We start from the raw sequence: 57,671 nt of genomic DNA, 5'->3' as shown, positions 1-57,671 counted from the left end.
CCTATTATATGCTAGAGGGACTGATCGTGAAGGCACTAAGCGGATATTATTATGTCAAACCAATGCAGGATGGCAACATTATATCCGGGGAGGACCCAGCGGTTCAATGCAGAGCCCGCGGCATTTTCAAAAAGAAAGGTATCTCTCCGCTCGTTGGAGATCACGTGATGTACTCATTGACTGAAAATGGGGAAGGGACCGTGGACGAAATTCTTCCACGGTCTTCCCAATTAATTCGCCCGCCTGTCGCGAACGTCGACCTGGCGGTGCTGTTGTTTTCGGTCAAAGAACCGAATCTGAGCCTGCATCTGCTGGACAAGTTTCTGGTACATATTGAGCATGAGAGCCTTGAGGCATTGATCTGTCTGACGAAGCAGGATCTTGTGGACGCCTCCGACGGTGTACTGGAGCAGGTGAAGCGCGAGTATGAAGAGATTGGTTATGAAGTGCTGATTACCAGCTCTCTGCAAGGGATCGGGACCGAAGAGGTGAAGAAACGCCTGGCCGGTCGAATCAGTGTCTTCTCCGGTCAATCCGGTGTCGGGAAATCGTCCCTGCTGAATGCGTTGATGCCAGGCCTCTCGCTGGAGACGAGTGAAATCAGCCTGCGTCTTGGCCGCGGTCGACATACGACACGGCATGTGGAGCTGATTGAGCTTGATAACGGAGGGTATGTAGCCGATACACCCGGCTTTAGCCAGCTGGATTTTCTGGAGCTGGGTGTCGAGGAGTTATCGACCTGTTTCAGAGAATTTGCTCCTTATGCCGCGGAATGTAAATTCAGAGGCTGCAGTCATCTGCAGGAGCCGGGCTGCCGGGTGATCCAAGCCAAAGAGGATGGAATCATCCTGGCTAGCCGATACGAGCATTATGTGGAGTTTTATACAGAGATGAAAGACAAGAAGCGGAGGTACTGAATGATGATTAAAATTGCGCCATCCATATTGTCAGCGGATTTTGCGAAGCTGGGACAAGAAATTAAGGAAGCCGAGGCTGGCGGAGCCGACTGGATTCATGTGGACGTCATGGACGGACACTTTGTACCTAATATTACGCTGGGACCGCCGATCGTCCAAGCCATCAGACCGCATACGACCCTGACGCTTGACGTGCATCTGATGATCGAGCAGCCGGAGCTTTATATAGCGGATTTCGTAAAGGCAGGAGCAGACCTGATTACGGTTCATGCCGAGACCTGCCCGCATCTTCATCGAGTCATCCATCTGATCAAAGAGTTTGGCGTGAAGGCAGGCGTCGCGATCAATCCGGCTACGCCAGCCCATGTCCTTCAGGAAGTGCTGCCTGACTTGGATTTGGTGCTGGTAATGACCGTGAACCCGGGGTTTGGCGGACAGGCATTTATCGAGCGGACTGTAAACAAGATCTCACAGCTGCGTGAATGGATTTCAAACTCCGACTACCCGAATATCCATATTGAAGTGGATGGCGGCATTACAGCGGAGACAGCGCCGCTTGTGGTGGAAGCGGGAGCGGATGTCCTGGTTGCGGGCAGCGCCGTATTCGGCAAGCCGGATCGTGCGGCAGCCATTGCAAAAATCCGTGACAGCGTAACATCTTGACTTGAACGTGAGCAACGGGATGCATAGGGTGCGGGGTTCCCGCATAAATATGGTTACATGAGCTGGGTTCTCATGTAGCCTTTTTTGTCTGTGTTCACATCTATGGGCTTGGTGCATAACATAATCTAGGAAGGCATGAGAATGATGGGGAGGGTGAGACATGAAATTCTATACGTTCAAGCTGCCGAAGTTTTTGGGAGGTTTTGTGAAGGCCATCTTAAATACGTTTCACAAGAGCTGACAGCTTGTCCCGGCGTAACAAAACCTCCGCCTGGGACTGACGCCGCCTAGCCGGTTCTGGGGAAAGAGGCAAGAACACTCCGATAGAGCGCGCGTGGAGGGCATACCGCATCTGTGTGCGGAGGTTTTTCTTGCGGTATAAGAAAGCCATAATGCGCGAGAGTTCTCCTTCGCTTTCTTATATCAAAAGAAGAGTGTCTAGCGACGTACTTATCGAGGACAGACTGCGTTCGACCGGAAGTTTTTCTTGCGATATAAGAAAGCGGAAGTTTTGCTCTTTCATTTTTCTTATATCTAAATAAAAAAAGCACCTGCTAACTGCTCAGGGTGCTTTTTGTTTAGAAGGAGAATATGTATCTAAACGCAAGAAAAACTTCCTTGTCCCGGATCGCCCACAAATGGTGCCTGGAGATTAAGAAGTTTTTCTTCATATAACACAAGATGATTATACGCGAGTCACTTTACCGGATTTCAAAGCGCGAGTGCTGACGTATACACGTTTTGGCTTGCCATCCACCAAAATGCGAACCTTTTGAACGTTGACACCCCAAGAACGCTTGTTGTGATTGTTAGCGTGAGAAACATGGTTACCACTGCTTGGTTTCTTGCCAGTTACATAACATTTGCGAGCCATTTATTACACCTCCTTGTTCCTAACCCTGCATGAAACAATACTTAAATATAATATCACAGTAAAAATTGCTCCGTCAACTGTCTTAAAAACATTTATTTCTCTTTGCCATTATAGTACAATGTTGATTAGTCCATAATATTTCCGAAGAAATAGTTCGTGGGCTTATCGGAATGGCTCTCAAAAGGCTTGGGAACCGCCGGAAAGTGTAGAGGACGAGAGGATAGCCCATCATAGATTTATGATCCATTAATCATGGTAAGTCTTTTTATTTACTGCTTGGGCATTTCGTCAGCTATAAGCTATGAAATAGATATGAAATTTACAACAAGAAGTGTTATGGGTATCAAGCCAGGAAGGGGAATTCTCATTGAGTAAGCGTTCTTTGAATGGAACAGAATTTACCGCGATGGTCCTAGCCGGAGCGGAGCAGCTGCAGCAGCATGCAGAACACGTCAATTCCCTGAATGTATTCCCGGTGCCGGACGGCGACACGGGGACCAACATGAATTTGACGATGACTGCAGGTGTGGCAGAACTGAAGAGTAAGTACTCGGAGTCCGTCGGGCATAGTGCCGGTGTGCTGTCCAAGGGGCTTCTGATGGGAGCCAGAGGGAACTCGGGGGTTATTCTGTCCCAGCTGTTCCGTGGTTTCAGCCGATATGCTGCACCTTTTACAGAACTAAATTCTCATCAATTCGCCGCAGCGCTGCAGACAGGCGTAGAAGCTGCGTATAAAGCTGTCGTAAAGCCTGTTGAAGGTACCATCCTTACCGTAGCTAAAGAAGCGGCCAAACATGCGGTCTATTTCTCCCGCCGCAACAACGATATCGTTGAATTGATGGAGCAGGTGTTGGCCAAAGCCAAAGAAACACTGTCCCAGACCCCGGATATGCTTCCTGTACTGAAGCAGGTTGGTGTCGTGGACTCGGGTGGCCAGGGCCTGGTTTACATTTATGAAGGTTTCTTGCAGGCGCTAAGAAAAGACTATCCGTCCGGATCGTTTGCTGTTGCCGAAGGACAAGCAGAACAGAGCAGCACGGCACCGGCCTTTCAAGCAGTCCCTGACTTCTCGGCGGTTCAAGCTCCGGCTTCTGCCCAGTCCAGACTGTCCACAGAGGATATTGAATTTTTATATGACATGGAATTCTTTATTAATCGGCAGCTCGGAGAAGGAACGAACGCAGACTTTGATGAAGATAAGTTCCGGAAAGCGCTTGCAGTGAATGGGGATTCCATCATTGTCATTGCCGATGACGAGACCATCAAAGTTCATGTGCATTCCAAGGCTCCGGGCGAAGTGTTGAATTTGGCGCTAATGTATGGAGAGATCACTCAGATTCATATTTTGAATATGCGTGAGCAGCACCGTGATTTGCTGACAACGGGAATGGATATCGCACCGATGCCTGAGTTATTTGCGGATATTCCGGCAGAGACCGTGACACCGGAAGCTCCTGCTGTTCCTCCAGCAGACGAGATCGCACCGTACGGTTTCATTGCGGTATCGTCAGGAGAAGGCATATCCGACATATTCAAAAGCCTGGGCGTTGACGTCGTTCTCTCCGGAGGACAGACAATGAACCCGAGCACAGAGGATTTTGTTAATGCGATTTCTTCGATTTCGGCGCAGCAGATTTACATCCTGCCGAATAACTCCAACATCGTGCTGGCTGCCCAACAGGCGAGAGAGCTTCTCGAAGGTGAGCGCAGCGTAACGGTTATTCCGAGCAAGACGATTCCACAGGGGATCGCGGCAGCATTTGCTTTCCAGGAAGACGAGAACGCGGATATGAACACCGACAATATGCTGGATGCGATCACTCGTGTGCAATCGGGGCAGGTAACCTATGCTGTTCGGGACACAACGATCGATGATCTCGAGATCAAGGCTGGCCAGTTCATCGGTATTCGCAATTCGAACATCGTTGCAGCAAACGCGGATCTGATTATGACCTCTCAGGATTTGCTGGGTAAAATGCTGGAGTCCGGCGATGAAATCGTGACTCTGCTTACCGGGGCGGACGCAACCGAGGAATCGACCAACGCACTCACGGAGTGGCTTGGTGAGCAGTACCCTAACGCAGAGGTTGAGGTACACTACGGCGGACAGCCGATCTATTCTTATCTGTTCTCCGTGGAGTCTTGATATACAACGCTTTGACATTATGCAAGGTACATTTATAGGAGGGGTTCCGGTGAATAAGACCGTTATTGTGACAGACAGCACAGCGGATATTCCGGCAGACCTGGCGAAGCAACACAACATTCATATTGTGCCGCTGAAACTCATGTTCGGGGAAGATTCGTATTTGGACGGAGTCGACATCACGCCGGGAGAGTTCTACAAAAAGCTGGTGGAGTCGCCACAGCTTCCGACGACCTCTCAGCCTTCACCCGCAGATTTTGCGGCTGCGTATGAGTCCATCTTGGAACAGCACCCAGGCTGCTCCATTGTGTCGATTCACATCTCATCCGGCATGAGCGGGACGTATCAGTCCGCGTTGCTTGCCACCTCTCTCATCGAAGGAGAAACGGATATCACCGTGTGGGATTCCAAATCGGCCTCTTACGGCTTCGGATTATTCGTGGTCCATGCAGCGAAGCTCGCACAAGAAGGAGCCTCTGTTTCTGATATTATTTCGTCACTCGAAGACCTTCGTTCCAAGCGCCGCCTCTACTTCTTGGTAGATACGCTGGAATATTTGCAGAAGGGCGGACGGATCGGTAAGGCTTCGGCTGTGCTGGGCACGCTGCTTAACATTAAGCCGATCTTGTCCATTGATGGCGAAGGAATCATTTTTCCGGTAGACAAGGTCCGCGGTCGCAAGAAAGCGACAGCGAAAATGATTGAACTGTTTCAACAGGATCTAACCGGTGTGAAAAATATTAAAGTGGCTGTGGGTCATACAGCTGACCCTGCTCAGGTTGAGGATTTTCTGCAGCAGCTGTCCGCTGTGTTTACGATTGAGGAAACCGTATTTTCCGAGATCGGTCCGGTTGTCGGTACGCACGTTGGGCCGGGAACCATTGCAGCATATATATGGCCTGCTTAAGTGAGGTAGATGATATGAGTCTCAAACTCGATCAAATATCCGTCAGACAGATCAACGGCGTGAGCGCCCTGAAAGAAGGGGAGCTTCACGCCTTTGGCGTCTCTACGGTCAAGGATCTTTTGGAGTATTACCCCTTCCGATATGAGGATTATCGGCTCCGTTCCCTAAGTGAAGTCAAGGACGGGGACAAAATCACCATTCAAGCCAAAATAGCCAGCGTACCGGTACTGCAGCGCTACGGGCGTAAATCCCGTCTCACCTGCAAAATGCTGGCCGAAAACTGGATGTTCACCGCGACCTGGTTTAACCGGCATTTTCTGAAGGACCAGCTTACGGCTGGTCGGGAGATTGTGCTGACAGGCAAGTGGGATCAGCGGAGAATGCAGCTTACGGTGTCCGAATCCGAATTCCCGGATAAGGGAGCCTTCCGCAGCGGGACGCTGCAGCCGGTGTATTCCATCGGCGGTAAGATCACGCAATCGTGGATCCGAAAAACGATGGGACAGGCATTGGAGCAATACGGGGAGATGATCCCCGAGATTTTGCCGCAATCCCTGCTTAGGAAATATGATCTGATGCCCCGTAAAGCGGCAATCATGACGATCCATCAGCCGGTCGACTCCCGGGAAGGTCAGGAAGGACGGCGCCGGATGGTGTATGAGGAGCTTTTCTTGTTCCAGTTGAAAATGCAGGCGTTCCGAGCGCTGAACCGGGGACGGATGGACGGTGTTGTACATACGGCTGACAATGCAACGATCCGGGAGTTCGTGCGCAGCTTCCCTTTTGAGCTCACGGATGCGCAGAAGAAGGTGGAGCTGGAGATTTTGCATGATATGCGCTCCCCTTACTGCATGAACCGTTTGCTTCAAGGGGATGTCGGCTCGGGAAAAACGATTGTTGCCGCCATCGCTCTGTTTACAACGGTGCGCTCAGGCTTTCAAGGGGCCTTGATGGTGCCGACAGAGATTCTCGCCGAACAGCATATGCGTTCGCTGCAGAAGCTGTTTGAGCCCTTCGGCATTACCGTTGGCCTGTTGACAGGCAGTGTCACGGGGAAGAAGCGCAAAGACCTGCTGGCTTCTTTACAGATGGGGTTGACGGACGTTGTCGTGGGCACCCATGCTCTCATTCAGGATGATGTATATTTCCGGGAGCTGGGACTCGTCGTGACGGACGAGCAGCACCGTTTTGGCGTGAATCAGCGAAGCGTACTCCGCCGTAAAGGCTATAACCCGGATGTGCTTACGATGACGGCGACGCCGATTCCACGGACATTGGCAATTACCGCCTTCGGGGATATGGATGTATCCACGCTGTCGGAGCGACCGAAAGGTCGTATTCCGATTACGACCTATTGGGTCAAACATGAACTTATGGACCGTGTGCTCGGATTTATTTCCCGGGAAGTAAATCAAGGCCGTCAGGCATATCTGATTGCTCCTTTGATTGAAGAATCGGACAAGCTGGACGTACAGAATGCGATTGATTTGCATGTCCAGATGCAGCAGGCTTTTCCCACGTATGCTGTGGGGCTGCTGCACGGCCGTATGACGCCTGCCGAGAAGGATGAGGTTATGCGCCAATTCTACAGCAATGAGGTCCAGCTGCTGATTTCTACGACGGTTGTTGAGGTTGGCGTTGATGTGCCGAATGCCACGTTGATGATCATTATGGACGCCGATCGCTTCGGTCTGTCCCAGCTGCACCAGCTTCGGGGCCGCGTAGGCCGTGGGCAGCATGCCTCCTACTGTGTTCTTGTGGCCGATCCGAAATCGGAAGTGGGCCAGGAACGGATGCAGGTGATGACCGAAACCGAGGACGGCTTCGAGGTATCCCGGAGGGATTTGGAGCTTCGGGGCCCTGGCGACTTTTTCGGTACGAAGCAGAGCGGACTGCCGGAGTTCAGGCTGGCCGACATGGTCGCCGACTTCAAAGTAGTGGAAGAGGCCAGGGGCGATGCAGCGGCCCTTGTCAGCGACAGTTCCTTCTGGACGTCTCCTGAATATGAGCCATTGCGAAACTTTCTGCAGCAGGAGAAGATCTTCCAGGGCGATATCATGGACTAATAACATGAATCTGTTAGCACAATGGACAGACCTTCGTCATATACTCAAAAAAGGTAGCAGCATTTATGACTGGAGGTGCTTCAACATTGAGTTATCAGCAGTACGGGATTAGTCCGCAGCTGGTAGAACGAATCAAGCTAAAAATGAAAAACCCAGCAGTTAAGGAAAGAATCAAAGGGCTGACTCAGGGTTTAACCAAGGCAGATCTTCAAAATAGCGCAAAAGTGCATCAGATGATCCGGACGGCCAGCGGCATCTTGAATGAAAAGCTGAGCTCCACGCAGGAGCAGCAAATGGTTCAGTTTGTGCTTGCACAGCGCATCGATCCGAACAACACCTTCCATTTGATTAAGCTGTGGGGGATGTTTCGATAACAATTGGATGACATCAAGAATTTACTTTGCATAGAAGAAGCCCCTCTCGGGAGTGTTTTCTCCTTATGAGCAGGGGCTTTTGATTTTGCGTATGCAGGGATGAAACGTTCCTGTCCGGGCTCCCGCAAAAGGAATCCCTTGCTTTGTTGTCAACGGAAAGCAGATAAACCGGGTGAGCCCCTAAAAAGCACGGAAGTTGAAGAAGCACTCCCAACCTTCCCGAAGTTTTTAGTTGCCTGTAATAGAACGGATGCAATCTTCCGTGTCATTTTTAACGGAATTTACGGTTGTGCTAACCGGAACGGCCTGCATGTCCTCCGCGGGGTAAGGCCTCAGAAGCTCTTTGAGGGATTGCAGGAGGGAGGGGCTACCTTCATGGGTATGGGAAGACGTCTGCCGTTCAAGCCATAACGCTTCGTCTGCCGGTCTCAGAATGACCGGCATCCGGTTATGGATCGGCGCCATGAGTTGATTGGGTTCGGTTGTAATGACGGTGCAGGTGCTAAGCTTGTCTCCGCTTGGGGTAATCCAGGTATCATACAGACCTGCCATGCTGAATATTTCGCCGTTCTTCAAGCTGATGCGAAAGGGCTGCTTGCCATTGCCGTTTTTTTGCCATTCGTAAAAACCGTCTGCAGGAATTAGGCATCTTTTCCGATAAAAGGGTATCCTATAGGCAGGTTTGTCTTCCAGCGTTTCACTACGCGCATTGATCATTTTGGCTCCGGCTGAGGAATCCTTGGCCCAGGATGGGACAAGCCCCCATTGCAGCTGACCGATCCGATTGGTGCTGCCGTCGTTGATAATAGCCGTGACCATCTGCGTAGGCGCGATGTTGTACCTAGGAATGTGAAAGGGAGAGACCGATTCGGGATCGATGAGATACCTGGTCATCAGTTCTTCCCAAGTGACCGTGAGTGTAAAGCGTCCGCACATCGTTTCAAGCCTCCTGTCATTTGCTGTCGCTTAAGATTTGAATATAGCGTCTAATGAAGACGTTTATCTTTTGTCGAGTTCTGAAAGAAATTGCTACGTAGAGATTTACAGTACATTTGTGTTTGAGTATATCAAATATTGCGTAACTAACCAAAAGGGCCTAGCGCTTAGCCAGGCCAAGCATCATGAATGGAGGATTTTTTGTGTTTGATTTAAAAGCTAACGGTACCTCGGTTAAGACAGAAGTTGTTGCCGGGGCCACGACGTTTTTCACGATGGCGTATGTGACTGTTGTGAATCCGCTGATTCTGTCGCAAGCGGGTGTGCCTTTTGAGCAGAGTTTTACGGCCACTATTATTGCCGCTGTGATTGGTACACTGCTGATGGGGCTCGTAGCCCGCTATCCGATCGCTGTAGCACCAGGGATGGGCTTGAATGCCTACTTCACCTATTCCGTCGTTCAAGGACATGCCGGACTTGGGTATATTGAAGCTTTCTCGGCCGTTTTTATAGCCGGTATTCTGTTTCTGGTATTATCGATGACTTCCCTGCGGCGCAGGCTGATTGAGATGATCCCGGCGAATTTGAAGCATGCGATTACGGTCGGAATCGGCTTGTTTATTGCTTTTATCGGTCTGCGGATGAGCGGCATCATTACAGCGCATCCGGACAATCTGGTAGCGCTCGGTGATCTGCACCAGCCATCGGTTGTACTCGCCTTGGTGGGACTTGCGGTTACGCTTGTGCTGCTGTCGCGCGATGTGAAGGGTGCCTTGTTTATCGGGATGATTATTACCGGGATTATCGCTTATTTTGCCGATATGCTGTCTTTTACGAACGGGATTATGTCGCTTCCCACGCTGCCGGAAGGCATTCTGGTATGGAACCCGATTACCGCTGCCTCGGATGTGATCCGTCATGGACTCTATGCCGTTGTATTCTCGTTCCTCCTGGTGACACTGTTTGATACCACAGGTACGGTAGTTGGTGTCGCAGAACAGGCGGGGCTAATGAAGGATAACAAGCTGCCTCGTGCGGATCGTGCCATGTTCTCCGATTCGGTGGCAACCGTGGCCGGATCCATGGTCGGTACAAGCCCGACCACCGCTTATGTTGAATCTGCAGCAGGCGTCGGCGCAGGCGGTCGGACAGGATTAACGGCAGTCGTCGTTGCTGCGTTGTTTGTGGTTGCCGCCTTCTTCAGCCCGCTGATCGGTGCGGTTTCCGGGTTATCCGCCATCACCGCACCTTCGCTCATCGTAGTGGGTTGCCTGATGCTAAGCAACGTTCAGCACATCCGTTGGAATGATTTTGATGAAGCGTTCCCCGCGTTTCTCGTGATCTTAACTATGCCGCTTACGTCCAGCATCGCGACCGGGATCGCGCTCGGTTTTATTTCATATCCGCTGATGAAAATCGTGAAGGGCAAGTGGAAGGCGGTTCACCCGCTGATGTATATTTTTGCCGTGTTGTTCGTACTGCAGCTTGTCTTTGTCCCGCATTGATTCAGGAGCATTAGAAGCATGACAAATCCCCTGCAAGGTCTAAGCAGACCCGGCAGGGGATTTTTGGCATGCCGATAAACCGCGTATAAGCTTGAGCATTGTTTGTGACGGGTCAAGAAAATGCTGCAACGGCTCCTGGTTGTTTCCGGTTAAAGGGACATGCCTTCTTATGGCACCGTGTAGATGCACCGAGCTTAGCGAGTTCGGCTCCATACGTCCGCGTACCTCGTGATGAGGCCATGCTCGTCAACCTCCAGATCCGCTCGATAAGCTCCATTGTTACTCTCATAAAGGTAAGCATACTCGCTCGTGCGCGTATATTGTTGGGCAAGAGGGGCGATGGTTAGACTCGGGAACTGAATCCAGACGGCCGTCATGGACGCGCTCTGACCAGGCTTTAACTTCAAGCGCCGGATCGGCAGCGTGTTGGTGGAAGGGGTGATCCCGAGATCAATGTCGGTCATGCCAGCAAATGCTGTGAGCTCGGTATCGCCGTTCCACCAGCGGCCATCATCATCCCGCTCCAGGTGAAGGGACCGTTCCTCCGTACCGCTTGTGAGCTTAATCTTTACCTTCCGGGTCTGCCAGCTGCTGGTGGTTTCGACCTCATAGGCGCAGTGGAGCTGCTGGCCTTTCAGGCTGGCTACGACCGTTCCAATGAGCGTGAATCCATCATGATGCCGATAGAGACGGCCATGCTCTAGGGAAGGAAGATCGTGCCTGTTCCATAGCAGCGATTGCAGAAGCTGACCAGGGCTTGTGTTTTTTTGTCCGATGGGCTGTATGTCTGCTTTAGCATGGATATGGTCGTTCAAAGTGAGATCACGTCCTTTATCAAAAAGAGTATGAATAGATGCTGCTCCTCCATATTATATAACGAACATATGTTTGTTATAAAGTGATAAATACAGTGTGTGATAACCGATGATAAATCGGGGACTTCTATACAAGTTTTAAAACTGGTAGCGGCGGTTATGAGCGATTAACAGCACTATTTTATAAAAGTTATTGTCCTTGGCAATCGTCTCAAAGCGTTGAAGCAGCATGCTTCCAATTCCTCTGCTTCGGAATACTCGATCGATGTATATAGATAGGTCGGCAACACCATCATAGGCGCAACGCTGTGAATAAGGGTTGAGCGAAGCCCCGCCGACCAATGGGCCGCAGCATTGATGCTTGACGTGTTAATGATGGATTGCTACAATCAACACATCAAAATAATTTGATGGAAAGTTGTGGTGACAACATGAAGGTATCTATTATACAAGATGACGTATTAAGCCTGTATGAACAAAAATTTAAAGCGTTATCCGATAAAAATCGCTTAAGAATCATCTATGAATTGAACCAGCGAGGGAAAGTGTGTGTATGTGACCTCACCGCCATGTTGGATCTGCCTCAATCGAAACTTTCTTACCATCTAAAAATGTTGTTGGATGCAAATATTATAATGATGGAACGCATCGGAAAATGGAACTATTATGAGCTTAACGATGAAGAGGTTAAAGGACTGTTATCCGAGAAGCTGTGCTGCGTTTTTTATCCGAATTCAAAAACATAATTTTTTAACTAATGCATCAAGAAAAATTGATGAATTATAAATAATTCTATTAGGAGGACTTATGTATGAAAAACATTGAATTTAAGGTGGCTTCAACTTCTTGTTGTACACCCCAAGCGCCGACAATTGCTGAGGATAAAGTGAAGGAAGAGTATGTTCGGTATAACGGTACCCTTCCAGTCGCGATTATCGGTGGCGGACCCATTGGCTTGGCTGCAGCAGCTCATTTGGCCGAAAGAGGACAACAATTCATTCTATTTGAAGCCGGACCTAGTATAGGTCAAAACATCCTGCAATGGGGACATGTACGACTTTTTTCACCATGGCAATATAATATTGACAAAGCAGCTGAGCGTCTTTTACTTAAGCATGGATGGCAGCTCCCCGTCCTAAAGGAATTACCTTTTGGTCAAGAGATTGTTCATCAATATTTAGAGCCTTTAGCGAAATTGCCTGAACTGAATCCCTATATTATGTTGAATGCTAGAGTGGTTTCCATATCGAGGAAGAACACAAATAAAATGAAATCCGCTAATCGTGCAGCTGCCCCGTTTGTACTTTATGTTGAAAGAAACGGCATTACCGAACGTCTTGAAGCCCGGGCAGTGATTGATGCCTCCGGAACTTGGGCACATTCGAATCCGCTGCATGCTGACGGGATATGGACTCGTGAAGAGCGTGATCTGAAAGATCGCATCTATTACGGGATTCCAGATTTATCTGCAGCAGAACAAAGGCAGAAGTACGCAGGGAAGCGTATTGCAGTAGTAGGAAGCGGTCACTCGGCAATAAATACATTACTGGATTTAGTGAACCTCAAAAAAAGCGATGCAAACACAGAGATTCTCTGGTTGATGAGAAAGCGAAACGTGGAGGAAGCGTACGGCGGGGAAGAGAATGATCAACTCGAGGCTCGTGGAGCCTTGGGAAGCCAGATTCATCAATGGATTGATGCTGGTCAGATCCAAGTGGTTACTCCATATATGATCGGGGGGCTCTCTCATAAAGATGGGAAAATAAACATCAAAGGGACAGTTCATGGTGAGGACAAGGAAATGCAAGGAATCGATGAAATTATCGTTAATACTGGAAGCCGGCCCGATTTTTCATTTCTAAGTGAGATCAGACTTAGCATTGATCCTGCAACCGAGAGTGTCGAGGCGCTAGCTCCACTAATTGATCCCAATGTACACAGCTGCGGTACAGTGAGACCTCATGGCGAGAAGGAACTTCGTCATGTCGAGAAGAACTTTTATCTTGTTGGGATGAAGAGTTATGGCCGGGCTCCTACCTTCCTCATGGCAACAGGGTATGAGCAGGTGAGATCCATTGCCGCATATTTGGATGGCGATATGGAAGCTGCTATAAAAGTTGAATTAGAGCTGCCGGAGACCGGTGTATGTGGTATTAGCAGTGCCCCGAATGCCAACGATTGCTGCATGCCCACTGACTCATCTACATCGAGATGCAATTAATATATGAAGGGGGAATTAAAAGCTGGTTCTCCCTGATATATTAATGAGTTGAGCTCAACCCCTTGTCATCAGGCCCACTTTCCATTAACATATAAGCATTAGATTATATGGGGATGATATCGCAAGATGTATTTTTTAGTAAAGGGATGAATCTGATTGGAGCATATGAACGAAATGGCCGAGAAACTCAAATTGCTTGGGGATAAAACAAGGCTTACCATGTTAACGCTCCTTAAGGAAAGAGAATGGTGCGTTTGCGAGTTCGTGGAAATTTTCGACATGTCACAGCCCGCAATCAGCCAGCACTTAAGAAAGCTTAAGTCTCAAGGCATCGTAAATGAGGCCAGGCGAGGGCAATGGGTTTATTACTCCTTGCATGTTGAGGATAAGCCGTATCTTCAAGCGGTGTTGAATGAGATGCCAAGCTCTCAAGAAGTACTGTCATCGTTAAATAAGAAAATAAACTGTTCCTGCGATTAACCGGTAACCTGGCAGAAATATGCATAAGGTTCAAGGCCATAGGTAATCGCTGTTCATCATATAAGGATATAGTTATATATTGATTGAAAGAAAGCAACCATGACTGTATTCAAGTTCAACACGCAATTGGAGGGGTTTATATATTGGTTTCTGTTGTTTTGGCTAGCATCATTTTTTTAATTACATTGGTCTTTGTCATTTGGCAGCCTAAAAATCTGTCCATTGGATGGTCCGCTTGCGGCGGTGCCGTGCTGGCACTGCTCGTTGGCGTCGTCGACTTCCAGGATGTATGGGATGTCACCCAAATCGTATGGAATGCTACGCTTGCCTTTGTCGCAATTATTATTATTTCGTTGATTCTGGATAAAATCGGTTTATTTGAATGGGCTGCATTGCATATGGCGAATGCCGCTCGAGGAAACGGTATCCGGATGTTTGTGTATGTATCGGTTCTTGGAGCTGTTGTCTCCGCATTTTTTGCAAATGACGGTGCGGCTCTGATCTTAACACCGATTGTGCTTGCCATGGTGCGGGCGCTCCATTTCGATGAGAAGAAGGTATTCCCGTTTATCATTGCAAGCGGCTTTATTGCGGACACGACTTCACTCCCGCTTGTGGTCAGCAATTTGGTGAATATCGTCTCGGCCGATTTTTTTGGCATTACTTTTACCGAATACGCGAGCCGAATGCTGGTTCCCAATCTATTCTCGTTAGTGGCGAGTGTCCTTGTGCTTTACTTGTTTTTTCGCAAAAGCATTCCGCAGAAGTTTGACGGGACCGAGCTTAAGCAGCCGTCAACGGCAATACAAGACCCTGCCATGTTCCGTTTATCCTGGATCGTCTTGAGTATGCTTCTGATCGGTTACTTTGTGTGTGAATTTGTGGGGATTCCGGTATCGATCGTGGCGGGAGTTATCGCGATTCTCTTTCTGCTGATGGCGAGAAAAAGTCCGGCAGTGCAAACCAAAGAAGTGCTCAAGGGTGCACCATGGGCGATCGTATTTTTCTCGATTGGCATGTATGTCGTGGTCTATGGCTTGCGTAATGCAGGTCTTACTGATCTTCTGGCTAGCGTCATACAGAGCATAGCGGATCAAGGTCTGTTTGCCGCAACCATGGGGATGGGATTTATTGCTGCGATGATTTCTTCCATCATGAACAATATGCCGACGGTGATGATTGATGCGTTAGCGATCGATGCGACAAACACGACAGCTGCCATTAGAGAGGGATTAATCTATGCGAATGTCATAGGTTCAGACTTAGGTCCCAAAATCACGCCGATCGGTTCGCTGGCAACCCTGCTATGGCTGCATGTCCTTTCGACCAAAGGCGTGAAGATCAGCTGGGGGACTTACTTTAAGACAGGGATTATATTGACCATCCCGACATTGTTTATAACCCTCTTAGGTTTATATATTTGGTTAACTGTACTGTAATTCAAGCGATAAGGGAGAAAGGGAGAGGACCAATATGACGAAAAAAACGATGTACTTCTTGTGCACAGGCAACTCCTGCCGCAGCCAAATGGCCGAGGGATGGGCCAAAAAACATTTAGGTGATGATTGGAACGTATACAGTGCCGGCATTGAAGCACATGGCCTAAACCCGAATGCCGTCAAAGCGATGAATGAGGTTGGTATTGATATATCGAAACAAACTTCCGATATCATGGATCCGGAGTTGTTAAATCAATCCGATCTGGTGGTCACCTTATGCGGCGATGCAGCCGATCGTTGCCCGATGACGCCTCCGCATGTTCGCCGAGAGCATTGGGGCTTTGACGATCCAGCCAAGGCCCAGGGGACCGACGAAGAAAAATGGGCTATTTTCCAGCGCGTTCGTGATCAAATCGGCGAGCGCATTCAACAATTCGCTGAAACCGGCGAATAATACGATAACATGATGCCGGGGTCCTAACCATAAGAGAATACTTCAGAAAATATTGAAAACCTGCAGTCTATATATACCAAGAACGCCCTTACCCGAGGGCGTTCTTTTTTTTGTCAACAACGTGAAGCGGATGGTCGGAAACTGAGCCCTAATGGAGGGTCACGGATCATGTGTAATTCTTTATCCTGTGCAATGGGATAGGTCTTGAACCTTGATCCTGTTCCAACATTAAATTCAGACACAAGAGGTGGATGATATTGTTCGTAGTAACCTTAAAGCACCGTTTGCTGGTATGGTCCTCATTTATCGGTATGTTCTTTGTATTGTTGGCTGGGGCGCTTGTAACCAAGACCGGTTCCGGCCTTGGTTGTGGCGATGATTGGCCGCTTTGCAACGGGAAATTCATCCCGGCTTATACACTGGAATCCATGATTGAATATTCGCACCGGATGATAACCGGCGTGGTCGGAATTCTGGTTCTTGCCACTTATATCGTGATCCGGAGACATTACCGGGGCCATAGGGAGGCGAGTTATTATGCTGGCGGTACCTTATTGTTCACCGTGATTCAAGCTCTAATGGGGGCCGCGGCGGTCATGTGGCCGCAGCAGCCGGCGGTCATGGCACTTCATTTTGGAATCTCCTTGTTTGCGGTGGCCAGCAGTATGCTGCTCGTGGTATGGATGCGCGGACTCCATAGAGCGCAGGATTATGGTACTAACGTTACGGTTCCGCGATCTATCCGCTTCTTGGGCTGGGGGATCTGGCTGTATAGCTGCGGCGTGGTATACCTTGGTGCCTACATCCGGCATACCGAGTCGGAGGCGGGCTGTATGGGCTGGCCGCTATGCAATGGCCAGGTCATACCGTATCTGGGTGGAAGCTTCCGGCATTGTCTTTCTTCATCGGGTCGCCGCTGCGATTTTACTCATATTGTTGATTCTTCTGTTCATGGCTGTAAGAAGTTATGAGACGAGAGTGCGTTCAACAGGCCTGACAACGCTGGCAGTCGGTCTCAATCTTGTGGTGCTGGCGCAGATTTTAAGCGGGGCGTGGTTAACACTCGCCATAAACAACAACGATGTCTTTATTTTTGCAAGCCTTATTCATAATGTGTTAGCGACATTGCTCTTCAGCATGCTCGCGGTTTTTGGGATTCGTACATGGAAGAGAAGATAAGACGCAAAGACGCAAAGACGAAAAACCTGAATTTGTATGTGAAATTTGTTACAGATTCTTGAACTTGGCCTGTATATTTAGTGAACGAACGGCTGGTGACACCGACTGCCTTGTCAACTAAAGTAAGTCAGGACAAGTGAGCAGATTGGAGCTGAATGTAATGAAACGACCCAAAACACTTCGAATCATGGGGTTAGCGGTTCTGCTGACCATCATGCTGCTGGCGATGACCGGATGCAGCGAGAACATCATTATTTTGAATCCGAAAGGACCGATTGCCGAGCAGCAGCGCGATTTGATGATCATCTCGACCTTGCTGTGCAGCATTGTTATCGTTCCGGTGTTGATACTGACAGCCGTCATCATCTGGCGGTATCGGGACAAAAAAGGAAGAAAAGCAGCGTATACCCCGGAGTGGGAGCATAGCACAAAGCTGGAACTGATTTGGTGGGGAATTCCCATCTTGATCATATTGACGCTGGCGATTATCACGGTCAAAGCAACGTATGCACTGGAACCGTCGAAGCCCATTGCTTCCAGTGAGAAACCGCTGACCGTACAGGTAACCTCCTTGAACTGGAAATGGCTGTTTCAATATCCCGAACAGGGCATAGCGTCGGTCAATGAATTGAAGATTCCGGAGGATGTGCCTGTCCGCTTCGAGATTACGGCCGATTCGCCAATGAACTCATTCTGGATTCCGCAGCTTGGCGGCCAGATGTACGCTATGTCGGGGATGGCGATGACGCTGTATTTGCAAGCCGATGAGGCCGGGGATTATTGGGGCTCCGGCGCGAACTTTACGGGAACGGATTTTGCCAAGATGTATTTTGATGTGGAGGCGACGTCCAAGGAGGAGTTTGACGCATGGGTGGAGGAGGTCAAGGCAGAGTCGCCCCAGCTGACATTGGAGGGCTACAAACAGCTGAGGGAGCCGTCCGCATCCGAGGTTCATACGTATTCCGCTTTTCCGGAAGGGTTGTTCGAGATGACGGTGACAAAATATGCCGCTTCCCACAACCATGGTTTGTCATGGAAAAACACGCAAAACTTCGATTTCGAGGATCAGGTGACTAGGTAAGGAGAGAGAGCTTCTAATGTGGGAAAAAATAAAAGAGTTTGCTTCCGAGTTTTTTGTAACGGGCGATCCGTTAATCTATGGCGCGGATGTCACCATCGTTCTAACGTTGATTGCCATTGTATGCGGCTTGACGTACTTCAAGAAGTGGAAGTGGTTATGGCGGGAATGGCTGACCACCGTCGACCACAAAAAAATCGGCATTATGTACATTTTGTCCGCGTTCCTGATGCTGTTTCGGGGCGGAGTGGATGCGCTTCTCATGAGGGCGCAGTTGGCTATGCCGGAGCTTGATTTTTTGCCGCCGGATCATTATAACCAGATTTTCACCACGCATGGGGTCATCATGATTTTGTTCATGGCCATGCCGTTCATGTTCGGTTTGTTTAATATCATGGTGCCGCTGCAGCTCGGAGCTAGAGATGTAGCCTATCCGTTTCTGAATTCGCTCAGCTTCTGGCTGTTCTTCTCGGGGGCGATGCTGTTTAACCTGTCGTTTGTCATTGGTGGCTCGCCCGATGCCGGGTGGCTGGCGTATCCGCCTTATTCGGGTTCCATGTACAACCCGGGCGTAGGACAGGACTTTTATATATGGGGGATCCAAATCTCGGGGATCGGCAGCTTGATGACCGGGGTTAACTTCCTGGTGACGATTCTGAAAATGCGGGCGCCGGGCATGAAACTTATGAAAATGCCGATGTTCTCCTGGTCGGTTCTATCCAGCTGCATCGCCATTATATTCTCATTTCCGATATTGACGGCAACGCTGGCGCTGCTATTCCTGGATCGTTATGCCGGGGCGCATTTCTTCACGCTTGACGGCGGGGGGAACCCGATGATGTATATCAACCTGATCTGGATGTGGGGACATCCTGAGGTGTATATCATTGTCCTGCCGGCCTTCGGCATATTTTCAGAGATCGTCTCCACGTTCTCGAAGAAAAAGCTGTTCGGCTACAAGTCCATGGTGTGGGCGATGATGATCATCAGCGTCCTGTCTTTTCTGGTATGGGCCCACCATTTCTTTACGATGGGGTCAGGCGCGGACGTCAATGCTTTCTTTGCTTTAACAACCATGCTGATCGCAATCCCAACTGGCGTGAAAGTGTTCAACTGGCTGTTCACCATGTTCCGTGGAAAAATCACATTCGAAACGCCGATGTTATGGACGATTGGATTCATTCCATGTTTTATCGTAGGGGGGTTGACCGGGGTTCTGTTATCCGTAGCTCCCGCGGATTTTCAGTTCCATAACAGTTACTTCCTGGTCGCGCATTTCCATCAGGTGATCATAGGGGGCGTCGTATTCGGTTACTTTGCCGGGCTGTACTATTGGTGGCCGAAAATGTTCGGCTTCAAGTTGAACGAACGCATCGGGAAGTGGGCATTCTGGTTCTGGAATATCGGTTTCTATTGCTGCTTCATGCCGCAATATGTGCTCGGTCTGATGGGAATGACCCGCCGGGTCGTTTCGTATAGCTGGGACAAAGGCTGGTGGGAGCTGAACCTGGTGTCCACGATCGGTGCCGTGCTCATGGCGATTGCTTTTCTATTTCAGGTTTGGCAGATCGTGGATGGGTTTAAGCACCAGGCAAAGAATCGAGATACCACGGGGGATCCTTGGAATGGACGTACGCTCGAGTGGTCCATTCCTTCGCCGGCACCGGTCTACAACTTTGCCGTATTGCCGAACGTCTCCCGTCAAGACGAATGGTGGGAGCAGAAACAAGCGTCAGGAGCACATCGGACCAAGAAGCAGCGCCTGGAACCGATTCATATGCCTAGAAATTCCGGTGTTCCGATTGTCATGTCGGCTTTCTGGTTTATAGCAGGGTTTGGCTTCATATTCGATTGGACCGGATTTATCTATACCGGATTGGCAGGCGTTGTAGGCTGTTTATTATATCATTCCTTTAATTACGACACGGATTATTATATTTCGGTTGACGAAATCGAGCGAACTGAAGCTGCCATAAGGAAGGTGAATATCTAATGGCTGAGTCCCAAATATCAGAACAAATAATACAAGCTCACGCGCATGATGAACATCATGGTCATCCGGATATGGAGGAAGTGCGAACGTTCGGTTTCTGGATATACCTGATGACCGACGTCATTATATTCGGAACGCTTTTTGCCACCTATATTGTTCTGCAACGCAACACGGACGGAGGTCCGGGACCCGCAGACCTGTTTCAGATGGGCGGAATTATAGCCAGTACGTTCATATTGCTTGCGAGCAGTTATACTTGCGGTCTTGCGCTGCTGTCGATGCACAAGCATAACGTTAAAGGCCTCATATCCTGGCTGGCGGTTACAGCCGGGCTAGGTGCCATATTTATCGGGATGGAGATTGCTGAATTCAATCATCTGGTACACGAAGGCGCGACGATAGGAACCAGTGCATTTTTATCCGCCTTCTTCACGTTGGTGGGCACGCATGGACTGCACGTTTTGTTCGGACTGGTCTGGATGGTCGCCCTGATTCTTCAGATCGCCAAACGGGGAATTACCCCCGTGACCAAGCGGAAGGTCAATGTGATCAGCTTGTTCTGGCATTTTCTCGATGTGGTATGGATCTTTGTATTTACAGTCGTGTACTTAATGGGGGTGAGTTAATATGGTGCCGTCCAATACGCATCAAGCCCCGGAAGGGCACGGTTCTTTCAAATCGTATACCATCGGATTCATCTGCTCGATTGTTCTGACGCTTATTCCCATTATCGTGGTCATGAACGACTGGCTGGAAGGAACCTGGAATTCGGTTGTGTTGATGATTGCGGCCGTGCTGCAGCTCATGGTTCAGCTCTTATTCTTCATGCACTTACGTGAAGAGAATAAGCCGAGGTACAACCTGATCTCGCTGGTTCTGGGCCTGGTCATTTTGCTGGTCATCGTAGCAGGGTCCATGTGGATCATGCTGTACAACATGGTGGCTGTATGAGGAAACGCACCGTACTGGGAGATTGGATACAGCTCGTCAAACCGCGCATTATCCAGCTTAATCTAGTTGCAGCATTCGGAGGCTACTGGCTGGCTTCTAAATGGGTCATAGACTGGGGCTTGTTATGCTGGATGCTGCTTGGCACAACGCTAACGATGGCATCTTCCTGTATCTTCAATAACGTCTGGGATCATAAATTGGACCGCAAAATGGTCCGAACCCACAATAGGCCGCTGGCGACGGGACGGATTAAATTAACCCATGCCTTTTGGTGCGCTGTGGTCCTTGGTATCTTAGGAGAATGGATCCTGTTCTTAAACGTGAACCGGATTGCAGGTTGGCTCGGGTTGCTGGGGATGTTCTTTTATATTGTCATATACACGCTGTGGCTTAAACGGAAGTCAACCTGGAGTACCGCTGTCGGTGGCGTGTCGGGAGCGGTTCCGCCGGTTATCGGATACTGTGCCAGTACGGGAACGATAGATATCGGAGCTGTTTTGTTGTTCTGCTTGCTGTTTTTGTGGCAGCCCGCGCATTTTTGGTCGCTGGCCATCCGGCGGGTGGAGGAGTACAGAGCGGCTGGTTTTCCCTTACTTCCTGTACGAAAAGGGGTCAGGCGTACCAAGCTGCAGATGATTCCTTATGTAACGCTGCTGCTCCCAACTGTCATTTTGCTGTACGTTACCGGTTTTTCCGGTCCCGTATTCCTGACAGTGTCTGTGATCGGTGGCGTTATATGGCTATGGCATACGCTGCGCGGAATGATCGTTTCACTGGATGAACGTTGGGCCAGGACCAATTTTCTGATTTCCGTGAATTATTTGATGATTGTGTTCATTGTTATGATTCTGGACACGCCTGCGATTTAATGAAAAGCATGGTATAACGAGGTGAGGCTTATGAGGAGATTAGGGTTATTTGTCCTTTTGAGGCGGGATCGATAAGACATTTGAAGCGGAAGGGGCCTATGAAGTGACTGCGCATGTTACGGCAAGAGGCATGCATGTGATGCCGAAGAAAGAGATCGTTGTAGGAAATCCGGGGAAAAAGTGAACTTAAGGTTGCCATGGTCCGGTAAGAAGGGTGGCGGATGATTTGATCCGAAAATATATATGGATGGTTGTCATGCTGGTTATGCTGACGTTGTCTGCATGCAGTGAACGGACCGAGGATGATTCGGTGCTTCGTGCCAGTATCACCACAACGGAGGATGAAGAGGCGGTTGCGCTGTACAAGAGCCAGTGTCTATCATGCCATGCCGCCGACTTAAGCGGGAGGGTTGGCCCAAGTCTGAAGGATGTCGGGACAAGGCTATCAGAGGATCAAATCGTGGATATCGTAATGGAGGGCTATCAAGGCATGCCATCATATAAAAAGATTTTGGAGGAGAGCGAGATCAGGTCCATTGCGATGTGGCTTTCGAACATGAAGGAGGAACAGGAGGGGGATACATGAAAAAGATTGTGTTTATAGGCGTGATGATGGTGTTCACGTTGGTGGCAGCCGCATGCGGCAATTCCAAGCCAAGTCAGCTGAGCATTCCGATCCAGCCTTTTGAATATATCAATCAAGATGAAGAGCCGATTTCTTTAGCCGATCTGGAAGGCAAGGTATGGATCGCGGATTTTGTATTCACACGCTGCATTACGGTTTGTCCGACCATGACCGCCAATATGGCCGAGCTGCAGCAGCGGCTGGATGACGCGGGGCTTGAAGCGACGCTGGTATCTTTTTCGGTGGATCCCGAGCGGGATGACCCTGCAGCACTGAAGAGTTACCTGAGTAAATTCGATGCGAATTTCACGAACTGGCATGCGTTAACAGGCTATACGTTTGAAGAAATTAAAACGTTTGTGCTGCAATCCTTCAAAGCGCCTATCGCCATGGATACTGCAGCGGATCAGGTCATCCATGGGACGTCCTTCTACTTGGTCGATCCATCGGGTACGGTCGTGGCGAAATATGATGGTAACACGGATCCTCCATATGACAAGATCCTGAAGGACGTCAAATCGCTGCTGAAGTAGCGGTGAATATCGTGAGGTGGAGTGAAATGAACCTTATCGCTCGTTCATCATGGATCCGAGGGCTGATTCTGGCAATTCTTCTGGCCGCCGCCGCATATGCACTCTTTCAATCCATGATGAAGGATGGTCAGCGTGCAGAGATAGGTCATGCCGCGCCTGGCTTTGAAGCGGTGAATCTTCAGGGTGAGCCGGTCCGGCTCTCCGATTATAAAGGGCAGGCCGTGCTGCTGAACTTCTGGGCGTCCTGGTGCGGTCCCTGCGTGAACGAAATGCCGATTCTGAACGAAGTGTATGCACAGGAGCCAGGTGTTGAGATCATTGCCGTTAATATAGGTGAAAGCTGCGAGAAAGCAGAGGCATTCGTTCGGAAGCATCGACTGGATATACCGATCGTGTTGGACCAACAGAATAAAATCAAAGAGAAATACGGCATAAGCGGCTTGCCGGTAACTGTGCTGGTCGATGACCAAGGCCACATCGTTGATCGCGTAACTGGTGAACTGCCGAGCCTTGAATTTATCAGAGAAATGATGGACAGGATTCGATAGGATGGAGCCTGTCGGGATACGAAAAAAGGTTAGCTTCAGGTGAGCTAACCTTTTTCTTGATTCCAGGGAAGGGGGCTGTTCCTGTTCCAACTGGATTGCCTTATTGGATCGTGGTGTGCAGAGCTTCAGCGAACCTGGAAATTCCGGATGGGATATCCTCAGCCCTGGCACGAGCATAAGTGAATCTCACATAACCGGAAGCTGAACCGTATACGCTGCCCGGTGCAAAAATCACGCCTCTTTGAATGGAGCTTTCCAGCAGCTTGCTGTCATTCACGTCCGGAACGATTTTGCACCAGAGATGCAGGCCGCCCTCGGGCACATGGAAGTGGACCAGGCCTTGCAGTTCCTTCTGAAGGGCCTCGATCAGTAAATCCCGCTTGTATAGCAGGCTCGCTCTCAGCCTGTCCAGGTGCGGAGCAAAATGGGAAGAATTGAGAAACTGCCCGGCCAAGCTTTGGGGCACCACGCTCAATCCGAAATCCATCTGCTGCCTGGCGTCCGCAAGCCGCTCCACCACCGAATTCGGGGCGACCATCCAGCCTACGCGGAGGCCGGATGCGGCTATTTTCGAGAAAGACCCGATGTACACCACCGACCCAACGGAATCCACGGATTTCAAAGGGGCAGGCGGAGAACACTGATAGGCCGTTAAACTGAAGGGATCATCCTCCACGATCGGAAGCCCGAGCTCACTTGCCGTATCCAGCAGCTGGGACCTTCTCTCATGATCCATAACGGTGCCTGTCGGGTTCTGAAAATTCGGATTAATGAAAATCATCTTGATCCGGTGTTTCTTGTACAGGGAGCGGATGTCTTCCGGTTGTACACCACGTTCATCGACCGGGAGCCTGAACAATCGCAGACCTGCGGATTGAAACATCGGCAGAGAATAACAATAGGATGGATCTTCGATGGCAACCGCGTCACCAGGTGATAGCAAGCACTGCGTAATGAGATACAGCGATTGCTGGGATCCCGACGTGATCAGGATGGACGATTCGGAGGTATGAATCCCGCGATATTTTTTGAGATACGCAACCAATGCCTGTCTAAGCGGACCATATCCTTGCGGATTGTCATAACCGAAATAGGACATATTCGGTTTCTGACTCATCAATGAATTCATCTCTTGGATCGGCGCCAAATCCCCGGCGAGCTCTCCGCTGGCAAAATCAATCAAAGAAGGATCATGCGTCAACGCTTCCCGAATCCGGCGGAGAAAAGGGGGGTTAGGCAGGAAATTTCCTCCCTCAGCGTAACGGCGCCAGTTCGGCGTATGTTTTGGCGTGGCTCCCCACTTGGAACTGCTGACCCGCGTACCGCTCCCGGAACGGCTCTCGATGATTCCAAGCGCCCGAAGCTCCGAGTAAGCCAGAACCACGGTGCTTCGATTAACTCCGATTTGCTCCGCCAGTTTTCGTTCGGAGGGGAGTAAGCTTCCTGGTGGAAATTCTCCATACGATATTCTTTGCTCCAGATCATCAGCAATTTGCTGATATAGAGGTTGTGTGCTGTTGCGATCCGGCTTCCACACCTTCCTCATCCTTTCATGAACATATTCAGGCTGTTTCTGTCTGTAATGTTAATCATATCATTATGCATAAATGAAGGTTTTTCATAATTTCATCATTACGATGACAAATATCCTGCAATCCGTTGAACATGGATGGTGTACCTGACTGTAAATTGGATGGGTCAACGTAATCACCTACTGGGATGTGGCTGTAATTCGTTTTCGCTTTCGGTTTCTTGACAAAACTTAAAAAGAGGAATAAAGTATGGTTTAACTATTCGTAATTATTACGATTAAAACGTAAGAACAGGAGGTGCTGACTATGCGAGTGACGGTAACATTGGCATGCACGGAAACCGGCGACCGTAACTATACAACGACCAAAAATAAAAGGAATCACCCGGAGCGAATGGAATTGCGCAAATATTGTCCACGGTTGAAGCGGGTAACGCTTCATCGAGAAACCCGATAGTGAATACGGACCGTAAGCCGGACCTATCATCCGGCTTATTTGACTTGAAGCGAAATGGGATTACACTAAGAGTAGCAGAAGTGCAGCCATGCGAATGAGGGGGATGGATGGGATGAACCAGGAACGACATGATTCCAGCGGTGAGCTGCTCCTGAGCACACATACCCCGGAACAGTGGAGACGGAGAAGGCAGGAGCTAAATGAGTGGATCAACAGGCCTAAGGTGCGCAAACAGCCCAAACGGACGCGGGTATTCGGCGATACCCCTGTCGATGAGCAGTTATATCCAATATTGATTCGGCTGCAGCAAGCGGGATTGGAGACCGAGTTTTCCTGCGCTGGTGTAAGCCCGCTTGATGAACCCGTTGATCATTCTCTGTACGCTTACCTAACTTTTTTCTCGAGCGGTCCTGCGGAGCAGTTCACTAACATTTTGAAGGGAAACATGAGGCATCGAGCGCTGATTACCTATGAGCCTGCCCGTCACCGCTATGACGTGTCATCGTTTTTTATCGGACATAACCGTTCCTTCTGTCTGCTTCTCCAACACAGTTCGGCACAGTTACTAAGAGATTTAGTCCAGTAAAATATGGGGCTTTTACATAAAATAATATTGTTTTGCCGGCTAAGTGTCCCTTGAGCAGCTTAGCTTCGAACAACCCTATTAGGGGAAATAAGGAGTTGTGATCGAATGACGAAACGGAGAATTGCTTGGAATTCAGGTCAATGGACAACCGAACCGGTATCGGAAGCAGAGGAAGGGTTGCATCTGAAGGTTGAGTCCAGAGAAGGCAGTGATTATTGGGAGAAAACCCTGTATGGGTTTCAACGTGACAGCGGTCATTCACTGCTTGAGGCATGGGATAAGGATGCGGCCATAGAGGTTACCTTTGAATTGGATGCCTTTACAGAGCTATATGATCAGGCCGGGCTTATGCTAATGAACGCTCCGGGACAGTGGATCAAAGCTGGGATTGAAATCAATGACGGAATCCCCCAGCTGGCCACGGTTGTCACCCATGAATATTCGGACTGGTCACTCGCACCCGTGCCGGAGTGGGTTGGCGAGCGTGTCACGATCCGGGCCTCCAGGCTGAATGATGCGGTCATCATTAGGGCGAGAACCGGGAAGCATCCTTGGCGCACCGTTCGCGTGGCACCTTTTCCCGCCCGAACAACAAGTCAGGCAGGGCCTTTTGTCTGTTCACCTACCCGCTCCGGTCTCATCGTGACCTTCACGCGTTGGGTGAGCACGCTGCCGGACAGCGACATTCATGTTGACCCGCCGGTGGAAGAGTAGAGGTAGGGCCTAGACTCCTGAGATTAACCAACCGTCATAGAGGTAAAGAGACTTCACCCATCATTTCGTGATCGGTGAGGTCTCTTTTATATGCAGACCGCCTGTATCAATTGCCACAGCGGCCATGCGGCGTGTGGTGGTATATTGGGGCTGGATACACACGAATCTGCCATATATTGATCACGCCAGCAAAGGGGATAAAACCACATGCCGAGCAAAGAAAGTATTGCTATAAAGGAACTGCTGACCGCAGAGGGATTCAATCATAAATGGGAAAATGCCGGAACGATTCGGCAATATATCGAAACGCTGCCTCCATATCCTGCACTTCCAGAGGAACAGGAGGGATTTGAAACCCGCTGTTTTGAAAGTGGATCCGGCTTGAGTATGAATTATTATATATCGCATGGTGCAATGGAACAGGGGACTGTCGTTTATTTACACGGTGGAGCTTATATCGAAGAGATTCTACCGCCCCATTTCGCTTTTGCGAAACAGTGGACGAAGCAAACCGGATTCACCGTAATTATACCTAATTATCCTATCGTCCCGGCTATTGATGCGAAGAAGCTGACAGGGCTGATGCGCGAATTTTACAAGTACATCTGCGCCGAGGCGGGGAGTTCGGTATTTCTAATGGGCGATTCGGCCGGTAGTGCGCTGGCTCTCGATATGGCCCAATCAGTAAAAGAAACGCCGCTTGCACCAAAAGGGTTAATCCTGCTCTCGCCATGGGTGGATGCAGCTACGGACAATCCCCAGATTGCTGCGCTCGGTATACCGGAGCGTGACGTCTTTCTGCAGCCGGCCGGGCTCGGTGAGGTTGGAAGGATGTATGCAGGAAGTCTTCCTATGGACGACCCGGCGGTCAGTCCGTTGTTTGGCGAGATGGGAAGCCTTTCCCGCACGGTCATTCTCGTCGGAACCGATGATTCTCTGCTGCCGGACGCTTGTCTGCTGCGCGATAAACTGGTCCGAGAAGGCGTTGATTCCGAGTACTGGGAATACGAGAACATGATGCATGTGTGGCCTCTGTTTCCGATGCCTGAAGCTGTAGAGGCACTGGAGCGGCTGCATCAATGGGTGGCGTGCGGTGGTGGAAAGCCATAATGGAGGGTGACAGACCAGCCAATTGGATGGTTACAACTGTCGCGCAATTGGATGGTGTGCATTAGCCGATTGTTCATTATAATGAGGCAGAAATGACAAATGAATGATGATTACTGTTGATCCTGATGCCTCAGGTTCTATAATAGAGTGTATATAATGAATAATCGAATGGGGTTGTTTGTGGTTGGTTATGTATATTATCGTTATCGCGCTGGCATTAATTGGAGGAGTTTCTACGCTTCTTGTCGGATTATCTCAGGAGAATAAGAAGGCAAACCCGAACTATGAGCGGAAAACAAAAACCAATCTCACGAAGCTGCTCATCATTTATTTTGTTTCGTTAATTGCGTTTATTGTGATATGGATGATTTTGAGATAACTATAAAGGCCGTTTCCTGGGACGATGACCGGGGGAGCGGCCTTTTGTTATTCAAATAAAGGATTCGGGGGTATCCGACGATCATCTCGAGATAGGAGCTTCTAAAGTTCAAACCGAGTACACACGATGTACACAGCACTTCTCTATACTAGGTCTTGAACTTAGAGACGAAAGGTGTGGAGGACAGATGCACGGTATGGCGAATTATGGATGCTGTCGGTCATACAGGATGAACGTGATTCGCAGTTCATTGTGTTAACATGAGGGTATATGGAAACTTCAGCTTATGACAGATGCGGAGTGTTATGCAATGAAACGGAGTCTATTGTTGGTCGAGGATGACCTGCTGATGCGGGAGTTCATAACGGACTATTTCAAAAAGGAACAATGGGAAGTGCATGAAGCGGAGAATGGAAGGATTGCGCTTGAAATTTTCGAGCAGACCTCCATCGATCTGATGGTACTGGATATCATGATGCCGGAAATGGATGGGTGGTCGGTATGCCGGCGCATTCGCGAGAAGTCGGACGTGCCGATCATCATGATTACGGCAAGAGCCGAGGACGATGATCACATTATGGGGTTCGAGCTGGGGGCCGATGAATACGTGACAAAGCCGTTAAGCCCGAGAGTACTGGTAGCCCGTGCCGCTGCTTTAATGAAGAGAAAGGAAGGCACGGTTGGACGTGAGGGGGATCGTCTTGTCTACGGCGATTTATACGTGAACAGAACGGCGCATACCGTCTCGGTGGCGGGCAATAAAGTTAATCTGTCCCCGAAGGAATATGACCTGCTTCTCTTTCTGATCAAGCATTACGGGAAAGTCCTGTCCCGTGATTATATTCTGGATGCGGTCTGGGGTTACGATTATTTGGGCGACCTTCGCACCGTCGACACGCATATCAAAAAGCTGAGAGCCAAGCTCGGGGATGAAGGCCGCCATATATGCACGGTTATCCGCTCAGGCTACAAATTCGAGACGAAATCATGAGAAGAAGCGTCGTTTTCAAACTGTTCATGGTGACGTCTGTAATGATATTGATCGTCTTTTCACTGGTGATGGTAGCGGAAGGACTGTTCTTCGAGCGGTTCTACCGTACGTCCAAAATCCATGCATTAGAGCGGAATATGAATCAATTCGCGCTGCAGCTTAAAGAGATGGAGGCGGGAGAACAACAGACCGCAAGGCTGCTCGGTCATTTCATGAATGAGAATGATGCCAGCATCGCGATGCTGAACGAACGGTTTGCTCGCATGCATATCAATCCCTACGTGCTGGAGCTGCAAGCAGAGGACGGCAAGAACATCACGATTCTTCTTCCAATGGAAGGAATGGCTCTGGAAGACATCCCGCAGGGGATCAAGACAGGCGATATGCTGGTGGTTGATGGCATCTTTATGGACGAGAAAGACACGGTTATGCAGCCTGTAGTCTTTCAGCCAACCGATTCGGAGGCGGATGAGGGGTTGGTGCGGATCAGAGGGAAGGTTATGGACATGATGCTACCGGAGAAGCGGTCGTATAACCCGTTATATCAGGATGCGCTCATTGACGATGCTCTTCTGGAATGGACGCAGCAGCCGGAACAGGATCTGAAGCTCCTGCAAAAGGGTTCACCGGTTCAGATGTCATGGACCGACAAGTGGAGCGGGGTCGATTACGTGGTTCTGGTTCGCTCGCTTGCGGAAGAGGGCCAAGAGGATCGTTATTTGTTTGTCATGACCTCGATGCAGCCGGTCGGGGAAGCCGTCGGTACGCTCAAGCAGTATTTTATCTATATCGCGCCGATGATTGTGGTGCTTGTCATGGTCCTGTCCCTGATCTATTCCCGCATGGTCTCTAGGCCATTGGTGCAGTTAAACCGGTCGGCAGCGCGCTTGGCAAAGCTGGACTTTTCCGCGCAGGCGGAAATCCGTTCCAAGGATGAGTTCGGGGAGCTGTCACGCAGCATGATCACGTTATCGCAGAATCTGGATGAAGCCCTGAAGGAGCTTACCCGGGCGAATGCCAGGCTGCAGGAAGACGTGGAGGAGAAATTGAGATCCGAACAGCTCCGCAAAGAGCTGATCGCGAACATTTCCCACGAATTAAAGACCCCGCTGGGGATTGTCAAAGGATTTGCGGAAGGGCTGCAGGATGGCGTGGCGGACGATAAAAGAGAACGGTACCTTGCCTTCATCGTCAATGAAACGGATCGAATGAATGCGCTGATTATGGATATGCTGGAGCTTTCCAAATTCGAAGTGAAGGCTATCAGGCTGCAGCCCCGAAGTTTTTCGCTCACTGATCTTATCCAACAGGCGGCGGATTCGTTTACCCGGCAGTTGGAGGACAAACGTCTCCAGCTTAGCATCCACCAAGGTCAAGATGAAGAGGCCATCGTTCAGGCGGATTCGAGACGGATTGAACAGGTTATTCTCAATTTATTGAGCAATGCCATCCGGCATGCCGAGGAGAACAGCGTCGTTACCATAAGGTTACTGCGGATGTCTCCAGGGAAGGTCACCACGATCATTGAAAATGCCGGCAAGCCCATTTCGAATGCGGATATGGGGCGGATATGGGACCAATTCTACCGAGCCGAGCGTTCCCGGGATCGCAAATCCGGAGGTACCGGCCTTGGACTCGCGATTGTCAAACATATTCTGGTACTTCATGAAAGCGACTATGGCGTGATGAATACGGATCGAGGCGTGGCCTTTTATTTTACATTGAACGAAAGCAGAGGGGAAATTCATGAATAATAAAAAATATATCTATCTTATTTCGACACTGCTCGTGCTGCTTCTGACCAGCGCGTGCGGCGGACCATCGGACACGAAGTCTCCGGAAACCCAAGCTGGCTCGACGGATACGGATCAAGGTAACGTGGTCGATCCTGAAACGCCGGCTACCAGTCAAGATGGGACTGATGCTTCAGCGGATCCCGAATCGAACCAAGGAGACTCGGAAGCAACCAAAGATCCTGATCAGGAAAAACAAAACGAAATCCAGGATCCACCGGCGGAAGGGGATCAGCAGATCCTTATTGTGATCGATCAAACCCCCAAGCCGATTACGGGAAACAGCTTCGACTTTGGCGTGACCAAACTTCCGGAGGGTTACTCCTTGAGTGAAATGGAGTGGAAATCGGACAAAACCGAGATCAAGAGCACGTTTCAAGAAGCGATTGAACACGGGCAGACCGGGGAAGACGGATTTTATATCAGCGGAAACGGACAATTTTCCGGGTTTATCTATCCTGACGGGATGAAGGGCGAGGAGGGCCAGGTCTTGTTCCGTTTTATCGATGAGCAGGGACATGAGTTAACCTGGGAGAAAACATTGACTCTGAAATAGCGTGGAACAAGTAATACAGACAGAAGGGCGGCCGGATGCGGCCGCCTCTTGGTTTTTCAATCGCTGAAAGGCACGATTTTCAGCATCACCCGCTGACATCTTTTATAATAGGAAAAGAATCATTCAGTAAGGAGTGAGGTTTTGGAGCTTTTTTTGAGAAAAAACAAATACGGCTTGATTGTGCTGGCGCCATTCATCGGAGGCTGGTTGTTTAATTCATTAATGGTTATGCTGCCCTTTTCCGGTTTTTTGCTCTGGACGGCCAATATAGGATTCATGTTGTTCTGGTTCTGGGCCGGGCGGCAGTTCGCCCTGCTTCCGAGGGAGTAAGATGTACAGCTTCCTGCTGGGTAACCTGGTCTGGCTGCCATCCTTCATGCTCTACATTTGGCAGTTCGTACTTGTGGACGAGGCCTCCAGGAACATGATTCTCGCCGGTCTGTCCCAGTATTATGTGTTATTCATGATTATCATTGGAACCCAGGTTCATTTGATGTATTCTGGTGACATCAGCTCCACGGAGATCGTCATCATCGCTTACGTCCTGATGCTGGTTGTGTTCGCTGCAGGATTTGTATATCAATGGCTGAGTAGAAAACCATAGTGTCTCTAATCAAAGGGGAGGTCTTAGGATTACATGGCATTGCGAATTGGAATCATAGGCACAGGCTGGTTTAGCAAAGTACATGCAGATATTTTGTCCAACATGGACGGAGTTAACGTTGCCGCCTTTGTTGGTACGAGTCAGGAGAAAGCGGAACAAGCGGTGCGGAGCTATGCCGGGGCCAAGGCGTACAGCAACGTTGAACAGATGCTGGATGCAACTAAGCCCGATGCGGTTTATATCTGCGTCCCGCCGTTTGCGCACGGAGAGATCGAAGCCCAGCTCGTGCAGAGGGGTATTCCTTTTCTGGTTGAGAAGCCGCTGGGCACGAACCTGGATACGCCAAGGCAGATTCTGCATGGCGTGAAGAAGGCCGGTTTGATTACGTCTGCAGGGTACCATTTCCGCTATACGGATGCAGCCATGAAGGCTTCCGAGCTGCTGGAAGGCCGGAAGATCGGGATGGCGCTTGGCTACTGGATGGGAGACATGCCGCAGGTGTACTGGTGGAGACAGCAGAAAGGCTCGGGAGGGCAATTCATCGAGCAAACCACCCATATAGTTGACCTGCTTCGCTGCCTGCTGGGTGAAGCGGATGAAGTGTATGCGGCTTTTGCCCATCGAGCGATGAAGGATATTCATGAGGGGGTAACGGTGCACGACGTAGGTACCGCGACGCTGAAATTAAAATCCGGCGCCGTGGCAACGATCTCCAATACCTGCATGCTGCCGGAGTCGGATCGGGCCGGCTTGGATATTTATACGGAGCAGGGGGTCATCGGCATTCAATCCGATAAACTCATCGTTAAGGAAAAAGGAAGAATGACGGAATACCCCAATGCGGTTAACCCGTATCTTCGGGAGAACGAAGTGTTCATCCACGCGGTTCGCACCGGGGATGCCTCTGGAATCTTATCCTCTTACGAGGATGCGTTTAATACCATGGAAATTACCTTTGCTGCTTTGCAGTCGGCCGAAACGGGGGTCCCGGTGAAGATCGGGGAATGATCATATCCTGTTAGAACTCCGAGATGTCCCAGAAGACCACTAGGTCTTCCGGGACATCTTTTTTTCGTTTCAAAGAGAACCTTGCATGAATTGCCGCCTGCCTTAACCAAGGGAATTCTCGAAGGAATATAGGTGTTTCCCTAATAGGAACGAAAGAAGGGGCCGCTCATAATTAAGTTATACGAAGGACGGCACATTGATTCCCCAATCATTGTCATTCAAGCAGAAGGAGTTGAACTGTCCTATGAAACGAAAGTCGGGGCTGAAGTTCTTCAAGAGGATGGAAAGCTATTCTGACAACTGGTCCGTTCTGGAGGAGAAAAGCAGGGAATGGGAAGATATGTACCGCAAGCGCTGGTCGCATGACAAAGTGGTACGGACGACGCATGGCGTGAACTGCACAGGCTCCTGCAGCTGGAAGGTTTTCGTCAAGAACGGAATCATTACTTGGGAAAACCAGCAGATTGATTATCCTTCCTGCGGGCCGGATATGCCGGAATTCGAACCGCGCGGATGCCCGCGAGGAGCTTCATTTTCCTGGTATGAATACAGTCCGCTGCGAGTGAAATACCCTTATATGCGCGGCCGGCTATGGCATATGTGGAAAGAGGCCTTAAGCCAACACAGCGATCCGATCGCCGCTTGGGCCAGCATCGTCGAAGATCCGGAGAAGTCCAAGTCCTATAAACAAGCGCGGGGTAAAGGCGGTCATGTCCGTGTGTCCTGGCAGGAGGCCACGAAGCTGATCTCCGCGCAGCTCATTTATACGATCCGCAAATACGGGCCCGACCGGATTGCCGGGTTTACGCCCATTCCGGCCATGTCGATGATCAGCTATGCTTCAGGAGCCAGATTTATTTCCCTGCTAGGGGGAGAAATGCTCAGCTTCTATGACTGGTATGCGGACTTGCCGCCGGCATCTCCACAAATCTGGGGAGAGCAGACCGACGTGCCGGAATCCAGCGATTGGTACAATGCCGGTTACCTTATTATGTGGGGCTCGAACGTGCCGTTAACGCGCACGCCGGATGCGCACTTCATGACAGAAGTTCGATATAAAGGCACCAAGGTCGTGTCGGTCGCGCCGGATTATGCTGAGAACGTTAAATTCGCCGACAACTGGCTGGCTCCGAATCCCGGAACCGATGCAGCCATTGCACAGGCCATGACGCATGTTATTTTAAAAGAATTCTATCATGAGCGTCAGGAACCGATGTTCCTGAATTATGCGAAACAATATACGGATATGCCTTTCCTCATTCTATTGGATGAGTTTGAGGGGGGATACAAGGCGGGACGCTTCCTGCGGGCAAGCGATTTGGGCGATATCACGCAGCATGCCGAGTGGAAGCCGGTGATTATCGACGAGAATACCAATGAAATCACGGTTCCGAACGGCACGATGGGGCAGCGCTGGGAGCAGGACAAGAAATGGAACCTGATCCTGGAGCGCGAGGACGGCTCGGTCATTGCGCCGGCGCTATCCGTGAAGGCTCAGGGCGGGGAGCGGCAGACCATTTCCTTCCCGTTCTTCGACAACAACGCCAACGGCACCTTCGAACGCCAAATTCCGGCGAAGACCATTCAGCTGGCGGACGGAACGGAGCGTCTGGTGGTAACAGTATACGATCTGATGCTGAGCCAGTATGGCATTGGACAGGCAGACAACGGTCTGGATGCAGACGGATACAAGGATGCTGATTCCTTCTATACCCCGGCCTGGCAGGAAAAAATCACGGGTGTGAAGCCATCCATCGTGGTTCAGATTGCCCGTGAGTTCGCGCAGAATTCGCTGGAAACCGGAGGTCGCTCGATGATCATCATGGGCGCCGGGATTAACCACTGGTTTAACAGTGACACGATCTACCGTTCCATTTTGAATCTGGTCATTCTAACGGCGTCCCAAGGCGTAAACGGCGGTGGCTGGGCGCATTACGTCGGCCAGGAGAAATGCCGCCCGATCGAGGGCTGGTCCACGGTCGCCTTCGCTAAAGACTGGCAGGGACCGCCGCGTCAGCAAAACGCGACATCGTTCTTTTATTTTGCGACCGACCAATGGAAGTACGAAGAAATGGGGGCCGATTCTCTGAAATCGCCAACGGGCGGGGAGATCCGTTACCAGCATCCGGCGGATTACAATGTGCTTGCCGCGAGACTTGGCTGGCTTCCATCTTACCCGCAGTTCAACAAAAACAGCCTGAAGTTTGCGGAGGAAGCGGCGCAGCAGGGGAAAACCACCCACGAGGAAATTGTGAAGCATACGCTTGCGCAAATGATCTCTGGAGAGACCCGGTTTGCGGCAGAGGATCCGGATGCGCCGGAAAACTATCCGCGTTCGCTGTTCGTATGGCGCTCGAATCTGATCTCGAGCTCCGCCAAAGGTCAGGAATATTTCATGAAGCATTTATTGGGCGCTTCCGACAGTCTTCTCTCGACGCCGAATGAAGAGGATAAGCCGGAAGAAATGGTCTGGCGCGAAGAAGTCGAAGGCAAGCTGGATCTGCTTGTTGCCTTGGACTTCCGGATGACATCAACTCCGATGTACGCAGATGTAGTCCTTCCTGCAGCAACCTGGTATGAGAAAACGGACTTGTCTTCAACCGATATGCATCCTTTTGTGCATCCGTTTAATCCGGCAGTGGATCCCCTCTGGGAATCCCGGTCGGACTGGGATATATACCGAACGATTGCCGAAGTCTTCTCAGATATGGCGAAGACCCATCTACCGGGAATATATAAGGACCTGGTCACCACACCGCTCTCTCATGACTCCATAAGCGAGATCGCCCAACCATACGGTGAAGTGAAGGATTGGCGCAAGGGGGAGATTGAGGCCATACCTGGCAAAACGATGCCGAATCTGACGGTGGTTGAGCGGGACTATACGAAAATTCATGACAAATATATAACGCTCGGTCCGAACCTGGCTACAGGTAAAGTCGGAGCGCATGGCGTCAGCTTCTCGGTAGCCGAGGAGTATGAAGAGCTGAAGCGTTTGAACGGAACTTATTACGATGACACCATCAAGAATGGCCTGCCCAAACTTCATACGGCGCGAAATGCGGCGGATGCCATTTTGAATCTGTCTTCGGCCACGAATGGCAAGGTATCGCAGCGAGCCTGGGAATCGGCGGAACAGGACACCGGCGTGCAGCTAAAAGACATTTCCGCGGACCGCGCCGCAGAGCGCATCACGTTCCAGAGCATTACAGCCCAGCCGCGGGAAGTCATTCCGACGCCGGTATTCAGCGGATCGAACAAAATGGGCAGAAGATACTCCCCGTTCACAACGAATATTGAACGACTTGTGCCGTTCCGTACGCTGACCGGCAGACAGCATTTTTATATCGATCACGAAATATTCCTGCAGTTTGGAGAGGCGCTGCCGGTGTATAAACCAACACTTCCGCCAATGGTGTTCGGACCGCGCGACAAGCAGATTACCGGGGGAAAGGATACACTCGTGCTCCGATATCTGACGCCACATGGCAAATGGAACATTCACAGCACCTATCAGGATAATCTACACATGCTGACGCTGTTCCGCGGAGGACCAACGGTATGGATTAACAACGATGACGCAGCGGCTCACGACATTCAGGACAACGATTGGCTGGAAGTATACAACCGCAACGGCGTCGTTACCGCCCGCGCCGTCGTCAGCCACCGGATGCCGAAAGGTACGATGTACATGTATCACGCGCAGGATAAACACATCAACGTGCCGGGCTCGGAAATTACGAAGGATCGCGGCGGCAGCCACAACGCGCCGACAAGAATCCATGTGAAGCCGACCCAAATGGTTGGGGGCTATGCGCAGCTCAGCTATGGATTTAACTACTACGGACCGATCGGCAACCAGCGGGATGTGTACGTGGCTGTCCGCAAAATGAAAGAGGTGGATTGGCTTGAAGATTAAGGCACAAGTCGCCATGGTCATGAATCTGGATAAATGCATTGGCTGCCATACGTGCAGCGTCACCTGCAAGAGCACCTGGACGAACCGTCCGGGTGCGGAATATATGTGGTTCAACAACGTGGAAACGAAGCCGGGTGTAGGCTATCCGATCCGCTGGGAAGACCAGGAGAAATACAAGGGAGGCTGGACGCTGAAAAAGGGAAAGCTGCAGCTGAAATCCGGCAGCAAGCTGTCCAAAATCGCGCTCGGCAAAATCTTTTACAATCCGGATATGCCGGAAATGAAAGATTACTATGAGCCATGGACCTATAACTATGAGCATCTAACGAATGCCGGGGAGAAGAAGCATCAGCCGGTGGCTCGACCGAAATCGGCAGTAACCGGCGAGACGATGAATCTGGAATGGGGTCCGAACTGGGAAGATGATCTGGCGGGAGCCCATGTGACCGGCCCGAAGGATCCGAATATCGAAAAGATCGAGGAAGAAATCAAGTTCAACTTTGAGCAGGCGTTCATGATGTATTTGCCCCGCCTGTGCGAGCATTGCCTGAACCCGAGCTGCGTAGCGTCCTGTCCTTCCGGCGCCATGTACAAGCGGGATGAAGACGGCATCGTCCTGGTGGACCAGGAAGCCTGCCGCGGCTGGCGGTACTGCATGACGGGCTGTCCGTACAAAAAGGTGTATTTCAACTGGAAAACGAATAAAGCCGAGAAATGCACCTTCTGTTTTCCGAGAATTGAAGCGGGGCTGCCTACGGTATGCTCCGAAACCTGTACAGGACGTATCCGATACTTGGGCGTGCTGCTGTACGATGCCGACAAGGTACAGGAGGCAGCCTCCACGCCGGATGAGAAGGATCTCTATCAGGCCCAGTGCGATCTGTTCCTGGATCCGCATGATCCGGCAGTGATGGAGCAGGCGCGCAAGGACGGATTAACCGAAGAATGGATCGAAGCTGCCCAAAACTCGCCCGTATATAAACTGGCCATTGAATACAAGCTGGCCTTTCCGCTTCATCCGGAGTATCGGACGCTGCCAATGGTATGGTACGTACCACCGCTCAGTCCGATCATGAACTATTTTGAAGGCAGAGATTCAATCGAGAATCCGGACATGATTTTCCCGGCGATCGAGGAGATGCGTACACCGATCCAGTATCTCGCGAATCTGCTCACGGCAGGGGACACGGTTACGGTGAAGGATGCCCTGCAAAAAATGGCGATGATGCGTTCTTATATGCGCGCACAATCGTCGGGGACTGAGTTTGATGAGACACGGCTAGAACGGGTTGGCTTGACCGCCCATCAAATGAAGCAGATGTACCGGCTGCTCGCTATCGCTAAATACGATGACCGGTTTGTGGTCCCGACTTCGCATAAAGAAAGCCATATGGATGTTTACCTCTCACAGGGCTCCGAAGGCTTTAGCGCAAGCTGCGGCGGTTGCGGTCCGGAAGGACTGCAAGGCAAAACGGGCAAAGAGCTGTACGAAGAAAACTTCTACGGGGGGATCTGGCGTGATTAATCTCGGAAAGCTGCATGATTATAAACATGTTTTCGGTTTTTTCGCTCAGCAGCTCACGTATCCGGAAAAGCTGGATTTCCATCCATCGGTCATGGAGGAGTCGCTTGGCTCCTCAGACCCGGCCTATGAATCCGTCAGAACGTACTGGGCGACCATGCATGAATACAGCATGGAAGAGATTGAAGAGCTGTACGTCCAAACCTTCGACTTTCAGGCGAAATCTACATTGTACATGACCTATTACAAATTTGAGGATGGCCGGGAACGTGGACAGATGCTCGCCAAACTTAAAGAGACGTATGAGATGTTTGGCCTGGGCATCGCGGGCTCGGAATTATCGGATTATCTTCCGCTGATGTGCGAGTTTATATATGCGGCGAATTGGCAGGGTCGCGAGAAGGAAGTGGCAGCGAGCTTGGATTTGATGATGGCTGTCATGGAAGACGGCACCTATCATCTGCTAAAGGCTTTGGAGAAGTATAAGAGTCCGTATCTTTATCTCATTCAGGGTCTGCGCGAGACGTTCAAAGCATGTTTCAATCAGGAGGCGGCAGATCATGAGCATGATTAATCAGTTTTTGTGGGTCATCTTTCCTTATATCTGCCTTGCCGTGTTTATTGTCGGTCATATTTACCGTTACCGTACGGACCAATTCAACTGGACGGCAAAATCCAGCGAGTTTATCGAGAAGAAACATCTCAAGCTGGGCAGTCTCATGTTTCATTTAGGCATCATACCGGTTATCGGAGGTCACGTCGCAGGCTTGGCCATCCCTCAATCCTGGATGGAGTCGCTGGGCATCAGTGATCATATGTACCACATTGGGGCGGTGTATATCGGAAGCGCATTTGGCTTTCTAACCCTGGCAGGTATGGTACTGTTAACTGCCAGGCGGTTCACCATTCGAAATGTGCGAAAACTCAGCAGCGCTTCCGATATGATGGTTAATGTCCTCCTGTTGTTTATCGTATGTATGGGGATGTACAGCACGCTGGTTACGAACGCGGTACAGCCGGAATTCAATTATCGGGAGTCGGTCTCCGTGTGGTTCCGTGGATTGTTTATGCTCCGTCCGGACGCTTCGTTGATGGTGAATGTGCCGCTGTCGTTTAAAGTTCACATTTTGGCCGGATTTGGTATTTTTGGCTTATGGCCGTTCACCCGATTGGTGCATGTGTGGAGTGTTCCGTTGAATTATGTGGGTAGAAGATATATCCTGTATAGAAAGCACCGTAAATTTGAATCGTAGAGCGGAAGAAGGCTGTTTGGCCTTCTTTTCTACGTCAGAGGAGTAATGGAGATGAAGAATCAGCCGATCTTTAACTACCAAAGTGAAATGGATAAGCTTCGTGCCCGGTTTCAATTCGATTTCGTGTCCATGGCATTGGTGCAGCCGGCTGAGGATCGATTTGTTTTGACCTGGCAGTATGTCTCGGGAAATATAAACGAGAGGTATAAGCGCATCGTTTTACATTCCGGCAAAGGCATCGCCGGCATGGTGTTTAAGACAGGAAAACCGATCCTGATTCAAAACGTGAACGCTGATATTGAATCAAGGGATTTATATAATTATCCGATTATCGTTGCCGAGCAGTTGAAAAGCCTTGGTGCAGTACCGCTGTGGGAAGGCTCTCGCGTCAGGGGTGTTTTGCTTGTGGGATATCGCAAGGAAAACGTGCTGGATGCAATGTCCTTTGAGTCGTTTCAGGAAGGAATGGGAACGGAATTTGGTGCTTTTTATGCCAAGGAGGTATCACAGCCTTGATTCAAATGACGGATGAGCATTTAAGCGAATTGCTTAGAAACATGTATCATAATAGCATGGAAGCTATTTTTTTTATTGACGAAAAGGGCAGTGTGGTGGCTATGAATCCGGCCGCAGAAAAGATCCTTGACATTGAAGTGATCGAGAGGATGCAGTCTGGTGCGGATGGTTCCTTCTGCCAAACCTGCAAAGGGTACACCGATGAACAGGATCTCATAACCTGCTCCACATGCTATCTGGATTACCCAGATGGCGAGTTTTCGTCGTTCCAAGTCTATCTTAAGACACGCGGCGAAGGAATCGTTCCCTATGCGGCCAGTTACCATATCATCGATGAAGCTCGCGGCATCCGGGTGATGATGCTTCTCGACCTGACGAAGCAGCAGAAGACACAGGAAATGCTGCAGCGGACGAATATGCTGAAATATGTCATCAAGGCACAGGAGGACGAGCGCAAGCGGATATCCCGCGAACTGCATGATAGCGTGGCTCAAGAGCTCTTAAGCTCGCTGGTCGACCTGCGTGTCGTTAAATATATGAATGTGGGCGAGGATGTGCTTAAAAAACTGCAACAGACCGAGGTGTCTTTAACCAGGCTTCTGGATGATATCCGGCATTTATCCGTTGAACTCAGACCGGCTTCATTAGATGATTTGGGGCTTGAGGCTGCATTCCGCTCCCATTTTAAATGGATCGGGAAGAATTACGGTATGCTGGTTGAATTCTCTGCCGAGTTAGCGGCGGCCCGCTATGGCAGCGAGATTGAAACGGTGGTGTACCGGGTTTGCCAGGAAGCGGTACTGAATGCCATGAAATATTCAGGAACGGATGAGGTGCATGTACGATTATGCGAAGTGAATGGCTACCTTCAGTTAACCGTCCGGGACCTTGGAGTCGGGTTTAACAGGGTCATAGATGAAGCTAAGGGAACCGGACTGGGACTGTACGGGATGCGGGAACGCGCAGAGCTCGTCGGTGGTCAGTTTATTTTGCTATCCGCTCCCGGTGAGGGTACAACGATTCAGCTTAACATTCCGCTTACGAATGGTGACGATAAGCCGGAGGTGATGGTGACATGAAAATTGTGATTGCGGATGATCATGCCGTGGTCCGCAGCGGATTTTCCATGATTCTGAATTATCAGGAAGATATGGAGGTCGTTGCGACGGCGGCAGACGGTATGGAGGCTTACACCATGGTGGCGAAGCACCGGCCGAATGTGCTGTTGATGGATTTAAGCATGCCTCCCGGCGAAAGCGGATTGATTGCAACCGGCAAGATCAGCAGTGAATTTCCAGATACGAAAATTCTGATTCTAACCATGTATGATGATGACGATTACCTGTTTCATGTTTTAAAAAACGGGGCTTCAGGTTACGTACTCAAAAATGCGCCGGATGATGAATTAATCTCCGCCATCCGTATGGTGCATAAGGGAGGGACCTATATCCATCCCCAGATGGCTACTTCCCTGGTTCGGGAGTTTATTAAGAAAGATAGCGAGAGCGCGGACCAAGATCCGTTTAACAGTCTGTCCAAACGGGAGATTGAGATCCTGCCCCTGATCGCCAAGGGTTATGGCAATAAAGAGATTGCGGAAAAACTTTTTGTATCGGTCAAGACGGTGGAAGCGCACAAGGCCAAAATTATGGACAAGCTGAATTTGAAAAGCCGTCCGGAGTTAGTGGAATATGCATTGAAGAAAAAATTGCTGGATTTTTAGTCCTTACGTATATAAAAGGGCGCAATAAAGGGTTGTTGCTTTAAGGAATAGGGAAGTTCCCCAGAGAGATTCAGGGAACTTCCCTATTAGCATTGTGAATAGGTGCACGTACAATAGGAGCTGGGGATCAATTGCCATTCATTACGCTTTAGAAAAGGTGATGGAAATGATCAAAAAGCTGCAGCTTCCGCTGCAAACAATGAATCTGGTGCTTGGCTTTATGGTATGGGTCATCATCTCCGCGCTCTTGCCGTTTATTCGGGAGGATATCTCCATTCCGGCAGACCGCCTCGCTATTCTGACAGCTATTCCGGTGGTGCTGGGTTCGGTTCTCCGGATTCCGCTTGGCTATTACGCCAATGTCGTGGGAGCACGAATTGTTTTTATCGTCAGCTTTATCCTGCTGCTGTTTCCGGTTTATTTTATCAGCTCGGCTTCATCCTTTACGCATTTGGTCATCGGTGGCTTGTTTCTGGGGATCGGGGGGGCCGTGTTCTCGGTCGGTGTGACCTCATTGCCTAAATACTATGCGAAAGAAAAGCTGGGACTTGTCAATGGGATTTACGGGATGGGCAATATTGGCACCGCCATTACCACGTTTGCTGCACCGGTCATCGCGACTCAGATCGGATGGTCCAAAACCGTCCAGCTGTATTTGGTTCTGCTGCTGATATTTGCCGTGCTAAATGCACTCTTAGGCGACCGTAAAGAAATCAAGGTGAAAACACCGATTATGGAACAGATCAAGGGTGTATATAAAAATGAAAAACTGTGGTTTTTCTCTCTGTTTTATTTCATTACATTCGGTTCGTTTGTAGCTTTTACGGTGTACTTGCCGAACTTCCTGGTCACCCATTTCGAGCTTGCGAAGGTGGACGCCGGGATGCGGACGGCAGGGTTCATTTTGGTAGCCACTTTATTACGTCCTGTAGGCGGCTGGCTTGCAGATAAATTTAAACCGCTGTTCTTATTAATGGGCGTATTCTTAGGGCTAACGGCTGCGGCCATCCTGTTGGCATTCTCTCCGTCCATTGGCTTGTATACGGCCGGATGCTTAACCATAGCCGTTGGTGCCGGTCTCGGAAACGGGGTTATTTTCAAACTCGTGCCCTATTATTTCAACAAACAGGCCGGTATTGTGAACGGTATCGTGTCTATGATGGGCGGCCTTGGCGGATTCTTCCCACCGCTGATGCTTTCCTTCATCCATTCGGCTACGGGGCAGTATTCCATTGGATTCATGGCCTTATCGCAGGTTGCGCTTGCCAGTTTCGTTATTGTGGTATGGATGTACTACCAGGACAAACTTTCCGTGCAATCCGAGGTGTTTAACTCCACCGGCCAGGGGATTCTGGTTACGGATCCGAACGGTAGGATCAATGCAGTCAATCCGGCATTCACGAAGTTAACCGGATATTCGGAGGAGGAAGTGCTCGGCAAAAATCCGAGCGTATTGAAGTCCGGAAGGCAATCACCGGCGTTTTATCAGGCGATGTGGTCTGAAATCAGGGAACACGGGAGCTGGCAGGGGGAGATTTGGAACCGCCGGAAAGACGGGGAAGAGTACTTGGAGCTGCTGACGATTAACGCGGTAAAGGACGAATCGGGTGACATCGTACAATATGTGGGCACCTTCAGCGATATTACTTATCATCCGCCTGGCCGTTGTTCGAATGGCTGAAGGTATGAATTATGATGGGGATGAGTCGATGGATTGGAGAGGGAGAGACGCATGAAAAAGCCGAGGGTTGTCATCCCACGGGAGCATGGTGGCTGGGCTATGGTCAGTGTACCTTATATCATAGGAATGGCGGCAGCCAAGCCGGTTCTGCTGCACCTTCCGCTATTTTTGGCCTGGTTAGGTTTATATATGGCGTCCTATCCGTTTCTGCAATCCTTAAAGAAGACGTCCCAACGTAAAAATTGGATATCCTGGGGGATCATTTATGCCCTTATCGCCGTTGTTTTTCTGATTCCGGTGCTTGTCTTCAAACCGTCGATGCTCTGGTTTGCACCTGTGCTGCTCATCCTGATCATGGTGAATGTTTGGCATGTTCTTCAGAAAGCGGAGCGGGCGCTGTTAAATGATATTTGCGCGATTCTGCTGTTTTGTACCGGAGGCGCCGCTGCTTATATGCTGGGAGGCGGTGGTTTCGATCCGATGCTTGCCGCCGTCATTGTGTATAATTTCCTATATTTCACGGGCACCGTGTTCTTTGTTAAATCGGTCTTCCGTGAGCGGAAAAACAGGCGCTGGACGGTTTACGCAAGATTGTATCATGCCGTGATGTTGGTTCTGCCGATCCTCTTCGGGAATCCGTGGATGTGTCTGCCATTCGTATTTCCGTTCCTTAAGACGTTACTGTATTCCGGAAAAGCAATGAAACCGATGAAGGTCGGAATCATCGAGATTGTGGGTTCCGTCCAGTTTTTATTGCTGTCCATGATCTTGATATAATCTGCCGTTTTCATAAAAATCGATTCCATCGTCCATTCTGTTATAATAAGCGAAGGTATACAGAAGGGAACGATGTTCATATGACATATACAGCGCAGCAGGTGGCCGAATGGATGGTGGAGGAAATCCGGTTTACCGGTAATTTGTATCAGACGGAGGCCATCCGCTATGTACGCGAGAACTTCGGGGAAGAGTTTGTTTTCGTTAACGAAAACGGTAATGCTTCACTGTCCAAGGAAGTGAAGAAGGCATTCCGCAAACTGCATGGCGGTCGGATCGCTTGGGATCGTGACGGATTCATGTGGGCATGGACGTAGTCTTGCTGTAACCGAACAATCAAAAAACGGGAGAGGCCGGATCGATAGGTCGCCTCCCTGTATTAATGAGAACGAGGGTGTCCCAAAAGATCTTAGATCTGGCGGGATGCTCTCTTTTTCTGTTAGGAGGCGCTCCGTGTACGAATCGTTCCTCCCATCGCTAAGGCGGCCAAGATCAAAACAGAAGCCATAGCGGTGTGGGAATAACATCCTGAGCACCGCCATGGCTTCATTTGACACACGTTCTGTTTATGAGAGCCGTACGTCAAGCAACTAAATCTACTTTTGGGACGGCTCTTTTTTTCCTGACTTATTTGATTCGGTGAACCGTGAATTGTCCGGTTGAAGCGTGCAGGGTCTTCGCAGTCTGCCCCGGGTCCAACTGGCGATGCCGCTCTACCGCATAGCGGAACTCGTAGAAGCCGCCAAGCGTCGCCTTGAAATTGGTTTCCCAGTAGTTGGTCAATATCCAGGCATACGTGGCAGGACGGCTGTCCGCAGGCTGCATGGTGTGGAGCAGCCGGGGCGCGTGCTCCAGCGTTCCCAACTGTACGAGCGGCGTGTCTGTCATGGACAGAATGAGCGCTTCCCGTTCTTTGGCTGAGTGCCAGAATATTCCCTCTTGGACACTGGTGTAATCCAGGCAGGTTCCGGGAATCTGATCCTTCCATGGCCGGACATGACAGCCGGCTTTTTCTACATATAGCTCGGCTTCAGCGCCCATGGTGAATGGCAAAGCCACATAAACATTCTCCGGCAGCCATACGCTGTCCTTGTGGAAGCGGACGGACACCTCGACACGAGGCTGGTTCGCATACATCTTGATGTGGAGGGCATAGTAGCTGAGCCCTTTCACGTCAAAGACTAGCTCCACCAGGGCAAACAGCGGCCCGTTGTCCAGGACGGTGGCTCGGGTCAGGCGCCCTCTGTCCCGCTGGACGTTGACACCCTTCCGGTTGCGACCCATGCGGCGGCGGGTGGAGCATACCTCGGATGGATTATGCTCATCCTGTGCCGGCGTAACCTCGTACACGGGGGTGAATGGCCCGTGCTCGCGTGTTTCGTCCAGCAGGTCTGCCGAGCGTGTCTTATCGATCCAAGCCGTAATGCCTTCGTTCATCTCCCATTCGATCCGGAAGGATTCGGATTCGATCGAACGCTTGCCCACCACGATTGGATATGGAGTTATGGGCTGGATCTGGATGTCGGCGATTCCTTCGCACGCAATTGGTTCAGTGTTACGTGCGGTCACCATGTTCCCGGAAGCGGAAAGTGCGTCTGGCGTTTCGTGCGGCTGGATATGCAAGATCCGGGACTCATCCGGTTGAAGTGGGAGCTCTGTGACAAGCGCTCCGGTATGAGTCAATTGGTACGGTAGTGGCTGTCCGGTCGTTTCGTCGATGAGTTCGAACTTTTTCTTCAGGATCACGTGTTCCCAACCATCCAGCGGGATGGCGACCTGCAGTGTCGCCGCGGCCGGTTCCGTGTTGATCACCTCGTAGCGCAAGGGACGATGAGGGGCAAGCAGTGCGCCCTGACGGGCAACAAGCGTTTTATCCAGCGCCCGGTAAGCCAGCTTGCTGGCTTCGGCCGCGTAGGCTTGCTTCCGCACCTCCAGCATTTGCACCTGCGGGTGCCATGGCTCATACACGGAGGAATGATAGCCCCATGTATGCTCCGCGTACATGGTCAGTGCCTGTGAGGCTTCCTCGATCTGTGTCAGGCTTGCCGCACCATGAACCGGATCGAGCCGCTTGACCTTGCGAAGGGTGCGCTGGGCATCCCGGTAAATCTGGGTATGCATCGCTGTTGAAGCCACCCCATCGGTCCACCAGTCCGGCCAATCCCCCCGGTGTACCGGAAGCGCGGACAGGTCCTCCTGTTTCAATGCTGCAAAAAATTCGGACAGCGTAGCCATCTTAATGGTGATTTGGTCGCCGTATTGTTCATTCCAATTCGTAATCCACTCCGCGATATCCGCATTCGGGGATGCATTGTCCGTGCCTAGGCCGGAGACCATGACCGGAACGAAGGAATAGGGATAGGATTCCTGCTCGAGATTCCATAAATACCGGTTAATCCGTAAAGCAGCGATGTCGTTATGACGCTCCCCAGGCTCCATCAGGTTATGCTGAAACTCGTCTTTGATAATGTATTTGCCCAGTGCATCCGGACAGAACCCGAGCTCGTTGCCGAACATATAATGTTCGCCGTTCCAGACAAGCAGCTTGCCGCCACTTTGACTTTCCCACCAGAACGGCGTTTGTTTGCGGCCCAGCGGATACATGCCGTGATGCGTATGGATGCAGGAAAACAAATGCTCGATGTTATGTTGCAGCAGGCTTTCAGCATACCCCCAGCTGTACCCGTTAATGTCTGCGGTCATGGCGCTGTCGATCCGATGTCCGAAGGTCTCCGCGAACCTTTGTGCCTTGCCGTGATTCCGCAGAAGGAGGTCGAAATCCGGGAGCTCGGTCATATTGAGATAGGTTCCGGACAGTTCGATATCGCCACGTTTCACCGCTTGTTGAAAAGCTTCTTTCTCTGCCGGAGTTGCTGCTTCGAGAAATTTCTCGACGGCCCAGAAGGTCTCGCAGGTCCAGCGGAATGTTTTCCATTCTGGGCGCTCCCCGCGGTGTGCGGCTTCCGTGATGCCTAGTGCCTGGCGGATAAAATCTACATGGTACTGCTCGATTCTCTCTTGGCGCTCGGTGTAGCCGATATCCGTGTGGGAATGATGGATGACATAGATCGTCCAGGGGCGGGCGGGTCGATGATTGCCTTGGGTTGATAGGTTCATATAGTGGTAACCTCCTATAAATTAATTGGGAGCGGAAACATGATGATCCGGATCCCCGAATAACTTCTCAATGCCGTTAAACACAGCCGCCGTTCCATCTGCGAGACTGTGAACCGGAACGGCATGCCTGCCTAAAGCTAGCTGGATTTCCCTTTCCCATAAGGGCAAGCTGTACGAGATTTGTCCGCCCAGCACCAGGCGGCTCGGTTTGAACTCGGATAGATAAGGCAGGAGCATCTCACCCAGCCTGGTGCCGTATTCCCGGAATAAATCCTGAGCTTGCGCGTTACCGCCCGTCGCTGCTTCAGCGAGGTCGGCTACGTCGGTCCCGTCGGTCAGGAGACCCCGCTCTGAAGCCATGTTCAGAATGCCCCTTCTCCCGAAATAGCTGTCCACGATGTGATCCCGGTAAGGCTCCGCAAACAGCATTCCGCTGCTTGGGATACCATGCCTGCCGGTTACGATTTGACCATTCTCCACAAAGGCAGAGCCAAGGCCTGTACCGAGCGTAAGACATAGGAGACGCTCCGATGGGAACCGGATCGAGGCCCCAAGTCCGAACATGAAGGCGTCATTCCCGAACCGGATATCGGCCGCAGTCAGACGATTCATCGTGACACCCGGGAAGGATGGCTTGAGTCTTTGAAATTCGAAGCGGAGCAGATCCCGAACCGACAGCTTGAACAGGGCTTCATATTTGCCGATGCCTTGAAGAAGCGCGATGCCCTTTGCATAATCGAAGGGCCCTGGAAAAGCAAAGCCGATCCGGATCGAATCGTGATAATCCAATGGCCGGAAGGACGAAGCGTAATAGGTGATCAGATCATGACAGGCTTTGGCGAAGCTGGCGATTGTATCCGCCGCGGCTCCTTGCGATTCCGAAGGCCGGGTTAGGAACGAGCCAGGGATGAGCTGCCCGTTCACGATGAGCGCTCCCTTCAGAGCGGTGCCGCCAGCATCGAGCGCGATCGTGATAGGGGCAGGGGAAGGCACGCTTTCTGGATCGGCGCTATCATTGCGACTCATTGAAATTCCCCGCTTTCGGTTGCCCAGTGAGGCGGAAGAAGCGGAAGATTCCACTCCGGATTGACCCTGGCGGCGATCAAGGCGCACGGGGAGCCGGACAGGTTCTCCAGACGGTATTCTCCCACACATGCCGGGACGATGTAGGATTCCGCATAACCCCATTCAACGGCCGCACCCTCGTCCGCTGCCGGTACAAGGCGGACACGTTCGCCTTCGACGAGATTGTACATGACGAATTCTCCTTGTGTGTCCGCATTCCATGTTTCATGCAGGGTCAGCCTGCTGACCTGGAATAGCAGATCATCCCGTTGACCGAGCAGTTCCTCCGAACTGCTGCCTTGACGGCTTATGACGGTTGGCCGGGCGATAAGTCCGCTTTCTACCGCGGACGTATCCATGGCGTCATTGATATTGTGGCGTGCATGCTCAGGGTTCATCGGGCGCGGCTTGCCATCCGCGTCCATTCGTAGGTAATCGTAGATCTTGAACGTGAACCACCAGGTGGTTGAGGAGATTTCCAGCACCAGATTATCCCTGCCAGAGCAGTGGACCGTGCCTGGTGGAATGAGATAAAGATCCCCTGTTTGCGAATCGTACTCGTTAACGTAGTCGGAGAGCTGAAGCGGCTCTTCCCGAAGCTGGGCATCTTCTACTGCTCCAAGCAGCCGTTCGCCGCTGATTCCTTCCTTCAGCCCGAGATACACCTTGGCTCCCGGGGCATTCCGCATGATGTAGTATGACTCTTGCTGCGTCATATGTTCATTGAACCGCGACTCGGCATATTCTTGCAGCGGATGCACCTGCAGCGATAGCTCGCCGCCCTGCATCGTATCCAGATAATCAAACCGGATCGGGAAATAATCGCCGAACAGCCGGACATTACGTGCTCCCATGATCTCTTGAGGCGCTGCCTCCATCAGCAATGTGAACGGAACCTCGAAGGTGATATCCTGTACGCACAGCAGAAGCGTATTCTCGGGAGCGATGGGCTCAAAGCTCCAGGCGCAGTTCGGCCATTCGTCGGGAAGGCCGCACAATTCCTTAAGGTATTGGCCACCCCATATTCCCGGGGCAAAAAACGGCTTGACCCGAAACGGCTGCTGACTAGCTTTATGCAGTACGTTTGCCAAGGCTGCTGCCGGCAGCCACACCGGCTCTTCCGGACGATTGAAGTCCATGTAATACGCTTGGGCTTGGTTGTCGGAGTGTTGGGCGTGGATATGATGGGCTAACCAGTCACGACGGTAAGTCTCCCAGACGGGCCACTCGAGAAATAAACAATTCTTGTAAGTCTCAACCTTGTCGTGGGAGACACCCAAGCCGAAGCTGCCCATATGTTGGGCATGGCGCCGCTGCTGGTTTTCGCGGGAATAATCGGCGTAGAAGCAAAGGTCGGGGGTCCGGCCTTCAAGCAGCGAGGCGCCGGGTCCGTGCAGTACGTATATGCCGCGCATCGCCTCAAATTCAAGCGCGCTTCTTTTCAAGGCAAGTCGTGCGTCCTGTTGAAAATATTGAATGGGGCGGACATCGGTTGCTTTATAGCCGAATGCCCGGTTATCAGTCAGATAAGGAGCCATCTCGGCCCGGAGCTCGGCTTCGGGTTTGACATAACTGGACGTGGAATCGCATGAGAAGGCGATCCCTTCTTGCTCACAGGTTTGCTGAAGTTTGGCCAGCAGTTTATCGAAATCCGCGCCGTGGCTTCCGTCAAGCGTAATGAAGATACTGCGCTTTTCTTGCGCTTCATGCTGGGATTTTTGTTCGTAGGTCGATAGGATCAACGAGCACCATGAGTCGATCCCATTCTTTATGAATTGGGGTCCGCTTCGAAAGTCCAAGTGATTGATCGGGTGTGATTGAAAGGCCGTTGCAGGTTTCATGGATTGATGGTTCCTCCCTTCCGGAATGTCTGTTACGACTTCATTGTAGAAGGCAAGGGAGGATCCGTCTTTATAAAAAGAGGAAGTGTTTTTGTACGATCAGGACATCGCTGTCTCTAGCGACTAAAGATCGGAGTCGTAACGACCTTCCGAAAATTGCGAGCGCCTGAAGCGGGCCGGGGTTACACCAAGCTTGGACGTAAACACCCGGGTGAAGTAGTGCACGGACTCGAATCCGCAAGAGACGGCAATTTCTTTGATTTGCCGGTCTGTATTCAGAAGCAGGTGTTTAGCCTGCTGCACGCGCTGCTCCTGCACATAATGAACAAAGGATTGATGTCCGTATTTCCGGAACAGTCTTGTCAAATGACGGGTCGTAACGTGAAGATGGCCAGCCACACGCTCCAGCGAGAGCGGCTCGCTCAGATTATCCTTGATAAACAATTCGGCCTGATGAAACATCGAAGCTCCTTCTTCGTTTGCTCCACCATCGGAAGGTTCTTGGTAGAAACCGGGGCCGTGGGCAGCCAGAATCGATAATATGAGTGAAATAGCCATGCTGTTCAGCATATGCGGCGGGTGCTGCTTACCGCCAGAGCCCGACTGAAACACGGATAACAGCGAAAGCCACAAGAGTCCGGTCGCTTGCCCGGCACCTTCCTGAAGCACTGGAATGCCTTGGCTGGCTAACCTTCGGAAAGCAGTCGTATGGAGATCGTTGTTTGCCGATTCATCCAGCTCAAAGGCAACATAACATAAGGCCAAGCCTTCCCTGCTCTTAATTTGGTGCTGGACCCCCGGCCTTGAGAGAAACAGAGTGCCTGAATGAACATGGAACACTGTTTCGTTTTCGATATAGGAGCCGCAGCCTGTCAACACGTAACAAGCTTCAAAAAAAGAATGTTTATGCTCCGTATTGTCATAGTGGCGCGGCATAAATCCCCAGTAGTGGATGCGAATGCTCAGTTCCTGCTGATCAATACGGTTCAAGGTTCGGTTTAATATGGAATTGGCCCGTTTAAATAACGGGATGAAAGTTTCGTCATCGATTTGCATGGGGGATGGAGCTCCTTCTCAAAATTGGCAGATGTCTGTGCCAAGAATATAGGGTTAAATGGGACTTATGATCCTTCTCTATTGTATATCATAGATAAGTTTATTGAAAAAAAAGGGTATAGTGATGTAATGCATAGACAGCTACACAAGTTCTTCATAAGTAGTTGCTATGCTATGAACATTCAATATCAGAGAGGAGTTCATTATATGTCAGCTAAGAAACGATGGAAGCCGCTTATTCTGGTTGCGTTAGCATCCCTCATTCTCATACTGGGAGCCTGCGGAAATACGAAGAGCGCAAACTCCGATAACAAGGAAAACACGGAGGCCACCGGAAACATGGATGGCATGGATCATGGCGGCATGAACCATTCCGGCTCGGGCGAGGTTCCGGAAGGGTTGAAGGCGGCAGAGAATCCAACCTATGCGGCCGGGACCCAAGCGATCATCGAATCCGATCACATGCCCGGAATGAAGGGGGCCGAGGCAACGATTGTCGGGGCGTACGATACGACGGTGTACACGATATCGTATACGCCGACGAGCGGCGGACCCGAAGTAAAGAATCATAAATGGGTGATTCATGAGGAGCTGAAGGATGCTGGGAAGGAACCCTTGGAACCGGGAACGGAAGTCGTTGTGAATGCGGATCATATGGAGGGAATGAAAGGAGCCACTGCCGTTATCGATTCGGCCGAACAAACGACGGTCTATATGGTAGATTTCACGACGACAACCGGCGAAGAAGTCAAGAACCATAAGTGGGTAACGGAGAGCGAACTGGCCCCCGTACAATAGAAGTTTTATGAAAAAAAGAAAACAATCGTTCTCTATATCAAGAGAGCGATTGTTTTTTTGCATATGACGGTAAGGCTCAGCTTTCTTTGATCTGCTTCAGTGCGTCCGTCACTTCCGGATACCGAAACTGGAAGCCGTGACGCAGCGCTTTGGCCGGAAAGATTCGCTGGCCCTTTAGCAGAATGAGCGACATTTCACCCAGGATGGCTTGGAGCATGAAAGCAGGCAGGGGGAGCCAGTGCGGACGGTGGTAGACCTTGGCGATGCTCCTGCCGAATTCATCGTTCGTGACCGCATGCGGGGAAGCCGCATTCAAGGCTCCGGATATGTCCTCGTGCCGAATGCAATAATCGATCAAATTCACCATATCGTCGATATGTATCCAGGAGAGCCATTGCTTGCCGCTGCCGATCTTGCCGCCAACGCCTAGTTTATAGGGCAGCAGCATTTTGGGAAGGGCACCGCCGTTTCCACCCAGAACAACGCTGATGCGCAGCTTGATCAAGCGGTCAACCGTGATGCGGTCGGCCGCTTGCTCCCATTGCAACACAACCTCGGAAGGGAAGTCCATAACCGTGGCAGGACTTTCCTCATCAAACGTTTCAAACTCGGATGTGCCGTAAATGGCCATCGCCGATGCTTGAATTACGACCGGAGGTTTATGCTCCAGGCGGTCCATCAGTTCGGCTACGGAGGAGACAGTTCGTTGTCTTGACTGAAGGATTCTCTGCTTGCCTGCTTGCGTCCAGCGCTGACTAAGGGAAGAGCCAGCTAGGTTAACGAGGGCATCCAAATCCTCAAACCGCTCGGGATGGGACTTCATCTCATCCCACGTCAGATAGGATACATGCCCGTTCGGTTGGTGATGGGGAAGAACGTCTGGCTTCGATCTGGTGACGATGATAACGTCATGTCCGTCGCGCTGCCAACGCGAGCACAATGCCTGCCCAATGAAACCGGTGCCTCCGCAAATGGCTATTCTCATATATGAACCTCCTAAAACTTATAATTTTCCCCTGACAAAATATCGCTGAGCATGATTACCCGTAACACGTTGAAATGAGTGTAGAAAGTAATAAGAGTATGTTTTTTTGAAGCTGAATTTAACATTATACAATCAATTATACAAAAAATGCGGTATGATTCCGTTATATGATTTTTCGGTCATTACTTCATTTTGTTCATGATTTAAATGGTAAGGGGTGCGGGATGGGACTTATAGAGAAACTTCAAACTGTGATCATCATGGGCGCGGTGGCGGTCGGGCTGTTATTGGGGCAGCTTCCGGTTGTTGCGGAATATGCAAACTACGGGATCGTTCCTTTTTTGCTGCTGATGTTGTATGGATTGTTCTTGACGATACCGCTGAAGCAGTTAAGAGAGGCGTTCAAGAACATCAAGTTTCTGGGGGCCAGTACCGTCATTAATTTTATCTGGACGCCGCTGCTTGCTTGGGGACTCGGCGCTGTCTTTCTATCGGATCACCCGGCGCTTTGGATCGGATTCATTATGCTGATGGTGACCCCATGTACCGACTGGTATTTGGTGTTTACCTCGATTGCCAAGGGGAACGTGCCTTTGTCAACATCGGTGCTGCCCATTAATCTGATCCTCCAGGTGCTGCTGCTTCCGCTATATTTGCTCTTGTTCTCCGGCACGATCCAAACGATATCGATGGGAACATTGATCGAAAGCGTGCTGCTTGTGCTTGTAGTTCCGTTCACGCTTGCACATCTCACCCGTTTCTTGCTGAGAGCGAAGAAAGAGGTGTTGGAGCATAAGGTGATGCCATTATTTGGCCGGGCACAGATTGTCTTTCTATGTCTTGCCATTGTCGCAATGTTTGCGTCTCAAGGGTCATACTTATTGAACCATATGGACATGATTTATATTCTCATTGTTCCGATCCTGCTTTATTTTATGATGAATTACATGTTGGGCAACGCGGTGGGCAGAATGCTGCATTTCTCCTACGAGGATTCGGTCAGCCTCCATTTAACGATCATTGCCCGGAACTCCCCGGTAGCTCTCGCGATCGCCGTGACGGCCTTTCCGGAACAGCCCGTGATTGCTCTAGCCTTGGTCATCGGCCCGTTGATCGAACTGCCTGTGCTTGCTGTTGTCTCTCAGCTGCTGCTTTTATCAAGAAGAATGAAAGTGAAGTCGATCAAATAACTGTGCTCAGGCCCTTTGATGAAACTGGCACGGTGAATCGCAGTATCAGAATAAGCTGCAAAGCTTGAGTGAGAGAGAAACCAGAAAAACAGTTTGCCGCACCCGTTTCCTTGGAGCCAGGGGGTGAACAAACTGTTTTTTTGTGCAAGCATGGCAGCGGAAAGTCACGCAAACGCCTGCCTTACGATCCCAACGGCCTGATCCAGTTCCGCTTTGGTGATGATGAGCGGAGGGGCGAAGCGGATAATGGATTCATGAGTTTCTTTGCAGAGCAAACCGAGATCCTTTAGTTTCTCGCAGTAGGTTCTGGCTGGGACTTTAAGTTCCATGCCGATAAATAGACCTCTGCCGCGCACCTCCTGAATATCGGGATGCCGGATGGATCGAAGCTGCTGAAGGAAATATTCGCCGAGCTCCAGGGAGTTGTCTTCCAGCCCTTCCTCCATGAACACATCCATGGAAGCGATGGCCACCGCGCAGCCGAGCGGATTCCCGCCGAAGGTGGAGCCGTGGGACCCCGGCTCGAATACACCGAGAATATCCGCATCCGCCACCACGGCAGAGACGGGAAAGACGCCGCCGCCCAGCGCTTTTCCGAGGATGTACATATCCGGCACGACATCCTCCCAGTCGCAGGCAAAACGTTTTCCTGTCCTGCCGAAGCCGGTCTGGATTTCGTCCGCGAGCAGAAGAACGCGATGCTGCTTGCACAGTTCCATTACGCCGCTAAGGTATCCGTCAGGAGGGATGATGATACCGGATTCTCCCTGGATCGGCTCTACAAGAAAGGCGGCCGTATTCGGTGAGATTGCCTGCTTCAGCGCTTCCAGGTCGCCATAGGGGATGACTTTGAAGCCCGGCGTGAACGGGCCGAAGTCTTCCCGATATTCGCTGGATGAGGAGAAGGAAGTGACGGTGATCGTGCGGCCGTGGAAATTACCTTCGCAGACGATGATTTCGGCCTGATCTGCCGGTATACCTTTCTTCCGGTAAGCATAACGACGTGCTGCCTTGAGTGCCGTTTCAACAGCCTCGGCTCCCGTATTCATCGGAAGGATCATGCCTTTGCGGGTGAAAGCAGACAGCTTCTCGTAAAACTCGCCCAATTGATCATGATGGAATGCGCGCGAAGTCAGGGTCACCTTATCTGCCTGTTCCTTCAAGGCCCTGATAATCCGGGGATGACAATGACCTGCGTTCAGCGCCGAGTAGGCGCTTAACATATCGATGTACCGCTTGCCGTTCGAATCCGTCACGTGGATGCCTGCCGCTTCGGCAATAACGATGGGAAGCGGGTGGTAGTTTCTCGCACCGTATCTTTCGGCTTTCTCGATATGCGGGTTTGAAGGGTCCATGGTGTAACCTCCTTGGGAGTCTAATGAGACCTAACGGGGTGGATGGAACCGTATACCTTGCTAAAAATGGTCTCTCATTATCAAGTAAGGGGACGCGTCACAAGATGCTTTCGCCTAGCATGGAGCCGATTAAGCCGACAAGCAGCCGGGACGTTGTCTGTCCGCGGTCCAGCAGCGGGTTGTTCTCCACGAATTCGGCCGAGGTCAGAATACCGGATTCCGACAGCATCTCCATGGCCAGATGCGCTTCCCGGTAACTGAGTCCGCCCTGAACCGGGGTTCCCGTTCCGGGCGCGATTTTCGGATCCACACTATCGATATCGAAGGAGAGGTGAACGCCGTCCGTGCCCGTTGACGCTATTCGGATAGCCTCCTTCATCACCCGGAACATGCCCATGCGGTCGATGTCCTGCATCGTGAAGCAGGTAATGCCTTCCCGGCGGATGAAATCCCGTTCCCCCTGATCGAGGGAACGCGCGCCAATGAGCACCACATGCTCCGGCTTGATCGTTGATTTTTCGCCGCCGATCGATGTTAGCCGTGCATCACCTCTTCCCAAACTGACAGCCAGCGACATGCCGTGGATATTGCCGCTTGGAGTTGTATCCGGCGTATTGAGATCGGAGTGGGCATCAATCCAGATGACGCCCAGGCTTTGATAGTGCCGGGTAAGCCCGGCTATCGTGCCGATTGCAATGCTATGGTCACCGCCAAGAACAAGCGGGAAGACGCCCGATTGTGCCAGGGCGGACACATGAGCTGCAAGCTGCTCGTTAATCGTTATGACTTCTTTCAGATGTTTTAATTGAGGATGGTGCCCTTCATCCTTGTGTTCGGGGAGTCCAGCAAGGTCATCGACCTGGTAGGATACACCGAGCGCGTCAAGCTTGCGTTTCAAGCCGGCTCCGATAATCGCATTCGGTCCTTGGCTTGCGCCGCGGCGGGTAGCACCCCGGTCAAACGGCACCGGGACGATGGTTACGGTGGACGGAAGATTTCTCATCATAGGCTCACCTCCACTTTGTAACAGTGTATTCAGGAGCCCGGCTGAGTGACTAGGGCAAACCCCTATACAAGCTGATCCAATATGGAAAGTTGAGGTGAAGCTGCCATCAGAAAAATACCCCTGATGCATGATTCACCGGGCACCGCAGGGGGCCTTATGATCCTGTATCAAGGGTTGCAATTCGTTCATATATGACAGTATTTGCGGTCTGTCTTCCGAGAAAGCACGTCGATCGACGTTTATTTCACCGTTTTATTATAGGTTTCGATCTTGGAGCTGATCTCCTGAGCGGCTTTGTCCAGCGCTTCCTGCGCCGATTTTTGCCCGTTCAGCACTTCTTCGATTGCTGTTTCCGTCAGCTGGCGGGCTTCAGGGAATACGCCCATGACAGCGCCCTGTGTTGCCAGATTGGCTTTCGTTTGATGCAATTGGTCCACGGCCGTCTGGAATTGCGGATATTTCTCCAGGTTTTCTTTCACGAGAGCCTCTTCGTAAGCTTTTGTCGTTACTGGGAAGTAACCAGTATTGACATGCCAGTAGGCTTGCGTTTGCGGCTCGGCCAAAT

General features: G+C 50.7%; 56 protein-coding genes and 2 pseudogenes (1 of these 58 running past the window's edge). 45 read left to right on the top strand and 13 right to left on the bottom strand.

The window, feature by feature from the left end; all coding sequences use genetic code 11:
• The first annotated feature begins 8 nt into the window (after nucleotides 1–8).
• The 3 genes from rsgA to spoVM all read left to right on the top strand — a co-directional run bounded on the left by rsgA (nucleotide 9) and on the right by spoVM (nucleotide 1,821).
• Nucleotides 9–917, top strand: a complete 909-nt coding sequence (gene rsgA, locus ABEW73_RS12645) for a ribosome small subunit-dependent GTPase A (RefSeq protein WP_430170907.1) — start codon at nucleotides 9–11, stop codon at nucleotides 915–917.
• Between the two features lie 3 nt (nucleotides 918–920).
• Nucleotides 921–1,580, top strand: a complete 660-nt coding sequence (rpe, locus tag ABEW73_RS12640) for a ribulose-phosphate 3-epimerase (RefSeq protein ID WP_430171258.1) — start codon at nucleotides 921–923, stop codon at nucleotides 1,578–1,580.
• 160 nt (nucleotides 1,581–1,740) lie between these two features.
• Nucleotides 1,741–1,821: a stage V sporulation protein SpoVM gene (gene spoVM, locus ABEW73_RS12635; protein WP_034273235.1), complete on the top strand. Its 81-nt coding sequence runs from the start codon at nucleotides 1,741–1,743 to the stop codon at nucleotides 1,819–1,821.
• Between the two features lie 444 nt (nucleotides 1,822–2,265).
• On the opposite strand, the gene rpmB is transcribed toward spoVM, so the two are convergent.
• On the bottom strand, nucleotides 2,266–2,454 hold the full coding sequence (gene rpmB, locus ABEW73_RS12630; protein ID WP_006209230.1) for a 50S ribosomal protein L28: 189 nt from the start codon (nucleotides 2,452–2,454) through the stop codon (nucleotides 2,266–2,268).
• Between the two features lie 367 nt (nucleotides 2,455–2,821).
• Here rpmB and ABEW73_RS12625 point away from each other — a divergent pair, with 367 nt between their 5' ends.
• The 4 genes from ABEW73_RS12625 (at nucleotide 2,822) to ABEW73_RS12610 (ending at nucleotide 7,947) form a co-directional block, all read left to right on the top strand.
• Nucleotides 2,822–4,600: a DAK2 domain-containing protein gene (locus tag ABEW73_RS12625; RefSeq protein WP_430170905.1), complete on the top strand. Its 1,779-nt coding sequence runs from the start codon at nucleotides 2,822–2,824 to the stop codon at nucleotides 4,598–4,600.
• Nucleotides 4,601–4,649: 49 nt separating this feature from the next.
• Nucleotides 4,650–5,507, top strand: coding sequence for a DegV family protein (locus tag ABEW73_RS12620; RefSeq protein ID WP_430170903.1), 858 nt, complete (start codon nucleotides 4,650–4,652; stop codon nucleotides 5,505–5,507).
• A gap of 14 nt (nucleotides 5,508–5,521) precedes the next feature.
• Nucleotides 5,522–7,573, top strand: a complete 2,052-nt coding sequence (gene recG, locus ABEW73_RS12615; protein ID WP_430170901.1) for an ATP-dependent DNA helicase RecG — start codon at nucleotides 5,522–5,524, stop codon at nucleotides 7,571–7,573.
• Nucleotides 7,574–7,659: 86 nt separating this feature from the next.
• Nucleotides 7,660–7,947 carry a stage VI sporulation protein F gene (locus ABEW73_RS12610; protein WP_098742838.1) on the top strand — a complete coding sequence of 96 codons (288 nt, stop codon included), beginning with the start codon at nucleotides 7,660–7,662 and terminating at the stop codon, nucleotides 7,945–7,947.
• A 228-nt stretch (nucleotides 7,948–8,175) separates the two neighbouring features.
• On the opposite strand, the gene ABEW73_RS12605 is transcribed toward ABEW73_RS12610, so the two are convergent.
• Entirely contained in the window at nucleotides 8,176–8,883 is a 708-nt protein-coding gene (locus ABEW73_RS12605) for an SOS response-associated peptidase (RefSeq protein ID WP_430170900.1), read from the bottom strand.
• Nucleotides 8,884–9,086: 203 nt separating this feature from the next.
• Between ABEW73_RS12605 and ABEW73_RS12600 the strand changes: the two genes are divergently transcribed.
• Nucleotides 9,087–10,388, top strand: a complete 1,302-nt coding sequence (locus ABEW73_RS12600) for an NCS2 family permease (protein ID WP_430170898.1) — start codon at nucleotides 9,087–9,089, stop codon at nucleotides 10,386–10,388.
• Between the two features lie 194 nt (nucleotides 10,389–10,582).
• Here ABEW73_RS12600 and ABEW73_RS12595 read toward each other — a convergent pair whose 3' ends face one another.
• Together ABEW73_RS12595 and ABEW73_RS12590 are read right to left on the bottom strand one after the other, a co-directional pair.
• Nucleotides 10,583–11,203 (bottom strand): putative glycolipid-binding domain-containing protein, encoded by a 621-nt coding sequence (locus ABEW73_RS12595; protein WP_430170896.1) that lies wholly within the window; start codon nucleotides 11,201–11,203, stop codon nucleotides 10,583–10,585.
• Between the two features lie 171 nt (nucleotides 11,204–11,374).
• Nucleotides 11,375–11,551 (bottom strand): annotated as a pseudogene (locus tag ABEW73_RS12590) (N-acetyltransferase family protein); the annotation flags it as partial.
• Nucleotides 11,552–11,634: 83 nt separating this feature from the next.
• Here ABEW73_RS12590 and ABEW73_RS12585 point away from each other — a divergent pair.
• From ABEW73_RS12585 to ABEW73_RS12520, 14 genes and pseudogenes are all read left to right on the top strand, one after another.
• Nucleotides 11,635–11,949, top strand: coding sequence for an ArsR/SmtB family transcription factor (locus tag ABEW73_RS12585; protein ID WP_430170894.1), 315 nt, complete (start codon nucleotides 11,635–11,637; stop codon nucleotides 11,947–11,949).
• A 65-nt stretch (nucleotides 11,950–12,014) separates the two neighbouring features.
• Nucleotides 12,015–13,424, top strand: coding sequence for an FAD-dependent oxidoreductase (locus tag ABEW73_RS12580; RefSeq protein ID WP_430170893.1), 1,410 nt, complete (start codon nucleotides 12,015–12,017; stop codon nucleotides 13,422–13,424).
• Nucleotides 13,425–13,580: 156 nt separating this feature from the next.
• Entirely contained in the window at nucleotides 13,581–13,904 is a 324-nt protein-coding gene (locus ABEW73_RS12575; protein ID WP_430170891.1) for an ArsR/SmtB family transcription factor, read from the top strand.
• Between the two features lie 143 nt (nucleotides 13,905–14,047).
• A complete protein-coding gene (locus tag ABEW73_RS12570; RefSeq protein WP_430170889.1) occupies nucleotides 14,048–15,343 on the top strand; it encodes an arsenic transporter in 1,296 nt (431 codons plus the stop codon).
• A gap of 34 nt (nucleotides 15,344–15,377) precedes the next feature.
• Nucleotides 15,378–15,797 carry an arsenate reductase (thioredoxin) gene (gene arsC / locus ABEW73_RS12565; RefSeq protein WP_430170887.1) on the top strand — a complete coding sequence of 140 codons (420 nt, stop codon included), beginning with the start codon at nucleotides 15,378–15,380 and terminating at the stop codon, nucleotides 15,795–15,797.
• Between the two features lie 251 nt (nucleotides 15,798–16,048).
• Nucleotides 16,049–16,976 (top strand): annotated as a pseudogene (locus ABEW73_RS12560) (COX15/CtaA family protein).
• A 160-nt stretch (nucleotides 16,977–17,136) separates the two neighbouring features.
• On the top strand, nucleotides 17,137–18,057 hold the full coding sequence (gene cyoA / locus ABEW73_RS12555) for a ubiquinol oxidase subunit II (protein WP_430170885.1): 921 nt from the start codon (nucleotides 17,137–17,139) through the stop codon (nucleotides 18,055–18,057).
• A 16-nt stretch (nucleotides 18,058–18,073) separates the two neighbouring features.
• On the top strand, nucleotides 18,074–20,047 hold the full coding sequence (locus ABEW73_RS12550; protein WP_430170883.1) for a cbb3-type cytochrome c oxidase subunit I: 1,974 nt from the start codon (nucleotides 18,074–18,076) through the stop codon (nucleotides 20,045–20,047).
• Nucleotides 20,047–20,673, top strand: a complete 627-nt coding sequence (gene cyoC, locus ABEW73_RS12545; RefSeq protein WP_430170881.1) for a cytochrome o ubiquinol oxidase subunit III — start codon at nucleotides 20,047–20,049, stop codon at nucleotides 20,671–20,673. The genes ABEW73_RS12550 and cyoC overlap by 1 nt, the downstream gene beginning before the upstream one ends.
• Before the next feature lies 1 nt (nucleotide 20,674).
• Nucleotides 20,675–20,998, top strand: a complete 324-nt coding sequence (cyoD, locus tag ABEW73_RS12540; RefSeq protein WP_430170879.1) for a cytochrome o ubiquinol oxidase subunit IV — start codon at nucleotides 20,675–20,677, stop codon at nucleotides 20,996–20,998.
• Nucleotides 20,995–21,867 (top strand): heme o synthase, encoded by an 873-nt coding sequence (cyoE, locus tag ABEW73_RS12535; protein WP_430170877.1) that lies wholly within the window; start codon nucleotides 20,995–20,997, stop codon nucleotides 21,865–21,867. The genes cyoD and cyoE overlap by 4 nt, the downstream gene beginning before the upstream one ends.
• A gap of 226 nt (nucleotides 21,868–22,093) precedes the next feature.
• The gene (locus tag ABEW73_RS12530) at nucleotides 22,094–22,453 is read left to right on the top strand and encodes a c-type cytochrome (RefSeq protein WP_430170875.1); all 360 of its coding nucleotides are present in this window, start codon (nucleotides 22,094–22,096) and stop codon (nucleotides 22,451–22,453) included.
• A complete protein-coding gene (locus ABEW73_RS12525) occupies nucleotides 22,450–23,025 on the top strand; it encodes an SCO family protein (protein ID WP_430170873.1) in 576 nt (191 codons plus the stop codon). The genes ABEW73_RS12530 and ABEW73_RS12525 overlap by 4 nt, the downstream gene beginning before the upstream one ends.
• A 26-nt stretch (nucleotides 23,026–23,051) precedes the next feature.
• The gene (locus ABEW73_RS12520) at nucleotides 23,052–23,573 is read left to right on the top strand and encodes a TlpA family protein disulfide reductase (RefSeq protein ID WP_430170872.1); all 522 of its coding nucleotides are present in this window, start codon (nucleotides 23,052–23,054) and stop codon (nucleotides 23,571–23,573) included.
• A 100-nt stretch (nucleotides 23,574–23,673) separates the two neighbouring features.
• Here ABEW73_RS12520 and ABEW73_RS12515 read toward each other — a convergent pair whose 3' ends face one another.
• Nucleotides 23,674–25,110, bottom strand: a complete 1,437-nt coding sequence (locus ABEW73_RS12515; RefSeq protein WP_430170870.1) for a PLP-dependent aminotransferase family protein — start codon at nucleotides 25,108–25,110, stop codon at nucleotides 23,674–23,676.
• Between the two features lie 301 nt (nucleotides 25,111–25,411).
• On the opposite strand from ABEW73_RS12515, the gene rpmG reads away from it, so the two are divergent.
• From rpmG to ABEW73_RS12410, 21 genes are all read left to right on the top strand, one after another.
• Complete coding sequence (rpmG, locus tag ABEW73_RS12510) at nucleotides 25,412–25,561, top strand: 50S ribosomal protein L33 (RefSeq protein ID WP_098742858.1); 150 nt, start codon at nucleotides 25,412–25,414, stop codon at nucleotides 25,559–25,561.
• Nucleotides 25,562–25,673: 112 nt separating this feature from the next.
• Nucleotides 25,674–26,147 (top strand): hypothetical protein, encoded by a 474-nt coding sequence (locus tag ABEW73_RS12505; protein WP_430170869.1) that lies wholly within the window; start codon nucleotides 25,674–25,676, stop codon nucleotides 26,145–26,147.
• A gap of 105 nt (nucleotides 26,148–26,252) precedes the next feature.
• Nucleotides 26,253–26,861, top strand: a complete 609-nt coding sequence (locus ABEW73_RS12500) for a DUF1349 domain-containing protein (protein WP_430170867.1) — start codon at nucleotides 26,253–26,255, stop codon at nucleotides 26,859–26,861.
• A gap of 207 nt (nucleotides 26,862–27,068) precedes the next feature.
• Complete coding sequence (locus tag ABEW73_RS12495) at nucleotides 27,069–27,971, top strand: alpha/beta hydrolase fold domain-containing protein (RefSeq protein WP_430170865.1); 903 nt, start codon at nucleotides 27,069–27,071, stop codon at nucleotides 27,969–27,971.
• 190 nt (nucleotides 27,972–28,161) lie between these two features.
• Entirely contained in the window at nucleotides 28,162–28,350 is a 189-nt protein-coding gene (locus ABEW73_RS12490; protein ID WP_076321309.1) for a hypothetical protein, read from the top strand.
• 310 nt (nucleotides 28,351–28,660) lie between these two features.
• Nucleotides 28,661–29,341, top strand: coding sequence for a response regulator transcription factor (locus tag ABEW73_RS12485; protein ID WP_430170863.1), 681 nt, complete (start codon nucleotides 28,661–28,663; stop codon nucleotides 29,339–29,341).
• Nucleotides 29,338–31,095 (top strand): ATP-binding protein, encoded by a 1,758-nt coding sequence (locus ABEW73_RS12480; RefSeq protein ID WP_430170861.1) that lies wholly within the window; start codon nucleotides 29,338–29,340, stop codon nucleotides 31,093–31,095. Before ABEW73_RS12485 ends, ABEW73_RS12480 begins: the two co-directional genes overlap by 4 nt.
• Nucleotides 31,088–31,690, top strand: coding sequence for a hypothetical protein (locus ABEW73_RS12475; RefSeq protein ID WP_430170859.1), 603 nt, complete (start codon nucleotides 31,088–31,090; stop codon nucleotides 31,688–31,690). Before ABEW73_RS12480 ends, ABEW73_RS12475 begins: the two co-directional genes overlap by 8 nt.
• Before the next feature lie 153 nt (nucleotides 31,691–31,843).
• Complete coding sequence (locus tag ABEW73_RS12470; protein ID WP_430170857.1) at nucleotides 31,844–32,020, top strand: hypothetical protein; 177 nt, start codon at nucleotides 31,844–31,846, stop codon at nucleotides 32,018–32,020.
• 1 nt (nucleotide 32,021) lies between these two features.
• Nucleotides 32,022–32,294, top strand: a complete 273-nt coding sequence (locus tag ABEW73_RS12465) for a hypothetical protein (protein WP_430170855.1) — start codon at nucleotides 32,022–32,024, stop codon at nucleotides 32,292–32,294.
• A 33-nt stretch (nucleotides 32,295–32,327) separates the two neighbouring features.
• Complete coding sequence (locus tag ABEW73_RS12460) at nucleotides 32,328–33,302, top strand: Gfo/Idh/MocA family protein (RefSeq protein WP_430170854.1); 975 nt, start codon at nucleotides 32,328–32,330, stop codon at nucleotides 33,300–33,302.
• Nucleotides 33,303–33,546: 244 nt separating this feature from the next.
• The gene (locus ABEW73_RS12455; protein WP_430170853.1) at nucleotides 33,547–37,221 is read left to right on the top strand and encodes a nitrate reductase subunit alpha; all 3,675 of its coding nucleotides are present in this window, start codon (nucleotides 33,547–33,549) and stop codon (nucleotides 37,219–37,221) included.
• Nucleotides 37,211–38,746 (top strand): nitrate reductase subunit beta, encoded by a 1,536-nt coding sequence (narH, locus tag ABEW73_RS12450; protein ID WP_430170852.1) that lies wholly within the window; start codon nucleotides 37,211–37,213, stop codon nucleotides 38,744–38,746. Before ABEW73_RS12455 ends, narH begins: the two co-directional genes overlap by 11 nt.
• Entirely contained in the window at nucleotides 38,739–39,317 is a 579-nt protein-coding gene (gene narJ / locus ABEW73_RS12445) for a nitrate reductase molybdenum cofactor assembly chaperone (RefSeq protein WP_430170851.1), read from the top strand. The genes narH and narJ overlap by 8 nt, the downstream gene beginning before the upstream one ends.
• Nucleotides 39,304–39,996 carry a respiratory nitrate reductase subunit gamma gene (gene narI / locus ABEW73_RS12440; RefSeq protein ID WP_430170850.1) on the top strand — a complete coding sequence of 231 codons (693 nt, stop codon included), beginning with the start codon at nucleotides 39,304–39,306 and terminating at the stop codon, nucleotides 39,994–39,996. Before narJ ends, narI begins: the two co-directional genes overlap by 14 nt.
• 51 nt (nucleotides 39,997–40,047) lie before the next feature.
• On the top strand, nucleotides 40,048–40,512 hold the full coding sequence (locus tag ABEW73_RS12435; protein WP_430170849.1) for a GAF domain-containing protein: 465 nt from the start codon (nucleotides 40,048–40,050) through the stop codon (nucleotides 40,510–40,512).
• Entirely contained in the window at nucleotides 40,509–41,591 is a 1,083-nt protein-coding gene (locus tag ABEW73_RS12430; protein ID WP_430170847.1) for an ATP-binding protein, read from the top strand. The genes ABEW73_RS12435 and ABEW73_RS12430 overlap by 4 nt, the downstream gene beginning before the upstream one ends.
• Entirely contained in the window at nucleotides 41,588–42,235 is a 648-nt protein-coding gene (locus tag ABEW73_RS12425; RefSeq protein ID WP_215156207.1) for a response regulator transcription factor, read from the top strand. Before ABEW73_RS12430 ends, ABEW73_RS12425 begins: the two co-directional genes overlap by 4 nt.
• 166 nt (nucleotides 42,236–42,401) lie before the next feature.
• A complete protein-coding gene (locus ABEW73_RS12420; RefSeq protein WP_430170845.1) occupies nucleotides 42,402–43,916 on the top strand; it encodes a nitrate/nitrite transporter in 1,515 nt (504 codons plus the stop codon).
• 51 nt (nucleotides 43,917–43,967) lie between these two features.
• Entirely contained in the window at nucleotides 43,968–44,693 is a 726-nt protein-coding gene (locus tag ABEW73_RS12415; protein ID WP_430170843.1) for a YwiC-like family protein, read from the top strand.
• 80 nt (nucleotides 44,694–44,773) lie between these two features.
• Nucleotides 44,774–45,010 carry a DUF6953 family protein gene (locus ABEW73_RS12410; RefSeq protein WP_076320777.1) on the top strand — a complete coding sequence of 79 codons (237 nt, stop codon included), beginning with the start codon at nucleotides 44,774–44,776 and terminating at the stop codon, nucleotides 45,008–45,010.
• Between the two features lie 310 nt (nucleotides 45,011–45,320).
• Here ABEW73_RS12410 and ABEW73_RS12405 read toward each other — a convergent pair whose 3' ends face one another.
• The 4 genes from ABEW73_RS12405 to ABEW73_RS12390 all read right to left on the bottom strand — a co-directional run bounded on the left by ABEW73_RS12405 (nucleotide 45,321) and on the right by ABEW73_RS12390 (nucleotide 51,772).
• On the bottom strand, nucleotides 45,321–47,810 hold the full coding sequence (locus ABEW73_RS12405; protein ID WP_430170842.1) for a glycoside hydrolase: 2,490 nt from the start codon (nucleotides 47,808–47,810) through the stop codon (nucleotides 45,321–45,323).
• A gap of 21 nt (nucleotides 47,811–47,831) precedes the next feature.
• Nucleotides 47,832–48,836: an ROK family protein gene (locus ABEW73_RS12400; protein WP_430170841.1), complete on the bottom strand. Its 1,005-nt coding sequence runs from the start codon at nucleotides 48,834–48,836 to the stop codon at nucleotides 47,832–47,834.
• On the bottom strand, nucleotides 48,833–50,716 hold the full coding sequence (locus ABEW73_RS12395; RefSeq protein ID WP_430170840.1) for a class I mannose-6-phosphate isomerase: 1,884 nt from the start codon (nucleotides 50,714–50,716) through the stop codon (nucleotides 48,833–48,835). Before ABEW73_RS12395 ends, ABEW73_RS12400 begins: the two co-directional genes overlap by 4 nt.
• A 123-nt stretch (nucleotides 50,717–50,839) precedes the next feature.
• The gene (locus ABEW73_RS12390) at nucleotides 50,840–51,772 is read right to left on the bottom strand and encodes a helix-turn-helix domain-containing protein (protein ID WP_430170838.1); all 933 of its coding nucleotides are present in this window, start codon (nucleotides 51,770–51,772) and stop codon (nucleotides 50,840–50,842) included.
• Between the two features lie 207 nt (nucleotides 51,773–51,979).
• Here ABEW73_RS12390 and ABEW73_RS12385 point away from each other — a divergent pair, with 207 nt between their 5' ends.
• The gene (locus ABEW73_RS12385) at nucleotides 51,980–52,570 is read left to right on the top strand and encodes a YdhK family protein (protein ID WP_430170837.1); all 591 of its coding nucleotides are present in this window, start codon (nucleotides 51,980–51,982) and stop codon (nucleotides 52,568–52,570) included.
• 76 nt (nucleotides 52,571–52,646) lie between these two features.
• On the opposite strand, the gene ABEW73_RS12380 is transcribed toward ABEW73_RS12385, so the two are convergent.
• The gene (locus ABEW73_RS12380; protein WP_430170835.1) at nucleotides 52,647–53,555 is read right to left on the bottom strand and encodes a TIGR01777 family oxidoreductase; all 909 of its coding nucleotides are present in this window, start codon (nucleotides 53,553–53,555) and stop codon (nucleotides 52,647–52,649) included.
• Between the two features lie 224 nt (nucleotides 53,556–53,779).
• Between ABEW73_RS12380 and ABEW73_RS12375 the strand changes: the two genes are divergently transcribed.
• Nucleotides 53,780–54,745, top strand: coding sequence for an arsenic resistance protein (locus ABEW73_RS12375; protein ID WP_430170833.1), 966 nt, complete (start codon nucleotides 53,780–53,782; stop codon nucleotides 54,743–54,745).
• A 164-nt stretch (nucleotides 54,746–54,909) separates the two neighbouring features.
• On the opposite strand, the gene ABEW73_RS12370 is transcribed toward ABEW73_RS12375, so the two are convergent.
• The 3 genes from ABEW73_RS12370 to ABEW73_RS12360 form a co-directional block, all read right to left on the bottom strand.
• A complete protein-coding gene (locus ABEW73_RS12370) occupies nucleotides 54,910–56,100 on the bottom strand; it encodes an ornithine--oxo-acid transaminase (protein WP_430170831.1) in 1,191 nt (396 codons plus the stop codon).
• 97 nt (nucleotides 56,101–56,197) lie between these two features.
• Nucleotides 56,198–57,103 carry an arginase gene (gene rocF, locus ABEW73_RS12365; RefSeq protein WP_430171256.1) on the bottom strand — a complete coding sequence of 302 codons (906 nt, stop codon included), beginning with the start codon at nucleotides 57,101–57,103 and terminating at the stop codon, nucleotides 56,198–56,200.
• Nucleotides 57,104–57,345: 242 nt separating this feature from the next.
• Nucleotides 57,346–57,671: the final stretch of an extracellular solute-binding protein gene (locus tag ABEW73_RS12360; protein WP_430170830.1), read on the bottom strand. 1,036 nt of this gene lie beyond the right edge of the window; the window shows 326 of its 1,362 coding nt (coding positions 1,037–1,362); the start codon falls outside the window, past its right edge; it ends in the stop codon at nucleotides 57,346–57,348.

The organism is Paenibacillus lautus, assembly GCF_050482385.1.
In the GTDB taxonomy this organism is placed as follows: Bacteria; Bacillota; Bacilli; order Paenibacillales; family Paenibacillaceae; genus Paenibacillus_AQ; species Paenibacillus_AQ lautus_B.
This window is presented reverse-complemented; position numbering and strand designations above follow the sequence as displayed.

What these genes read in the sequence shown, in the direction of transcription:
- cyoE (WP_430170877.1), top strand. Translation starts at nt 20,995, where the DNA reads ATGAGGAAACGCACCGTACTGGGAGATTGGATACAGCTCGTCAAACCG.
- cyoA (WP_430170885.1), top strand. Translation starts at nt 17,137, where the DNA reads ATGAAACGACCCAAAACACTTCGAATCATGGGGTTAGCGGTTCTGCTG.
- ABEW73_RS12415 (WP_430170843.1), top strand. Translation starts at nt 43,968, where the DNA reads ATGAAAAAGCCGAGGGTTGTCATCCCACGGGAGCATGGTGGCTGGGCT.
- ABEW73_RS12400 (WP_430170841.1), bottom strand. Translation starts at nt 48,836, where the DNA reads ATGAGTCGCAATGATAGCGCCGATCCAGAAAGCGTGCCTTCCCCTGCC.
- rocF (WP_430171256.1), bottom strand. Translation starts at nt 57,103, where the DNA reads ATGAGAAATCTTCCGTCCACCGTAACCATCGTCCCGGTGCCGTTTGAC.
- recG (WP_430170901.1), top strand. Translation starts at nt 5,522, where the DNA reads ATGAGTCTCAAACTCGATCAAATATCCGTCAGACAGATCAACGGCGTG.
- ABEW73_RS12490 (WP_076321309.1), top strand. Translation starts at nt 28,162, where the DNA reads ATGTATATTATCGTTATCGCGCTGGCATTAATTGGAGGAGTTTCTACG.
- ABEW73_RS12525 (WP_430170873.1), top strand. Translation starts at nt 22,450, where the DNA reads ATGAAAAAGATTGTGTTTATAGGCGTGATGATGGTGTTCACGTTGGTG.
- rsgA (WP_430170907.1), top strand. Translation starts at nt 9, where the DNA reads ATGCTAGAGGGACTGATCGTGAAGGCACTAAGCGGATATTATTATGTC.
- ABEW73_RS12480 (WP_430170861.1), top strand. Translation starts at nt 29,338, where the DNA reads ATGAGAAGAAGCGTCGTTTTCAAACTGTTCATGGTGACGTCTGTAATG.
- ABEW73_RS12585 (WP_430170894.1), top strand. Translation starts at nt 11,635, where the DNA reads ATGAAGGTATCTATTATACAAGATGACGTATTAAGCCTGTATGAACAA.
- ABEW73_RS12485 (WP_430170863.1), top strand. Translation starts at nt 28,661, where the DNA reads ATGAAACGGAGTCTATTGTTGGTCGAGGATGACCTGCTGATGCGGGAG.
- ABEW73_RS12500 (WP_430170867.1), top strand. Translation starts at nt 26,253, where the DNA reads ATGACGAAACGGAGAATTGCTTGGAATTCAGGTCAATGGACAACCGAA.
- narI (WP_430170850.1), top strand. Translation starts at nt 39,304, where the DNA reads ATGAGCATGATTAATCAGTTTTTGTGGGTCATCTTTCCTTATATCTGC.
- ABEW73_RS12505 (WP_430170869.1), top strand. Translation starts at nt 25,674, where the DNA reads ATGAACCAGGAACGACATGATTCCAGCGGTGAGCTGCTCCTGAGCACA.
- ABEW73_RS12410 (WP_076320777.1), top strand. Translation starts at nt 44,774, where the DNA reads ATGACATATACAGCGCAGCAGGTGGCCGAATGGATGGTGGAGGAAATC.
- ABEW73_RS12520 (WP_430170872.1), top strand. Translation starts at nt 23,052, where the DNA reads ATGAACCTTATCGCTCGTTCATCATGGATCCGAGGGCTGATTCTGGCA.
- ABEW73_RS12375 (WP_430170833.1), top strand. Translation starts at nt 53,780, where the DNA reads ATGGGACTTATAGAGAAACTTCAAACTGTGATCATCATGGGCGCGGTG.
- cyoC (WP_430170881.1), top strand. Translation starts at nt 20,047, where the DNA reads ATGGCTGAGTCCCAAATATCAGAACAAATAATACAAGCTCACGCGCAT.
- arsC (WP_430170887.1), top strand. Translation starts at nt 15,378, where the DNA reads ATGACGAAAAAAACGATGTACTTCTTGTGCACAGGCAACTCCTGCCGC.
- ABEW73_RS12380 (WP_430170835.1), bottom strand. Translation starts at nt 53,555, where the DNA reads ATGAGAATAGCCATTTGCGGAGGCACCGGTTTCATTGGGCAGGCATTG.
- ABEW73_RS12370 (WP_430170831.1), bottom strand. Translation starts at nt 56,100, where the DNA reads ATGGACCCTTCAAACCCGCATATCGAGAAAGCCGAAAGATACGGTGCG.
- ABEW73_RS12420 (WP_430170845.1), top strand. Translation starts at nt 42,402, where the DNA reads ATGATCAAAAAGCTGCAGCTTCCGCTGCAAACAATGAATCTGGTGCTT.
- rpmB (WP_006209230.1), bottom strand. Translation starts at nt 2,454, where the DNA reads ATGGCTCGCAAATGTTATGTAACTGGCAAGAAACCAAGCAGTGGTAAC.
- ABEW73_RS12580 (WP_430170893.1), top strand. Translation starts at nt 12,015, where the DNA reads ATGAAAAACATTGAATTTAAGGTGGCTTCAACTTCTTGTTGTACACCC.
- ABEW73_RS12475 (WP_430170859.1), top strand. Translation starts at nt 31,088, where the DNA reads ATGAATAATAAAAAATATATCTATCTTATTTCGACACTGCTCGTGCTG.
- ABEW73_RS12455 (WP_430170853.1), top strand. Translation starts at nt 33,547, where the DNA reads ATGAAACGAAAGTCGGGGCTGAAGTTCTTCAAGAGGATGGAAAGCTAT.
- ABEW73_RS12425 (WP_215156207.1), top strand. Translation starts at nt 41,588, where the DNA reads ATGAAAATTGTGATTGCGGATGATCATGCCGTGGTCCGCAGCGGATTT.
- ABEW73_RS12385 (WP_430170837.1), top strand. Translation starts at nt 51,980, where the DNA reads ATGTCAGCTAAGAAACGATGGAAGCCGCTTATTCTGGTTGCGTTAGCA.
- cyoD (WP_430170879.1), top strand. Translation starts at nt 20,675, where the DNA reads ATGGTGCCGTCCAATACGCATCAAGCCCCGGAAGGGCACGGTTCTTTC.
- ABEW73_RS12605 (WP_430170900.1), bottom strand. Translation starts at nt 8,883, where the DNA reads ATGTGCGGACGCTTTACACTCACGGTCACTTGGGAAGAACTGATGACC.
- ABEW73_RS12395 (WP_430170840.1), bottom strand. Translation starts at nt 50,716, where the DNA reads ATGAAACCTGCAACGGCCTTTCAATCACACCCGATCAATCACTTGGAC.
- ABEW73_RS12550 (WP_430170883.1), top strand. Translation starts at nt 18,074, where the DNA reads ATGTGGGAAAAAATAAAAGAGTTTGCTTCCGAGTTTTTTGTAACGGGC.
- ABEW73_RS12405 (WP_430170842.1), bottom strand. Translation starts at nt 47,810, where the DNA reads ATGAACCTATCAACCCAAGGCAATCATCGACCCGCCCGCCCCTGGACG.
- spoVM (WP_034273235.1), top strand. Translation starts at nt 1,741, where the DNA reads ATGAAATTCTATACGTTCAAGCTGCCGAAGTTTTTGGGAGGTTTTGTG.
- ABEW73_RS12465 (WP_430170855.1), top strand. Translation starts at nt 32,022, where the DNA reads ATGTACAGCTTCCTGCTGGGTAACCTGGTCTGGCTGCCATCCTTCATG.
- rpe (WP_430171258.1), top strand. Translation starts at nt 921, where the DNA reads ATGATTAAAATTGCGCCATCCATATTGTCAGCGGATTTTGCGAAGCTG.
- rpmG (WP_098742858.1), top strand. Translation starts at nt 25,412, where the DNA reads ATGCGAGTGACGGTAACATTGGCATGCACGGAAACCGGCGACCGTAAC.
- ABEW73_RS12390 (WP_430170838.1), bottom strand. Translation starts at nt 51,772, where the DNA reads ATGCAAATCGATGACGAAACTTTCATCCCGTTATTTAAACGGGCCAAT.
- ABEW73_RS12460 (WP_430170854.1), top strand. Translation starts at nt 32,328, where the DNA reads ATGGCATTGCGAATTGGAATCATAGGCACAGGCTGGTTTAGCAAAGTA.
- ABEW73_RS12435 (WP_430170849.1), top strand. Translation starts at nt 40,048, where the DNA reads ATGAAGAATCAGCCGATCTTTAACTACCAAAGTGAAATGGATAAGCTT.
- ABEW73_RS12495 (WP_430170865.1), top strand. Translation starts at nt 27,069, where the DNA reads ATGCCGAGCAAAGAAAGTATTGCTATAAAGGAACTGCTGACCGCAGAG.